Below are 57263 nucleotides of genomic sequence, written 5' to 3'. Positions count from 1 at the left end.
CGTGGACGGGAGCTGGTCGGCGCGGTACGCCCATGCCTTGCGGTTGTTGGCGAAGGTGATCCAGCCGTCGGTGAAGCGGGTCGCCTCCACCAGCGAGAAGGAGCCCATGAAGTCCGCGAAGGACTCCTTCAGCCACAGGTCGTCCCACCAGACCATGGTCACCAGGTCGCCGAACCACATATGGGCCATCTCGTGCAGGATCACATTGGCCCGGCGCTCGTACGACGCCTGTGTGACCTTGCCGCGGAAGATGTACTCCTCGCGGAAGGTGACCAGGCCCGGGTTCTCCATCGCGCCGAGGTTGTACTCGGGCACGAACGCCTGGTCGTACTTCCCGAAGGGGTACGGGTAGTCGAAGTGGTCGTGGAAGAAGTCCAGGCCCTGCTTGGTGACCAGGAAGACGTCGTCCGCGTCGAAGTGCCGGGCCAGGCCCTTGCGGCACATCGCGCCGAGGGGGATCTCCAGCGTCGTGCCGTCGTCGAGGGCGCGGGTGTAGGTGTCCGTGACGTAGTGGTACGGGCCCGCCACGACACAGGTGATGTACGTGGAGATGGGCTTCGTCTCCGCGAACCGCCACACCCCGTCGTGCCGTTCGCCGGCGCCGTTGCTCCACACCGTCCAACCCTCGGGGGCGCGGACCTCGAAGCGGAAGGGGGCCTTGAGGTCGGGCTGCTCGAAGTTGGCGAAGACGCGGCGCGAGTCGGCGGGCTCGTACTGGGTGTAGAGGTAGACCTCGCCGTCCTCCGGGTCGACGAAGCGGTGCATGCCCTCACCGGTGCGGGAGTAGGCGCACTGGGCGTCGACCACCAGCTCGTTCTCGGCGGCCAGGTCCTCCAGGAGGATGCGGGTGCCGTCGAAGACCTCGCCGGGGTCGAGGTCCTTGCCGTTGAGCGAGACGGCGGTGACGCTCGGGGCGATCAGATCCGCGAAGCTCGCGGCGCCCGGCTCGGCGCAGCGGAAGCGGATCGTGGTGACCGAACGGAAGGTGCGGGGCCCGCCGGTGGCAGGTGCCTCGCCCACGGCGGAGCGCAGGTCGAGCGATACGTCGTACCCGTCGACGGACAGCAGGGCGGCCCGCTCCCGGGCCTCGTCGCGGGAAAGGTTCTCACCGGGCACGGGGGCACTCCCTGGGTCGGCTGGATCGGCGGACAAGGACCGATCCTGCCATGGGCCCCTGACACCGGGTATGGGGGCGCACCTCATGAGCGTTTTCGGGAATGGCGGGGCGACCTCGGACGTTGCCCGGTAAACGCCCGCGCTTCTAGGAGAGTCATGTCCGAGACCGTGACCGCTTCCGGCAAGACCCCCGTCGATTTCTGGTTCGACCCGCTGTGCCCCTGGGCCTGGATGACCTCCCGCTGGGTCCTGGAAGTGGAGAAGGTCCGGGACATCGAGGTCCGCTGGCACATCATGAGCCTCGCGGTGCTCAACGAGGACAAGCTGGACCAGCTGCCCGAGGAGTACCGGGAGATGCTGGCGACCCAGGCGTGGAAGCCGGTGCGCGTGGTGACCGCCGCCTGGCAGAAGCACGGTGACGACGTCCTCGGCCCGCTGTACACGGCTCTCGGTACCCGCTTCCACAACCAGGGCGAGGGCCCGACCCTCGAGGCGATCGCCGCGGCGCTCGACGAGGTCGGCCTGCCCGCGGACCTGATCGACTACGCCGAGCAGGAGGACTTCGAGTTCGACGCCGAGCTGCGCGCCTCGCACAAGGAGGGCATCGAGAAGGTCGGCCAGGAGGTGGGCACCCCGGTGATCGCGGTCCCGGGTGCCGACGGCGAGCAGCTGGCCTTCTTCGGCCCGGTGGTCACCCCGGCCCCCAAGGGCGAGGACGCCGCGAAGCTGTGGGACGGCACCCTGGCGGTCGCCTCGGTCCCTGGCTTCTACGAGATCAAGCGCACCCGGACCAAGGGGCCGGACTTCAGCAACCTGTAGGACGCCCGGAGCGGGCCGCCGGGGTGTACGGCCCCGGCGGCCCGCACCGCCGTGTTCACTCCGGCAGGGGCACCCGGATGGGCCGGGCGAAGGGTTTCTTGTTCGTGCCCGTGCGGAGGTTGCGGCACTGTTTGCCGGTCTCCGCGTCCAGCACGGCCTCGCACATCCGGAACTCGCGCACGGCCGCGCGGCCCAGGCGCTCCTCGAGCCAGGCCTGCTCGGCACGGTTGAGCTCGCGATGGGGCTGATCGGTGTCGCAGGTGAAGCAGTACATCGGCATCCGATCACCATGCACCGGAGCCCCCGCTACCGGAAGACCCCCGCGAGTCGGTCCCCCAGAGGGGTGCCCCCACTCGCGGGGGTCTTCCCTTCGTCCGCCTGCCGGTGAAACGGTGAGAAGACGATCACGGCAGGACGCCTCACGCCGCCCTCAGGGGGCGAGCAGCAGCACGTCGGTCCGGGACCTGGCCGCCGCGTGGCGCCGGGCCACGTCCTGCCAGTTCACGACCTGCCACATGGCCTCGATGAAGTCCACCTTCTGGTTGCGGTACTGCAGGTAGAAGGCGTGTTCCCAGGCGTCGAAGACCAGGATCGGGGTGGCCGCCTGGCCGACGTTGCCCTGGTGGTCGTAGACCTGCTCGACGATCAGCCGGCCGCTGAGCGGCTCATAGGCGAGAACGCCCCAGCCCGAGCCCTGCGTGGTCGCGGCGGCCTTGGAGAGCTGGGCCTTGAACTGCCGATACGAACCGAAGGACTCGGCGATGGCGTCGGCCAGCTCGCCCACGCCGTCCCGGTCCAGCGGCTCGCCGCCGCCGTCGCCGCTCATGTTCTGCCAGTAGATCGAGTGAAGGATGTGGCCGGAGAGATGGAAGGCCAGGTTCCTCTCCAGACCGTTGATCGAGCCCCACGCTTCCTTGTCCCGTGCCTCGGCGAGCCGCTCCAGCGTGTCGTTGGCGCCCTTCACATACGCCGCGTGGTGCTTGTCGTGGTGCAGCTCGAGGATCTCGGGGCTGATCACGGGGGCGAGCGCGGAGTAGTCGTACGGCAGGTCGGGCAGCGTGTAGACGGGCATGGGGGTCCTCTCCGTACCTCTTATTGCGAATAGCTTGCAAGTACACGCTAGCAACAAAAAGGGAAGTCGGGGGGCCGGTGCGGGCAACAGGAAGGCCCCCACGTGTCGACGTGGGGGCCTGCCCGGCCGGAGGAGCGGACGGCGTCAGTCCCGGGCGCGGGCCCGCTGCCAGGCGTAGCCCACGGCGGCCAGGACCAGCGTCATACCGCCCGTGGAGTACAGCTGCACACGGGTGTCCGGCTGCCGGGCCATCAGGACGAAGATCGCCGCCATGCCCGCCAGCGCCACCCACGTCAGCACCGGGAACGCCCACATCCGCACGGCCAGCCGGCCGGGCGCCTCCCGCTCCAGACGGCGGCGCAGCCGAAGCTGCGAGACCGCGATGAAGAACCAGACGACCAGGATCACCGCACCGATCATGTTCAGCAGCCAGGGGAAGACGTCGTTCGGCCGCCAGTAGCTGAGGACGACACACCCGAAGCCGAACAGCGACGAGACCAGGACGGCGACCCGGGGCACACCGCCGGAGACCCGGCCCAGCGCCTTCGGGCCCTGGCCGCGCTCCACCAGGGAATACGCGATGCGCGAGGAGCCGTAGATGTTGGCGTTCATCGCGGACAGCAGCGCGACCAGCACCACCACGCTCATCAGCCGCCCGGCGCCCGGGATGCCCAGGTGGTCGAGGGCCGCCACATACGGGCCCTTCTCGACGACCTCCTTCGCGTTCCACGGGACCAGGGTGACGATGACCGCCATCGACCCGATGTAGAAGAGCGCGATGCGCCACATGGCCGTACGCACCGCGCCCGCCACGCCCCGGACCGGGTCCGGGGACTCCGCCGCGGCGATGGTGACGGTCTCCAGGCCGCCGTACGCGAACACCGACGCGAGCAGTCCGATGACCAGGCCCTCGCTGCCGTGGGGCAGGAAGTCGGTGAGGTTCGAGGCGCCCGGGGAGTCGGTCCCGGGCAGTACCCCGGCGACCGCCAGCACCCCGAGCACCAGGAACAGCGTGATCGCGCCGACCTTGAGTGCCGCGAACCAGAACTCGAACTCGCCGAAGTTCTTCACCGCGGCCAGGTTCGCACCGCAGAAGACCACCATGAACAGCGCCACCCACGCCCACTCGGGCGTCCCCGGCAGCCAGCCGGTGACGATCTTCGCGGCGCCGATGCCCTCCAGGCCGACGGCCGTGCACAGCAGCACCCAGAACGACCAGCCGGCGGTGAAGCCCGCCCAGGGGCCGATCGCCCGCTCGGCGTGTGCGGAGAAGGAGCCCGAGGAGGGGTAGGCGGCCGACATCTCGCCGAGCATCCGCATCACCAGCATGACGAGCAGACCGGAGACGGCGTAGGCGATCACGATCGACGGACCGGCGGCGGCGATGCCCGCGCCGGAGCCCACGAACAGCCCGGCGCCGATCACACCGCCGAGGGCGATCATCGACAGATGGCGCTGCTTCAGTCCGTGGGACAGGGCGACGCCGGTCCCGGGTGGTGTCTCGACGGTGGTGGTGGGCATGGGCGCCTCGTCCAATGGCAAGAGTCGGGCAAAAACCCCCACAGTGTGGACAGCCTCTCCGCTCCGGCGAGGAAGCTGCCCACTATCCGGACGTCGGCTGTACGGAAGGTGAAACCCCGGTTACGCGGCGACTGCCGTGTAGTGCGAGGCGTCGCCCTCGATGGCGTAACTCTCCTTGCCCTCGACGCCGACCGGGATGTCGCCCGCGACGGTCACCCGGTTCAGGCGGCGCGGCAGGCCGTCGTAGTTGTCGATGGCGTAGTGCTGGGTGATGCGGTTGTCGAACAGTACGAGCTGGTTCTCCGACCAGCGCCAGCGCAGGATGTTCTCCGGCCGTGTGACATACGCCTGGAGCAGGTCCAGGATCCGGCGGGACTCGGGCACCGACAGGCCGACGATCCGCTGGGCGAAGCCGCCGATGAACAGCCCGCGCTCGCCGGTCAGCGGGTGGACGCGCACCACCGGGTGGGCGGTGCGGTAGGTGATCGACGTGAACTGGGCGCGCTGGGCGGCCTTCTCCTCGTCGATCGCCTCGTCCGGCACCGCGTAGTCGTAGTCGTTGGTGTGCTCCGCCCACAGGGTGTCGGCGAGGCCCCGCAGGGGCTCCGGCAGATCGCGGTAGGCGGCCGCGGTGTCGGCGATCAGGGTCTCGCCGCCGTACGGCGGGATCGTGAGGGAGCGCAGGGTGCTGGCCTGCGGCGGGTTGAGGACGAAGGTCACGTCGGTGTGCCAGTGGTTGGCACGGCCCCGCTCGCTGTCGACGGGCAGCACATGCGGGGCGCCCTCGACGGCGGGCACCGTCGGGTGGGCGGTCGTGAGGTCCCCGAAGTGACGGGCGAAGGCCTGCTGGCCGTCGTCGTCGAGGTTCACATCGTCGAAGACGAGCGCCTTGTGGACGTTGAGGGCCTCCCGGAGAGCGGCGACCGTCTCCTCGTCGAGGGGCTTGGAGATGTCGGCGCCGACGATGCGTGCGCCGATGTTCGCGGTGACCTTGTGGATCTCGATGGCCGGCATGACGGGTCCTTTCAGGCGGTGGCGCATGTGGGTCAGGCGGTGGCGAGTGCGGGTCAGGCGGTGGCGAGTGCGGATCAGGCCGTGGCGAGTGCGCAGGCGTGGTCCGTGACGTACTGGTTGGCGGGCCGCGGGAGGCCGTAGCGCTCCCGCAGGGTCCGGCGGGGGCCGTACGTCTCGCGGAGCAGGCCGCGGGCGCGCAGCAACGGGACGACCTGCTCGACGAAGGCCTCCAGACCGGAGGGCAGCAGCGCGGGCATGATGTTGAAGCCGTCGGCCGCGCCCTGCGTGAACCATGTCCCGATGGCGTCCGCGACCTGCTCGGGCGTGCCGGCGAAGGTGAGATGCCCGCGTCCGCCGCCGAGCCGCCCGATCAGTTGCCGCACGGTCAGCCGCTCCCGCCGGGCCAGCTCCACCACGAGCGTGTAACGGCTCTTGGCGCCCTCGATCGCGGCCTCGGGCGGGAGGTCGGCGGGAAGTTCGGCGTCCAGGTCGAGGGTGCCGGGCTGAAGGCGCAGCAGGTTCTCCAGCCGGTCGCGGCCGTGCTCGTGGACGATGTGCTCCTCGAGCACCCGCTCGTTCACCCGCGCCTCGGCCTCCGTGGAGCCGAGCACCGGGACGATGCCGGGCAGCACCTTGATGTGGTCCGGGTCCCGGCCCGCCGCCGCTGTGAGGGACTTGAGGTCGGCGTAGAAGGCCTGCGCGCCGCTGAGCGTCTGCTGGGCGGTGAACACCGCCTCCGCGTACCGGGCCGCGAACCGCTTGCCGTCCTCGGAGGAGCCCGCCTGCACCAGCAGCGGGTAACCCTGCGGCGAGCGCGGCACGTTGAGGGCACCCTCGACGCTGAAGTACGTGCCCCGGTGCCGCGCCGGGTGGAGCTTGGCGTCGTCGCCCCATACGCCCGCCGCCTTGTCGGCGACGATCAGGTCGTCCTCCCAGCTGTCCCACAGCTTCAGCGCCACGTCGAGGAACTCGGCGGCGCGGGCGTAGCGGTCGGCATGCGCGGGCTCGTGCTCCACACCGAAGTTGCGGGCGGCCTCGGCACCGGCGGTGGTCACGATGTTCCAGCCGGCCCGGCCGCCGCTGACGATGTCCAGCGAGGCGAGTCTGCGGGCCAGGTTGTAGGGCGCGTTGTACGAGGTGGACGCCGTGGCGATCAGACCGATGTGCTCGGTGGCCGTCGCCAGCGCGGTGAGCAGGGTGAGGGGCTCCAGGGCGCCGGAGGGGCGCTGGGCCACACCGCCCCACAACTGGGGGCTGTCCGCGAGGAACAGCGAGTCGAAGGTGCCGCGCTCGGCGATGCGGGCGAGCCCGATGTAGTGGGCCAGGTCCACGTGCGCGTGCGGGTCGCTCTCCGGGAGCCGCCACGACGCCTCGTGGTGGCCGGTGTTCATCAGGAACGCGTTGAGGTGCAGCTGACGGGTCATGCGGGATCCTCCGTGACGCCCAGCGCGGTGAGCAGCCGCTCCCGGTACGCGCCGAGCAGCGGGTCCCGGTAGGTGCGCGGATGCGGGCGGTCGATGGTCAGGTCGAGGCCGATCCGGCCCCGGTCGAGGACGAGGACGCGGTCGGCGAGCACGATCGCCTCGTCCACGTCGTGGGTGACGAGCAGCACGGACGGCCGGTGGCGCTGCCACAGCTGCCGCAGCAGGCCGTGCATTCTGATCCGGGTGAGGGCGTCCAGGGCGCCGAACGGTTCGTCGGCCAGCAGCAGTTCGGGCTCCCGGACGAGGGAGCGGGCCAGGGCCGCGCGCTGGGCCTCGCCGCCGGACAGCTCGCCCGGCCAGGCCCTCTCCCGGCCTCCCAGGCCCACTTCGGCGAGGGCGGCCCGGCCGCGTTCGGCGGCCTCCCCGCCGTCCGTGCCCAGCAGGACGTTGTCCAGCACCCGCCGCCAGGGCAGCAGCCGTGCATCCTGGAAGGCCACGGAGACCCGCTCCGGCGCGGTGAGCCGGCCACTGCCGTCCACCTTGTGGTCGAGGCCGGCGATCGCCCGCAGCAGGGTGCTCTTGCCCGAGCCGCTGTGCCCGAGCAGGGCGGTGAACTGGCCGGCGGGCAGGTCCAGATCGATGCCGTCGAGGACCGTACGGCCGTCGTAGGACCGGGTCAGGCCCCGGATCCGGACGGCGGGCCGGGTCAGCTGTTCAGTGTGCGTCGCCATGACAGCGCCCTCCGTTCGACGATGCGGACCGCGCTGTCGGAGACCAGGCCGAAGATTCCGTAGACCGCCAGGCCGACGAGGATGACGTCCGTCTGGCCGTAGTTCTGGGCCTGGAACATCAGATAGCCGAGGCCGCTGGTGGCGTTGATCTGCTCCAGCACCACCAGTCCCAGCCAGGAGCCGGTCACGCCGAGCCGCAGCCCGACGAAGAAGCCGGGCAGCGCCCCGGGAATCACGATCTGGCGGATGAACCGGTACCTCGTCAGGCCCTGCACCTCGGCGAGTTCGACGAAGCGGCTGTCGATGCCGGACAGCGCGGCATGCGTGTTCAGATAGACCGGGACGTAGACGACGATGGCGATGATCGCGATCTTGAAGGTCTCGCCGATGCCCAGCCAGAGGATGAACAGCGGGATCAGGCCGAGGGTCGGGATCGCCCGGTTGAGCTGCACGGTCCCGTCGATCAGTGCCTCACCGGTCCGGCTCAGTCCGGAGGCGAGCGCGAGCAGTACTCCGGCGGTCAGTCCGAGGGCGAAGCCGTAGGCGGCCCGCCGCAGCGAGGTCAGCACATCCGTGGACAGCGTGCCGTCGGTCCACAGACGGACTCCGGCCCGCAGGACCGTCCAGGGGGCCGGGATCGCCGCCGGATCCAGTCGTCCGGCGGCGGAGGCGGCGGCCCACAGGGCGAGCAGGAGCAGCGGGCCGATGAGGCGGGCGGCCGGCAGCGGCCTGCCGGGGGCGAGACCGCGGCGCCGCCGCCGCGCGGGCGGAGCGGAGGGGGCCGTGGGCGCCGCGGCCGTGGTCGTCGTGGTCACGGCGCTCACCTCCGGTACTCCGCGGGTACGGCCTTCGCCGCGAGGTCCTCGAAGCGCCGGTCGAACAGCGAGCCGACGTCGAATTTCTTCACGAAGCCGCCCTCTGCCAGCAGATCGGCGGTCTCCTGCTCCCAGGCGATCGCCTCGTCCCAGTGCGGCGGGAACAACGGCTTGTTGGCGAGCCTCGTGATGGACTCGGCCTGCGCCAGGGTCAGGTTCTGCGTCCCGACGTAGAACTCCCGGTTCCAGACGTCCGGGTGCTCCCACTGCCACACCTGGCCCCTCGCCCACCGCGGGATGTACGCGGCGATCGCGGCGGCCTTCGCGCGGTCGTTCAGCACCGAGGCGGGCGCCCACAGCAGATTGAGCAGGTCGACCACGTCGGTGCGGACGGTCCGGGCACCCTTGGACGCGTACAGCTTCAGATACGCCGGCACCTGGCTGTTGGGGAGCGGGGCGATGTCCACCTGGCCGGACTGGAGGGCGGTGAGGAACTGGTTGCTGGTGAGCGGCACCAGACGGACCTCGTCGTACCTCAGACCGGCCCTCTTCAGCGCGCGCAGCAGCACGACTCCCTGCGCCTGCCCCTGGGAGAAGGCGAGCTTTCTGCCCTTGAAATCCGCGACCGTGCGGATGTCGCTGCCGGGCTTCGTGGCGAAGAGATAGTTGGGCTTGCGGGTGATGTCGATCGCGACGATTTTCGCGTCGAAACCCTGATAGTGCGCCTGGATCGGCGGGATTCCCGCATTGTTGGCGAGATCCAGCGACTTGGCGCGGAAGGCGTTGATCACGTCCGGTCCCGCCCCGATGTTGACCCAGCTCGACACACTGAACGGCAACGCCGGCAGGCTCGCCAGCTTGAACTGCAACTGCTGGACGTTCTGGTACGAGGCGATCTTCAGGCTCGTACCGGCCGGGACCCGGTCCGCGAGCGGGGCGGAGGATGCCCCGGTCCCCGAGGCCCCGGCCGCGACGCTGCTTCCCGCGCAGCCGGTCAGCCCGGCGGCGCCGGCGGCGGCGCCGAGCAGGGAGGTGAGGAACAGCCGCCGGTCGACACCGGACGCAGGCAGAGATGGCATGGGAGGACTCCCTGGTTCACATGGCAGGCGTGCGTGGGAATTCCGGGCTCGGCAGAGCCAGGAAAGGAAAATGTGGGGGAGTGAAGAGGAGGGAAAACGAAGGAAGAGGAAGGCGCCGCGGAGCATCGCCTGACCAGACGTCAGGGTGTCAACGTGTCAGCAACAAAGGGTGCGACAGATCATGCGCGGGCTCATGAACACGATGCTCCACGGTCCTGGAGAGGCCTGTCAACATTCCGAGTTTCTGAATTAATTCCGCTCAGGTGGAGGCGCCCAGCGGATCGCGGTAGAGCACGTCCAGGGCCACCGAGCCGCCCGCCACGGCCAGCACGGAATCCGGGAAACTGGTGGGCAGGACGGCCGCCGCCCGGTCCGCTCCGACCGCCTCCCGCAGCGCCGACAGGCAGTCCTCCCGGTGCACCACGCCGACCTCGGTGACCACGACCGTCTCCGGATTGAGCACATCGACCAGCAGCCCCGCCACCCGTCCGGCCGCCCGGGCCCGGTCCACCAGCAGCTTCACGGCCGCCCGGTCACCGGCGGCCGCCGCGGCGACCACATGCATCGGGTTCGTCCCGTCGATGACACCCGCCTCCCGGGCCCGCCGGCACAGCGTCCGCTCGCTCAGCTCGGCCTGGAGACAGCCGGTGCGCCCGCAGTCGCACGGCTCGGTGCCGCCCGGCACCGGCAGATGGGAGATCGCCCCGGCCTGGGAGCGCGGCCCGTAGTGCACCTGGTCGTGGGTGGCGAAGGCCGCGTCGACCACATTGCCCACGAACAGATGCAGCACACTGCGGCTGCCGCGTGCCCGCCCGAACAGCCGCTCCCCGTTGACCAGCGCCCGGGCGTGCCCGTCGACGTGCACCGGCAGCCCGATGGCCGCGCCGAGCAACTCCCGCACGGGCACCTCCCGCCAGCCCAGCAGCGCGTGTTCGACGATGGTCCCCGAGTCCCGGTCCACCCAGCCGCCGGCCGCCACCCCCACCCCCAGGGGGGTGCCCGTCCCGCTTCCGGCGAGCAGCGCCCGCAGCCCGTCCGCGGCCCGGGCCAGCACCCGGCCCGGGGCGGTGTGCTCGTGCGCGAGCCGCCGTTCGGTCAGCACCCGCCCGCGCAGGTCGAGCAGGGCGACGGTGGTGTACGGCACCGCCACATGCACCCCGGCCACCACGAACCGGGAGTCGTCCAGGTCGACCGGCACATGGGGGCGGCCCACCCCGCCCGAGCGCCGGGGTGCCGCCGCCTCACGGATCAGCCCGATGTCGGTGAACCGGGCGCAGTAGTCCGTCACCGACGCCGGTGACAGCCCGGTGAGCCGGGCGATGGTGCTGCGCGCCACCGGTCCGTGCTCCAGAACCGACCGCAGGATGACGCTCGCGCTCGTCCGGCGCCGGTCGCCGTCGGCGGCACGGGGCAGGGGGAAGGGGGCAGGGAGTGCTGCGGTTCGGGGCATGGGGGCTTCCTCGGGAACGGGTCCGACACTGCGCCGCATTCGTGGAGGCGTGCCGGAGCCGCTCCGCCCGCCTCACGCGAGGGGGCGACAGGTGGCCGTGCCCTGGCGTCGCAGGTCGACATAGCGACGCGACGTGAGATTCCGGGCCTGGGCAACCATGGGCTCGAAGCTAGCAAAGCGGCTCACCACTGCCCAGACGGCGACCGACGGGCGAGACGGGGGTGATGAGGAGACGCCACCCCGTTGGTGAGTTCCTACAGTTGGCCTGGTGGGGACCTCCCTGGGGTCATCGCCGTCACCTCAGTGACCGGAATCACGCCGCGTCGCGTGTAAGCCCCGGCTTTTGTGCACAGCCCACCAATGGGCGGATCCGGCCTTTGTCGAGCGCTGACGGTGATCGGCTCACCGGCCCTGGGATAGCGTCGCGGTGTCCCGAACCGTCCCCACCGCCGGAGTGAGTTCCCATGAGCACCGCCACCGCCACAGTTGCCCGCCCCGGCGAGGTCCTCGCCGATCTGCTGCCCTCCCCCAGGCTCTGGGCTTCGCTCGAGCGGGGAGGTGTCCCCACCCGGGTGCGCGACGTCGCCCTCGTGGTCGGCGGTGCCGCGCTCACCGGGCTCGCCGCGCAGCTCTCGGTGCCCGTTCCGGGCTCCCCGGTGCCGGTGACCGGACAGACCTTCGCCGCGCTGCTCGTGGGCACGGCGCTCGGCGCCCGCCGCGGCTTCCTGTCGCTCGCCCTGTACGCGCTGGCCGGTGTCGCCGGTGTGCCGTGGTTCGCCGGCGGTGGCTCCGGCGCCGCCGCCCCGTCCTTCGGCTACATCCTCGGCATGCTGCTCGCCTCCACCGTCGTGGGCGCCCTGGCCCGCCGCGGCGCCGACCGCTCGGTGCTGCGCACGGCCGGCGCGATGCTGCTGGGCGAGGCGATCATCTACGCCATCGGCGTGCCGTACCTGGCCCTGGCCACCGGGATGTCCGCGACCGCCGCGATCGCGGCGGGGCTCACCCCGTTCCTGATCGGCGACGCCCTGAAGGCGGCCCTGGCGATGGGCCTGCTGCCCACCGCCTGGAAGCTCGTCAGGAAGTGACATAGCAGCACCCTCTGATCTCCCACACCGCGGGGGCCGGGCATCGTGCCCGGCCCCCGCGGTTTTTCCGTACGGTGATGGGCCCCTTCGCCGGAGTGCTCGCCCGCTCCTCGGCGATGGCCCCCTCCCTCGCCGAGCGGGTGCTCGGCTGGAAGCCGGTCGAGCCCGGCCTCCTGGACGAGCTGCGCACGGGGTCCTACGCGGCCGCCGCCGGCGCCTGACACCGGCCGGCCGATCCGCACCCGGTACGGCCGGTCCTCACCGGTGCGGCCCCGCCCCCGGTACGACCCGTCCACACCCGGTACGACCCCGTACTCGCTACGACCCGCCCGCACCCGGTACGACCGGTCCGCACCCGGAAACGCCGAAGGGCCCCGCGGCTGCACGCCACGGGGCCCCTCCCGATGCTCACGCGCTGGTCAGGCTCCGACCTCGGCCCGCGCCTGCTCCGCGTCCACGGCCGGGTCTGCGGTCCGGCCCCCGCCCAGCTTCTCCTTCGCCACGGCGATCACCAGCACGACCGCCGCCACGAGCAGCGACAGCAGCACCGTCTCGCGTCCGTCGTGCTCGGTGTCGGTCAGCATGTAGCCGAGGACGAACACGATCAGTGCGGCGGCGGCCCAGGTCAGGTACGGGTACAGCCACATCTTCACGATCAGCTTCTCCGGCGCCTCCCGCTGGATGATCTTCCGCATCCGCAGCTGCGAGAAGCAGATCACCAGCCAGACGAACAGGGCGACCGCGCCGCTGGAGTTCACCAGGAAGAGGAAGACGGAGTCCGGGAACTTGTAGTTGAAGAACACCGCCAGGAAGCCGAAGAGGACGGAGACGACGATCGCCGCCATCGGAACGCCACGGCGGGTGGTGCGGGCGAAGGCCTTCGGCGCGTCGCCGCGCCGGCCCAGCGAGAAGGCCATGCGAGAGGCCGTGTACAGCCCGGAGTTCAGGCAGGACAGCACCGACGTCAGCACGATGAAGTTCATGATCTGGCCGGCGTGCGCGATCCCGAGGGAGTCCAGGGCGGCGACGTACGAGCCCTTGCTCTTGATCGACGGGTCGTTCCACGGCAGCAGGGAGACGACCACGAGGATCGAGCCCAGGTAGAAGACGCCGATACGCCAGATGATGCTGTTGGTCGACTTGGTCACCGCACGCTGCGGGTCCTCGGACTCGCCGGCCGCCAGGGTGGCGATCTCGCTGCCCATGAAGGAGAAGACGACGAGCAGCACACCGGTGAGGATCGCCCCGGGACCGTGCGGCAGGAAGCCGCCGTGCGCGGTCAGATTGCTCAGCCCCGCCTTGTCGCTGTGCACGCCGGGCAGCACACCGAAGATGGCGAGGGCGCCGACCACGATGAAGGCACCGATCGCCACGACCTTGATCCCGGCGAACCAGAACTCGAACTCACCGTAGGAGCCGACGGAGACCAGGTTGGTCGCGGTCAGCACGATCATCACGATGAGGGCCCAGCCCCACTGGGGCACGGCGGGGATCCAGCTCTGGAGGATCTTGGCACCCGCGGTGGCCTCCACGGCGAGCACGACCACCCAGAAGAACCAGTAGAGCCAGCCGATCGAGAAGCCGGCCCAGCGGCCGAGGGCGCGGTCCGCGTGCGCGGAGAAGGAGCCGGAGGTGGGGTTCGCGGCGGACATCTCGCCCAGCATGCGCATCACCAGCACCACGAGCGTGCCGACGAGGGCGTACGAGAGCAGGATGCCGGGGCCGGCGGTGGCGATTCCGCTGCTGGATCCGACGAACAGCCCGGCGCCGATGACGCCGCCGATGGCGATCATCGACAGATGACGGTTCTTGAGTCCGGCCTGGAGGCCGCCGCCGGGTTCTCCGGCGCGGCCGGGGGCATTTCCGGCCTTGGTGGGGGTCGGCTGCGAGGTCATGAAGGGTATTTCCTTTGAGCCGGGTGTACGGGGATGCGGGGGACACACGCCCGTACGAATACGGGCCCCGTACGGGCGGAGCCCGCTGGAGTACGGGGGCTCATACGAGCGGTGTACGAGCCGGTCCAGTGAATCGGAGGCGAAGAAAATCGGAAACCTTTGAATCCGGATTGTTACTTGAGTTTTTCTTGAGCATCAATGGTGTAGCTCACACCCATTCGGCTCGGAACCCCGCGAGGTCGATCGACGGCGGCCGTGACACACTCGGACCATGCGCGTGTATCTCGGCTCCGACCATGCCGGCTTCGAACTGAAGAACCACCTCGTCGAGTGGCTCAAGTCCGCCGGCCACGAGCCCGTCGACTGCGGGCCCCACATCTACGACGCCCAGGACGACTATCCGCCGTTCTGCCTCCGCGCGGCGGAGCGCACCGCGGCGGACCCCGGCTCCCTCGGCATCGTGATCGGCGGCTCGGGCAACGGCGAGCAGATCGCCGCGAACAAGGTGAAGGGTGTCCGTGCGGCCCTCGCCTGGAGCGAGGAGACGGCGTCCCTCGGCCGTCAGCACAACGACGCGAACGTCGTCGCGGTGGGTGCGCGCATGCACACGCAGGACGAGGCGACGAAGTTCGTCGAGACGTTCCTCGCCACGCCGTTCTCGGGTGACGAGCGGCATGTGCGGCGCATCGACATGCTCTCGGACTACGAGGCCACGGGCGACCTGCCGCCGATCCCCGCCCACCACCCGCAGGGCTGATCGTCCCCCTGCCCGGCGGCGTCCGGGGTGCGTGAGCCGGGGTGCCCCCGCAGCGCCCCGGCGCCCGGGCGCGGGGGCGCGGGGGCGCGGGGGCGTACCGATGATCTGAGAGGGGGCAGGCGTGCCGGAGGGGCACACGATTCACCGGCTGGCCGAGGACTACGCCGCGCGGTTCACCGGCGGCCCCGTCACCGTCTCCAGCCCCCAGGGCAAGTTCGCCGACGCCGCGGCCCTCCTCGACGGCGCCGCGCTGCACACCGCCGACGCCCACGGCAAGCACCTCTTCCTCGGCTTCCGCGGCGGCGACTGGGTGCACATCCACCTCGGCCTGTTCGGCAAGGTCACCTTCGGCGACGCCCCTGTACCCCCGCCCACCGACACGGTCCGCCTGCGCCTCGCGAACCCCACCTCGTACGTCGACCTGCGCGGCCCCACCACCTGCGCGCTGATCACGGACGAGGAGAAGGGCGCGCTGCACGCCCGCCTCGGACCCGACCCGCTCCGCGCCGACGCCGACCCCGCGGACGCCTACCGGCGCGTCTCCCGCAGCCGTACCTCCATCGCCGCCCTGCTCATGGACCAGAAGGTCATCGCCGGTGTGGGCAACGTCTACCGTGCCGAGGTCCTCTTCCGGAACGGCATCGACCCGTACCGCCCCGGCAGGGACATCTCCCCGGCCGAGTGGGACACGATCTGGGCCGACCTCGTCGGCCTGATGCGCGAGGGTGTCCGCAACAACCGCATCGACACCGTCCGCCCCGAACACACCCCCGAGGCCATGGGCCGCCCCCCGCGCGTGGACGACCACGGCGGCGAGGTGTACGTGTACCGCAGAGCGAACCTGCGCTGCCATGTCTGCGGCGGCGAGATCCGCACCGCCGGTCTTGCCGCCCGCAATCTCTTCTGGTGCCCGGGCTGCCAGAAGCGATAGCCGCCCGACCGCGGCCCGGACCGGCGCCGCCGGTGCCGGGACCGGCCCGCTGTGGCTCCTGTCAGAAGCCGTGCGGCAGCCAGGGCGCCACCGCCGAGCCGAACGCGAGCGACGCCTCCGCCAGCGCCCCCTGCCGCAGCTCCCGCACCCGCCCGGCCGCCGCCAGGGCCGTGAGCGACACCCCGCCCAGATACGCCGACCCCAGCTCCCGCACGGAAAGGGAGAGATCGGCCGCGTCCGTCGTCCGTGCGCAGGAGGCGCCCTTCGCGTCCCCGGTGAGCCGCCAACGCCCCTCGTCCCAGGGGCAGAAGGCGTCCTCCACCTCGAACACCACGTCCACCGGCGCCTGGTACGTCCGCGCCTGAAGCGCCGCTCCGACATCGACGAGTCGTACGTGGAGCGCGTCCCGCACTCGCGGCGCGCACCGCCGGATGTCGGACACCAGATGCTGCCACGCCTCGTCCAGCGGTCGGCCGCGCACGGTCAGCGTCGTCGTCAGATCGATGCCGAACAGGAAACGCCACAGCGCCGCGTCCGTCGCCGGATCCAGCGCGGCCAGATCCTTCAGGGCCACCGTGCCGTTGTGGCCGGTGACCTCCCAGCCGAGTTTGGTGCGGAAGCGCGCGTACCCCGTGATCTCGCCGTCCCGCTCGGCAACCACACACTGCAGCGCCGACGCTCCGTCCCGCTCGCCCGGCCTATCGAGCAGGGCCACCCGCTCCCAGCCGGGCTCCCGGGCCGGCATGCCGGGACGGCCGGGCACCAGCCGTGCGTACACCGCCTCGCACGCGTCGAGGACATCGGCAGGCGCCGCGTACCGCAGCCGTACGTCATCGGTACCGGGCGGAACGGACAGGTGCACACGGCTTGTGTCGATCTCCGCGCCGAGCTGGAAGGTCCCGACGCCGTACCCGAACCGGCCGTAGATCGCCGGCTCGGAAGCGGTGAGCACCGCGAGCGGTTCGCCCCAGCCACGGATGTCATCGAGTTGCCGGCGCATCATCGACGTCAGCACCCCGCGCCGGCGATGCGTCGCCGCGACGCTCACCATCGTGACGCCCGCCGTCGGGACCGAGGCACCGCCGGGGACCGTGAGGCGGAAACGGAACGCGCCCGCCGTGCCCACGCACACCTCTTCGTCCCATGCGCCCAAGGAACGGTCCAGATGCGTGAGTTCATCCCAGAGCGCCTGCTCCTCGGGGGATTCCTCCATGCCGGCGAAGGCCCTCATGAGGTTGCCGTACCACTCGTCCCACTCGTCCCGCCGCAGGACCCGCACGTCCGTCGTCATGGGCCATGCCTACCAGGGCAATGCGGGACGAGCGAGGGGATTTCCCCCGGGTCAGGGGGGCGCGCTTCCTGTGAAGTTGCGCGCTCGGACGGGGGACAAGTGGGACCTCCCGTGCCAAGCACCTGGTCCGATGGGTAGGGTCGCGAATCAATGGCAGCAGGACGAGAGCGGCGCGCAGAGGCCGAGACGTTCGCGGCCCGGTTGAAGAAGCAGTGGCACCGGGCCCGCACCGGCGTGCGCAGATCCGCCGTGGACTACTTCCGCGGGGACGGCTCGGACTGGGTGGCGCTGGCCGGTCTGCTGCTGACGGTTCCGCTGATCGCGGCCACCACCCTGGTCGATCCCGTGTGGTGCTCGCCGGCCGTCCTCGTCCTGCCGATCGTCGCCGGCGGCGTGCTGCTGCGTCCCTCCAGCCTGCTCGCCCTGTACGCCACGGCGGCCACCGCGCTGATCGTCGAGTCGGTCAAGCTCGGCCCGTACACGGATGGCCCGTCCCGGGTCAGCCCCGGCATCGTCCTCGTGGTCGCGGCCTGCGGGTTCTTCGGGCTGCTCATCGCGCAGTTCCGCAGCCGGGTCGGCGTGCCCTGGCGGCGCGGCGGGACCATGCTCTTCGACCTGCGCGAACGCATCCGGGTCCAGAGCAAGCTGCCGAAGCTGCCGCTGGGCTGGCACCGCGAGATGGCGCTCAGGCCCGCGGGCGGACAGTCGTTCTCGGGTGACTTCGTGGTGGCGGCGCGCACGAACGGGGGCCGCACCCTGGAGGTCGTCCTGACCGATGTCTCGGGCAAGGGCATGGACGCCGGCTCGCGCGCCCTGCTGCTGTCCGGGGCGTTCGGCGGACTGCTGGGCTCGCTCCCGCCGCACGCCTTCCTGCCCGCCGCGAACGGCTATCTCCTGCGCCAGGACTGGGACGAGGGCTTTGCGACCTCCATCCATCTGGTCCTGGACCTGGAGTCGGGCGACTACGAGCTGTACTCGGCCGGTCACCCGCCGGGCCTCCAGCTCAGCGCGGGCAGCGGCCGCTGGGAGGAGAAGGCGGCGGAGGGCCCGCTCCTCGGGGTCTACGACGGCGCCCAGTTCGACTCCGTGAAGGGCACCCTGCGCTCCGGCGATGTGCTGATGCTGTTCACGGACGGCCTGGTGGAGACGGCCGATCGCGACATCGTCGAAGGCATGGACCGCCTCACCGGAGAGGCCGACCGCTATGTGGCGGGCGGCTTCCGCGGCGCCGCCTGGCACCTGATCGAGGCGGTGGCGAAGGACGTCAACGACGACCGTGCGCTGCTGCTGATCTGCCGCGAGGGCCCGACGGCCCCGTCCACGACCCGCTGAACACCGCCACCGCCACCGCCTCCGCCTCCGCCGCCCGTGTCCCTGGCGCGGAGGCGGTCCTGCCCTCGGCGGGGCGGCGGCCCGTACGATGCCGGGCGCACGGCGGGATCCGCGCTCACGCCCTCGCCCGTTCGCGCGCCGGCGCCGCCGCATCCCTCTTGAACGCCCACTTCATCTCCGGCTCCATCGCGAACCGGAACACCCGGCGCACCGGGAACGTGCACAGCAGCGTCACCACCGCGCCCGCGAGCAGCGTCACGAACACCTCACCCAGGGGCCGGTGCAGCCATGCCGCGTCGTACCACCCCAGGTAGTCGGCGCCCTTCACGAAGAATCCGTGCAGCAGATAGCCGTAGAGCGTGCCCGCGCCCAGCGCCGTGAACCACATCTTCCGGCGCGGCACCCAGGAGAAGAAGCAGGCGGCGAGGAGCAGCGAGCAGCCCAGCAGCGCGAGCACCATCACCGGGCCGCACCACCACGGCGCGCCCAACTCCTGTGCGCTGTCGCGGTGGTAGAACCAGGCCGGGTTCATCCGCGGCACCGCCCACCACGCCACGGCGAGCGCGCCGGCGAAGACCGGCAGGGACAGGATCCGCACCGAGCGGCGCCGCACCAGCTGGAAGTGCTCCTGCTTCAGGGACAGGCCGATGACGAAGAACGGCAGGAACTGAAGCACCCGCTGGAGGTCGAGGTCGTCACCGATGTCGGGGGAGACGGACGCCAGCATGGCGACCACGATCGCCGGCGGGACCGGGTGCCGGACCAGTTTCCAGAGCGGGGTGGTCATCCGCCAGATGAAGAGCGCGGCCAGGAACCATGTCAGGTACCAGGGGTCGAGCAGGCTGATCGGCAGGCTCGGGTCCCCGCCGACGGTGCGTTTGAAGAGGACGTACGCCGTCTCGAATACGACGTAAGGCACCAGAACACCCGTCACCAGGCGCTTCAGCCGGTCGGGGCGCATGTCGAAACTGCGGGAGAAGTAGCCGGAGATGACGATGAACGCCGGCATGTGGAAGGCGTAGACGCACATGTACGCCGCCTGCAGCACGCGGCTGTCGCCCTTCAGCGGCTCCCAGGAGTGGCCCATGGCCACCAGCACGATCGCCAGGTACTTGGCGTTGTCGAAGAAGGCGTCACGCTGTTTGGCGGACGGCCCCGTGGGCTCGGCGGAGCGCGGACTCGGGACTCCGTCCGCCGGTGACCGCACCGGGGAGAGGGGCGTGCGTGCGGGTGCCGAGGATGGGCCTGTTGCTCTTGAGGAGGACGAGGCGGCGTGGAACATCTGAGGCACCCTAGCGTTGTCCATGGGCTCGCGTAAAACCCTTGACGCGTAGAGCGGTAATCCCCGGCGGGTATCCAGGATTCAGCGGGGTGGACATTACGGCGGAGTGTTCTGCCACACATCGATTTCCCCGCACTCCACGGGTGTTGTGTCCGTATTCATCCCGACTGAAGAGGGCATATCGCTCGCGGGTGACTCTGGCGGAATGTCTGAAGAGAAGGTTCGCGAGGGGATCGTGAGGGGGATGTGCGGGCGGTATTCGGATTACCTGCGAACACGATGTGTGGACATGGAAACGATCGGAGGTAATTCCTGTCGGACCTCCCCCGAATTACCGTGCGGGAACGCGAGGTTGACGATCGCCCGCCGGTGTGCTGGCGCGGCCCAAGCGGCTGAGGTGACCGACGATGCCTCACGGGCCGCATAGGGCGGGCCCGTTGGTGGCACGATGGTTCTGGCGGGGGTGCGAGGGGTTGCGCCCCCGGGCCGGGAGAGCGGACCGACCGAGGGTGTGATCAGTTGTGGCCATTTCGCTGTCAGTGGTGCTGCTGTTGGCGATCATCCTGGTGGTGTTGATCCGAGGGGGCTCGATCAAGGCCGGTCCGGCGATCGTGGCGATCCTGTTCGGCTTCTTCCTCGCCTCGACCGGTATGGCTCCGTCCATCAACCGGTTCCTGAACTCGATAGCGGAGACGATCAACTCGATCAGCTTCTGACCGGACACGGTGGGCGCGGTCCCGCCGCACACGCTCCGCGCCGTCCACCGCGCGGAGCCGATCGCAGCCGCCCCCAGCCGGTCGGCCCCGGCCCGGACCCGCCCTGTTCCGTCCTGTGGCGCCTTCATGGGACGTCCGGGGCGACGCGTGGCACCGATGATCCGCGGCATGGGCCGTCGCGTCCGGTGCGCCCGGCCCCGGCGTCGGCGTACCTCGTCCTCTTCGTGCCGATCGGGACGATGCCGGCGGCCTTCGGGACCTTTCAGGTGGGCCTCGACTCTGCCTGCTGGGCGAGGTCGGCGCGCTCACCGTCGCCTCCTGTGCGGAGGCCGGCCGGGTGAAGCCCGGGATGCGGTGCACCCGCACCTTCCGGCCGGACGACGGCCCGCTCCACCGGCCCGGCGGTGCATTCACTGTGAACGGGTCCTGATCACCGTGAACCGGTCCTGACGCGCCACGGCCGAGCGAGAGTGTCTGATCGGCCGGTCTGTGTCGGCCGGACAGTGAGCGCGGTCGTCGAGCAGGCCCGCAAACAGGATCGGGACCCGAACAAGCACGCGACGGGCGCGGGAGGGTGAAAATCGGAAACGCATCAGGGCCAGGCGCAGAGGATCAACCCTCTGACCTGGCCCTGAGCCGTACAGAGCGGGCGACGGGAATCGAACCCGCGTAGCTAGTTTGGAAGACTAGGGCTCTACCATTGAGCTACGCCCGCAACGGATGCGCCGCAGGTCGGTGACCGCGGCACAGGACGCATCGTAGCGGGTCGTCCGCCCCGTAGGCCAACGCGTTGGTCCGTGCCCCCGCCCGTCGGCAAAGCGGCCGACGCGAGCTGTTCGGGCATGTAGCCTACGTGTCGCACCAGACGGGGTGTGGCGCAGCTTGGTAGCGCGTCCGCTTTGGGAGCGGAAGGCCGTGGGTTCAAATCCCGCCACCCCGACCAACCGGCAGGCGGCCTCCGGCGCCGTACCGCATGATCGCCTTTTGGGGCGCCCCGTGGCTGCGGTTACTATGCAAGCTGCGCGCCCGTGTGTCTGCACTGCCACGTCTCTCAGGCAGGGGCCCGCGAATCCGCCGTAAGCGCGCCCGTCAGGGCGGAGCAGCTCGGCAGAACCCCAAGAAGTCAGCCACAAGGAGACCGAACCGTGAAGAGCGCCGTGGAGACCCTGAACCCGACCCGGGTTCGGCTCACTGTTGAGGTGCCCTTCGAGGAGCTCAAGGACAGCCTCGACGCGGCGTACAAGAAGATCAACCAGCAGGTCACGGTGAAGGGCTTCCGCAAGGGCAAGATCCCGGCCCGCGTCATCGACCAGCGGTTCGGCCGCGGTGCGGTCCTGGAGGAGGCCGTCAACGACGCGCTCCCCAAGTTCTACACCGAGGCGGTCAACGAGGCCGAGCTGAACCCGCTCGGCCAGCCCGAGGTCGACATCAAGGAGCTGAAGGACAACGAGCTGCTGTCCTTCACCGCCGAGGTGGACGTCCGCCCGACGATCGAGGTCCCGGACTACTCCGGCATCGAGGTCGAGGTCGACGCGATCGAGGTGACCGACGAGGACGTCGAGAAGTCCGTCGAGCAGCTGCGGGAGCGCTTCGCGTCGACCACCCCGGTCGAGCGCGCCGCCGAGGACGGCGACGTCGTCACCATCGACCTGGAGGCCAAGGTCGACGGCGAGGTCCTCGAGGACGGCGTCGCCAGCGACGTCTCCTACACCATCGGCTCCGGTGAGCTGCTGGACGGCATCGACGACGCCGTGAAGGGCCTGTCGGCCGGCGAGGAGGGCACCTTCACCTCCGAGCTGAAGGGCGGCTCGGCGGCCGGCAAGGAGGCCGAGGTGACGGTCAAGGTCACCCAGGTCGCCTCCCGGGAACTGCCGGAGCTGGACGACGAGTTCGCGCAGCTCGCGTCCGAGTTCGACACGCTGGAGGAGCTGAAGGCGGACAGCCGCAAGCGCCTCGCGAACATGAAGCAGTACGACCAGGCCACCCAGGCCCAGGAGCGTGTCCTTGACAAGCTGCTGGAGCTGGTCGAGGTCCCGATCCCCGAGAAGCTCCTCGAGGACGAGATCAACACCCGCAAGCACAACCTCGAGCACCACCAGCTCGCCCAGATGGGTCTGACCCTCGAGCGCTACCTGGAGATCCAGGGCAAGACGGCCGAGGAGTTCGAGACCGAGACGCGCGAGGCCGCGATCAAGGGCATCAAGACGCAGTTCGTGCTCGACGAGCTGGTCAACAAGGAGAAGCTGAACGTCAACCAGGAGGAGCTGACCGAGCACCTCATGCGGCGTGCGGCCTCCTCCGGCATGGCCCCCGACCAGTTCGCCCAGGCGGTCGTCGAGGGCGGCCAGGTTCCGATGCTGGTCGGCGAGGTCGCCCGCGGCAAGGCCCTGGCGGTCGTCGTCGAGGCCGCCACGGTGAAGGACACCAACGGCGAGGTCGTCGACCTGGACGACGAGGACGAGAACGAGGCGGAGGGCTCCACGGAGGCCGCTGAGGCCACGGAGGCCACCGAGGCCGCCGAGTCCGCCGAGGAGAAGCCGGAGGCGTAACCCTCCGGGACCACCGGCCCCACCCTCCGGGACCACCGGCCACCGACGGGCCCCGGGACGCACCACGCGTCCCGGGGCCCGTCGTCATGAGCCGCCGCACGGGGGACCGCGCCCCGGGGCCGCCGGCACCGCGCGGCCGTCGGTCACGGCGGATCGGAGGCGGCCCGCGCCCGTCGGGGCTACCGTGATCTCACAAGGGCCCGGGGCGCGGTTGCCGACGGCCCCCGGCCCCGGTCACCGCACAGCCAACCTCCATGCGCTGACAGCGAACACCCGCAGAAGCGGGATGGCACCCGACTGCCTGCGCGTTAGGGTCCATGAATACGAGGGCAGGGGAGTCCCCGAAGCCGCCCCGCAGGGGCGCCGCGCGGGGTCCCACGCCCCAGCAGAACACGTGAGACGGCCCCGCGCCGTCGTAAGACGAGCAGGTGGATACGTGACGAATCTGATGCCCTCCGCCGCCGGCGAGCCTTCCATCGGTGGCGGCCTCGGTGACCAGGTCTACAGCCGGCTGCTCAACGAGCGGATCATCTTCCTCGGCCAGCCGGTCGACGACGACATCGCCAACCGGATCACGGCGCAGCTGCTGCTCCTCGCCGCCGATCCGGACAAGGACATTTACCTGTACATCAACAGCCCTGGTGGTTCCATCACGGCGGGCATGGCGATCTACGACACCATGCAGTACATCAAGAACGACGTGGTGACGATCGCCATGGGCATGGCGGCCTCCATGGGTCAGTTCCTGCTCAGCGCGGGCACCCCGGGCAAGCGCTTCGCCCTGCCCAACGCCGAGATCCTGATCCACCAGCCCTCGGCCGGCCTCGCCGGTTCCGCGTCGGACATCAAGATCCACGCCGAGCGGCTGCTGCACACCAAGAAGCGCATGGCCGAGCTCACCTCCTTCCACACCGGCCAGTCGGTCGAGCAGATCACCCGCGACTCGGACCGCGACCGCTGGTTCGACGCCGAGGAGGCCAAGGAGTACGGCCTGATCGACGAGGTCATCACCACCGCTGTCGGCATGCCGGGCGGCGGAGGCACCGGGGCGGGCTCGTAAAGGGCTCACCGGGCCTCATACGGCCGGTGGAGACCCCCGGGCCGCCCGGGGTCCCCAGGCGGCCCGGTAGGCCCGTGACGGCCCCACCGGGCCCCGCAACGGCCCCCAGCGCCCCTTAGCCCCCAGCCACCGCCTCAGCCCTTCTCAGGAGACATCGTGAACGACTTCCCCGGCAGCGGCCTCTACGACCGCACGCGCGCCGAGTACACCGGCCCCTCGGCCGAGTCCCGTTACGTCATCCCGCGCTTCGTGGAGCGCACCTCGCAGGGCATCCGCGAGTACGACCCGTACGCGAAGCTCTTCGAGGAGCGCGTGATCTTCCTGGGCGTCCAGATCGACGACGCCTCGGCCAACGACGTCATGGCGCAGCTGCTGTGCCTGGAGTCGATGGACCCCGACCGGGACATCTCGGTCTACATCAACAGCCCCGGCGGTTCCTTCACCGCGCTCACGGCCATCTACGACACGATGCAGTTCGTGAAGCCGGACATCCAGACGGTCTGCATGGGCCAGGCGGCCTCCGCCGCGGCGGTGCTGCTGGCCGCGGGCACCCCCGGCAAGCGCATGGCGCTCCCGAACGCCCGTGTGCTGATCCACCAGCCCTACAGCGAGACGGGCCGCGGCCAGGTCTCCGACCTGGAGATCGCCGCCAACGAGATCCTCCGGATGCGCTCGCAGCTGGAGGAGATGCTGGCGAAGCACTCGAACACGCCGATCGAGAAGATCCGCGAGGACATCGAGCGCGACAAGATCCTCACGGCCGAGGACGCCCTGTCGTACGGCCTGATCGACCAGATCATCTCCACCCGGAAGATGAACAACACCGCGGTCCGCTGAGGCGCATCGCCGCCGGACCCGTATCGTCTGCCGCCCCTTGGCACGGATTGAAACGGTGCACGTCAAAGTGAACCGTGCCAAGGGGGGCCCGAACGGGGGGCCCGGCAAGGTACCGTCGGACATAAGGCAGCACCAGGAGTCGCTGGACCCAAGGCGTCTCCCAGGCGAAGGGGAAGCACACCGTGGCACGCATCGGTGACGGCGGCGATCTGCTCAAGTGCTCGTTCTGCGGCAAGAGCCAGAAGCAGGTCAAGAAGCTCATCGCAGGCCCCGGTGTGTACATCTGCGACGAGTGCATCGATCTCTGTAACGAGATCATCGAGGAAGAGCTCGCCGAGACGAGCGAGGTGCGCTGGGAGGAACTCCCCAAGCCCCGCGAGATCTATGAGTTCCTCGAGGGGTACGTGGTCGGGCAGGAGGCGGCCAAGAAGGCCCTGTCCGTCGCGGTGTACAACCACTACAAGCGGGTCCAGGCCGGTGAGAACGGCGGTGCCCAAGGCCGCGACGACGCCATCGAGTTGGCCAAGTCGAACATCCTGCTGCTCGGCCCCACGGGCTCCGGAAAGACGCTGCTCGCCCAGACCCTGGCCCGCATGCTGAACGTGCCCTTCGCCATCGCCGACGCGACGGCGCTGACGGAGGCCGGCTATGTGGGCGAGGACGTCGAGAACATCCTCCTGAAGCTGATCCAGGCCGCCGACTACGACGTCAAGAAGGCCGAGACGGGCATCATCTACATCGATGAGATCGACAAGGTGGCCCGCAAGAGCGAGAACCCCTCGATCACGCGTGACGTCTCCGGCGAGGGCGTCCAGCAGGCCCTGTTGAAGATCCTGGAGGGCACGACGGCCTCGGTGCCCCCGCAGGGCGGCCGCAAGCACCCGCACCAGGAGTTCATCCAGATCGACACGACGAACGTGCTGTTCATCGTGGGCGGCGCGTTCGCGGGTCTGGAGAAGATCATCGAGGCCCGGGCGGGCGCGAAGGGCATCGGCTTCGGCGCGACGATCCGCTCCAAGCGCGAGCTGGAGTCCAAGGACCAGTTCGAGGACGTCATGCCCGAGGACCTGGTGAAGTTCGGGATGATCCCGGAGTTCATCGGCCGTCTTCCCGTCATCACCTCGGTCCACAACCTCGACCGCAAGGCGCTTCTGCAGATCCTCGTCGAGCCGCGCAACGCCCTGGTGAAGCAGTACCAGAGGCTGTTCGAACTCGACGGTGTGGAACTGGACTTCGAGCGCGAGGCCCTGGAGGCCATCGCGGACCAGGCCATCCTGCGCCAGACGGGCGCCCGCGGCCTGCGCGCCATCATGGAGGAGGTCCTCCAGGCGGTGATGTACGAGGTGCCGTCCCGCAAGGACGTGGCCCGCGTGGTCATCACCGCGGACGTGGTCCTGTCGAACGTGAACCCGACCCTGATCCCGAGGGACGCCCGCGGCCGGGGGCCGGGGGAGCAGAAGACGGCGTAGGCGGTACTGATGCAGGTGAGGTGCCCGGCGATATCGCCGGGCACCTTTTCCTTTCGGGGCCTGCCCTGCGGTGGCCGACGGCGGGAGCGGTGATTGCCGTGGCGGGAGTTGTGCCGTCGGTGAGGCTGCCCCGGCGAGTGCCGGCCGGAGCGACTGCATCACCTTTTGGCGCACCGGGGCTGCGAAGAGCCGGCTGGACCATGCGCTTGCCGCCTGGGATGGCCTGAAGCCGAGCTGCCGACGCAATGACGGGGCGCCCCGCCACACAGGCGGCGGGGCGCCCCGTCGGTGAGACTGGTTCCTTCGCGTCAGGCCTTGACTCGCACGTCGTCGCGGAGCTTCGCGGCGAGGCCCGCCGTCTCGTCGACGGTGCCTCCGTGCCCTGCGGCCAGGGAGGCGAAGCTGAACGCCGTGACGTCGGCCACGGTGCTGTGGTCGCCCCAGATGCAGATGGGCATGGTGAAGCTCTTCGCGGTACCGGTGCCCGACGCCTCGTCATTCTGGAACTGGGCCACCTGGCACTTCATGATGGCGCCGGCGAAGCCGGACGGGTGCACCGTCTCCGGGCTGCCGAGCAGCTTGCCCTTGCTCGTCTTGTCCTTCTGGGACTCCGCCTTGATCTTGGTGAACATGGCGTCCACGACGGCCTCGGGGTCGTCGATGGTGCCGTAGACGCCACCGAAGGTGAGGTTCCTGACCGAGAGGCCCGTGCCCTTCTGGTATCCGGCGCTGACGTCCTTGGGGTTCTTCACCCCCCACTTCTCGAACTCCGCGAGGTCCTTGTCGCTCATGGTGTCCGGGGCATCGCTGCTGCCCACCTTCTTGTACGTGCCGTCGACGACCGCCGCCGGCGCCGTCAGCTTGTGCGGGCCGTCGTCGGCCACCGCACCGCCACCGCTGCCGCCGAGCACCAGGTAAGCGCCCACGCCGATCGCCGCCACGACCGCCACCGCGCCGATGATCAGCACCGTCTTCTTCGTGCCGCCGCCCGGCGCCGGCGGCTGCGGCGCCCCGTAGGGCTGCTGGCCGTACGGGGGCTGGCCGTACGGGGGCTGGCCGTAGGGCTGCGGCGCCGGCGGCTGCTGGCCGGCGTACGGCTGGGCGGCCGGCTGCTGCTGGGCGTAGGGGTTCTGCTGGGGCGGGACACCCGCCGGGGCCTGCTGGGGATAGCCGTAGCCGGGCTGGGGTGCCTGCGGTGGCTGGCCGTAGGGGCCCGCCTGACCGTACGGTCCGGGCTGCTGGGGCCGGTCACCGTACGGGCCCGGCTGGTTGCTGCTCATCGTCTGGGTTCCCCTCCAGATGCTTGTGCGTACCCGACATCCTGGCGTAAGCGGAGGGGCCCGGGGGTGTCCGGGGGGTTCACCGTTACCGAAGAATCGCGTTTCGGGACGAGGCCGTGACACCCCTAAACTGACTCCGTGACCGAGAACGCTCAGCAGCAGCCATCAGCGCCCGCCACCGAACTGCCGACCCAGTACGCGCCGGCCGACGTAGAGGGGCCGCTGTACGAACGCTGGGTGGAGCGGGGTTACTTCGAGGCGGACGAGAAGAGCGACAAGCCGCCGTACACCATCGTCATCCCCCCGCCGAACGTCACCGGCAGCCTGCACCTCGGGCACGCGTTCGAACACACGCTCATCGACGCCCTGACCCGCCGCAAGCGCATGCAGGGCTACGAGACGCTGTGGCAGCCCGGCATGGACCACGCCGGCATCGCCACACAGAACGTCGTGGAGCGGGAGCTCGGCAAGGAGGGCAAGTCCCGCCACGACCTCGGCCGCGAGGCCTTCGTCGAGCGCGTCTGGCAGTGGAAGGCCGAGTCAGGCGGACAGATCTCCGGGCAGATGCGGCGCCTCGGCGACGGTGTCGCCTGGTCCCGCGAGCGCTTCACCATGGACGAGGGGCTCTCCCAGGCCGTCCAGACCATCTTCAAGCGGCTCTACGACGACGAGCTGATCTACCGCGCCGAGCGCATCATCAACTGGTGCCCGCGCTGTCTGACCGCCATCTCGGACATCGAGGTCGAGTACCAGGACGACGACGGCGAGCTGGTCTCCATGAAGTACGGCGAGGGGGACGACACCATCGTCGTCGCCACGACCCGTGCCGAGACCATGCTCGGCGACACCGCGGTCGCCGTCCACCCGGAGGACGAGCGGTACAAGCACCTGGTCGGCAAGCTCATCAAGCTGCCGCTGACCGACCGCTCCATCCCCGTCGTCGCGGACGAGCACGTCGACCCCGAGTTCGGCACCGGTGCCGTCAAGGTCACCCCGGCCCACGACCCGAACGACTTCGAGATCGGCCAGCGCCACAATCTGCCCGCCATCACCGTGATGGACGAGCACGCGGTCATCACGGTCCACGGCCCCTTCCAGGGCCTGGACCGCTTCGAGGCCCGCTCCGCCATCGTCGCCGCCCTGCGCGCCGAGGGCCGGATCGTCGCCGAGAAGCGGCCCTACATCCACTCGGTCGGCCACTGCTCGCGCTGCAAGACCACGATCGAGCCGCGCCTGTCCATGCAGTGGTGGGTCAAGGTCGGCCCCCTCGCCAAGGCCGCCGGTGACGCCGTCCGCGAGGGCAAGGTCAAGATCCACCCGCAGGAGATGGAGAAGCGGTACTTCGACTGGGTCGACAACCTCCACGACTGGTGCATCTCGCGTCAGTTGTGGTGGGGCCACCGCATCCCGGTCTGGTACGGGCCCAGCGGCGAGGTCGTCTGTGTCGGCCCGGACGAGGAGCCTCCGAGCGGCGAGGGCTGGCACCAGGACACCGACGTCCTCGACACCTGGTTCTCCTCCGGCCTGTGGCCGTTCTCCACGCTGGGCTGGCCCGAGCAGACCCAGAGCCTCGCGAAGTTCTACCCGAACTCCGTCCTGGTCACCGGCTACGACATCCTCTTCTTCTGGGTCGCCCGGATGATGATGTTCGGCCTCTACGCGATGGACGGCACCCCGCCCTTCCACACCATCGCCCTGCACGGCATGGTCCGCGACCAGTTCGGCAAGAAGATGTCGAAGTCCTTCGGCAACGCGGTCAACCCGCTGGACTGGATGGACAAGTACGGCTCCGACGCGCTGCGCTTCACCCTGGCCCGCGGCGCCAACCCCGGTGTCGACGTCCCGATCGGCGAGGACTGGGTCCAGGGCTCCCGCAACTTCGCCAACAAGATCTGGAACGCGACGCGGTTCGCGCTGATGAACGGCGCGACGGTCCAGGGCCCGCTGCCCGAGGCCGCGCGCATGTCGGCCACCGACCGCTGGATTCTGTCCCGGCTGAACTCCGTGGTCGCCGAGGTCGACGCGCTCTACGACGACTTCCAGTTCGCCAAGCTGTCCGACACCCTCTTCCACTTCGCGTGGGACGAGGTCTTCGACTGGTACGTCGAGCTGTCCAAGACGACGTTCCAGGCGGGCGGCGAGCCGGCCGAGGTCAGCAAGCGCGTCCTCGGTGAGGTCCTCGACGTCACGCTGAAGCTGCTGCACCCGATCGTGCCGTTCGTCACGGAGACGCTGTGGACCACCCTCACCGGTGGCGAGTCCGTCGTCATCGCCGAGTGGCCCGCCGACAGCGGCTTCCGTGACACGGCCGCCGAGCGGGAGATCGCCACCCTCCAGTCCGTCATCACCGAGGTCCGCCGCTTCCGCGCCGACCAGGGCCTCCAGCCCGGCCAGCGCGTCCCGGCCCGGCTGACCCTCGACGGCACGGCGCTCGCCCCGCACGAGGCCGCCATCCGCCAGCTCCTGCGCCTCCAGCCGGAGGGCGAGAGCTTCACGGCCACGGCGACCCTGCCGGTCGCCGGCGCCACGGTCGCGCTGGATCTGTCCGGCACGATCGACGTGGCGGCGGAGCGCAAGCGGCTCGCGAAGGACCTGGCCGCCGCGGAGAAGGAGCAGCAGCAGGCCGAGGCCAAGCTCGGCAACGAGGCCTTCCTCGCCAAGGCGCCGGACCACGTCGTCGACAAGATCCGCACCCGGCTCGCCAAGGCGCAGGAGGACATCGCGCGGATCCAGGCCCAGCTGGACCGGCTTCCCTCCGCCTGAGCAGGCCCCGGCCGCCGCCCGACGGCGCCCCCACGGCCCCCGGCACCCAGCGGTCCGGGGGCCTTCGCCGCGTTCGTCACCGGCGCTCCGTAGACTGGCCCCGTGAGTGACCTGCCGCCGCGCGACCCCAACGAGAGCGATCCCTTCGAGGAGATCGTCGAGGCCGAGACCACCAGTGACCCCGACCTCGCGGTGATCGAGGCCGGCAGCCGCACCCTGCGCACCCAGGGCGGCCCGCCGCAGGCCGACGTACCCGCGCGCCCGGCCGACCCCCAGGTCGACCAGGCGCTGCGCGAGGTCGAGGCCGAGCTGGCCACCCGCTGGGGCGAGACCAAGCTGGAGCCGTCCGTCAGCCGTATCGCGGCACTGATGGACGTGCTGGGCGAGCCGCAGCGGTCGTACCCGTCCATCCACATCACGGGCACCAACGGCAAGACCTCCACCGCCCGCATGGTCGAGGCCCTCCTCGGCGCCTTCGAACTGCGCACCGGCCGGTACACGAGCCCGCACGTCCAGTCGATCACCGAGCGGGTCAGCCTCGACGGCGCCCCCGTCTCCGCCGAGCGGTTCATCGAGACGTACCAGGACATCAAGCCGTACCTGGAGATGGTCGACGCCTCGCAGGAGTACCGGCTCTCCTTCTTCGAGGTCCTCACGGGCATGGCGTACGCGGCGTTCGCGGACGCACCCGTCGATGTCGCGGTCGTCGAGGTCGGCATGGGCGGCAGCTGGGACGCCACCAACGTCATCGACGGCGACGTCGCCGTCGTCACCCCCATCGACCTCGACCACACCGACCGGCTCGGCGGTACGCCCGGCGAGATCGCCGAGGAGAAGGCCGGCATCATCAAGCAGGACGCCACCGTCATCCTGGCCCAGCAGCCGGTCGACGCGGCCCAGGTGCTGCTGAAGAAGGCCGTGGAGGTCGACGCGACCGTGGCCCGCGAGGGCCTGGAGTTCGGGGTCGTCTCCCGGCAGATCGCGGTCGGCGGCCAGCTGCTCACCCTGCGCGGCCTCGGCGGCGAGTACGACAACGTGTATCTGCCGCTGCACGGCCCCTACCAGGCCCACAACGCCGCGGTGGCGCTCGCCGCCGTCGAGGCGTTCTTCGGCGTGGGCTCCCAGCGCCCCGAGCCGCTGGACGCCGAGACCGTCCGCAAGGCGTTCGCGTCGGTGTCCTCCCCGGGCCGTCTGGAGGTCGTGCGCCGCTCCCCGACCGTCGTCCTGGACGCCGCGCACAACCCGGCGGGGGCCCGCGCCACCGCCGAGGCGGTCAGCGAGGCGTTCGACTTCAGCCGGCTGATCGGTGTCGTCGGCGCGAGCGCCGACAAGAACGTCCGGGGCCTGCTGGAGGCGTTCGAGCCGGTCTTCGCCGAGGTCGTGGTCACCCAGAACTCCAGCCACCGGGCGATGGACGCCGACGAGCTGGCCGCGATCGCCGTCGAGGTCTTCGGCGAGGAGCGCGTCCAGGTGGAGCCGCGGCTGCCCGACGCGCTGGAGGCCGCGATCACGCTCGCCGAGGAGGAGGGGGAGTACGCGGGCGCCGGCGTGCTCGTCACCGGCTCCGTCATCACGGTCGGCGAGGCCCGACTGCTCCTGGGGAAGGGCTGACTCTGTCGTGCGTACGCTCTGTGCTTCGACCCTGATCGGCGAGTTCTTCGTCATCGGCTTCGCGGGTCTGGTCGCCATGAAGGACCCGAACCTGTCCACGACCACGGTCTGGACCGTCAGCGGCATCGCGATGGCGCTGAGCATCCTGCTGTGCGGTCTGATCACCCGCCCGGGCGGGGTCCAGCTCGGCTGGGCCCTCCAGATCGCGCTGATCGCCTCCGGGTTCTTCGTGCCGACGATGTTCTTCATGGGCGCGGTCTTCGCGGCGCTGTGGTGGGCGTCGGTGCACTACGGAAGGAAGATCGACGAGGCCAAGGCCCGCTTCGCGGCGCTCCAGGACAACGAGAGCAGCCCCGCGGCCCCGTAGCGTTCAGGGCGGGGGCCGACCTGACGCTGTGTGACGGTCACCCGGACCCGCCCTGTACCCTCTACGCACCGCACCACCTTGATGAAGGAGCCCTCTCGTGACCTCGCGCACCCTCGTCCTCCTCAAGCCCGACGCCGTCCGTCGCGGGCTGATCGGCGAGATCATCAGCCGCATAGAGCGCAAGGCCGGCTGGACCATCAGCGCGCTGGAGATGCGCACCCTGGAGCAGGACACGCTGGAGCAGCACTACGGCGAGCACAAGGGCAAGCCCTTCTACGAGCCGCTGGTGGAGTTCATGGCCTCCGGTCCGGTCGTCGCGCTCGTCGTGGAGGGTGAGCGGGTCATCGAGGGCCTGCGCGCGCTCGCCGGACCGACCGACCCGATCGCCGCCGCGCCCGGCTCCATCCGCGGCGACTACGGTGTGATCGTCCGGGAGAACCTGGTGCACGCCTCCGACTCGGAGGAGTCCGCCGAGCGGGAACTCAAGATCTTTTTCCCGGGCCGGTTCTGAGCGCCGGGACGCTTTCCGGCGTCCGGATGATGAACTTTCGATCTCGCCATGTGAACAAATCCTGAGGGTTTTTCACGTCACTCGGACGCATGACCAAGGGCGGCCGCGGAAACCTTCGAACAAACCCGGTCGCTCCCTGGCATATGCGTGCCGTTCGGGGGAACGGCTACCCCCGAACGCCCGTCTCCAGAAGCGAGGCGACGCGTCATCTGCTGACAATGGCGAAGACCCTCGCGCAGTGTTTCGTGCGGGCGAGACTACGATGTAAGCCTTCACGTCACAGCACCCACTTCGCCGCCCCAACTAAAGCTGTCACGCTCAACTTGGGAAGGCCAGACGAATCCTGATGGGGAACTCAATGTCGTTCATCGGCCGTGACATGGCTGTCGACCTCGGGACCGCCAACACGCTGGTGTACGTCAGGGGTCGTGGGATCGTGCTCAACGAGCCGTCGGTCGTCGCGATCAACACCAACACCGGAGGCATCCTCGCGGTCGGTGCGGAAGCCAAGAAGATGATCGGCCGGACCCCGGGCAACATCGTCGCCGTGCGCCCGCTCAAGGACGGCGTCATCGCCGACTTCGAGATCACCGAGCGGATGCTCCGCTACTTCATCCTGAAGATCCACAAGCGGCGGTATCTGGCGCGCCCGCGAGTCGTGGTCTGTGTGCCGTCGGGCATCACGGGCGTCGAGCGCCGCGCGGTCATCGAGGCGTCCTCCCAGGCCGGCGCCCGCCAGGTGCACATCATCGAGGAGCCCATGGCGGCCGCCATCGGCTCGGGCCTGCCGGTCCACGAGGCCACGGGCAACATGGTGGTCGACATCGGCGGCGGCACCACGGAGGTCGCGGTCATCTCACTCGGCGGCATCGTCACCGCCCAGTCCATCCGCGTCGCGGGCGACGAACTGGACAACGCGATCATCCAGTACGTCAAGAAGGAGTACTCCCTCCTCCTCGGTGAGCGGACGGCCGAGCAGATCAAGATCACGATCGGTTCCGCGTACGACCTCGACGCCGACGAGCACACCGAGATCCGCGGCCGGGACCTGGTCTCCGGGCTGCCCAAGACCGTGGTCATCTCCGCGGCCGAGGTCCGCAAGGCCATCGAGGAACCGGTCAACGCCATCGTGGACGCGGTCAAGACGACCCTCGACAAGTGCCCGCCGGAGCTGTCCGGTGACGTCATGGACCGCGGCATCGTCCTCACCGGCGGCGGCGCCCTGCTGCGCGGCCTCGACGAGCGGCTGCGCCGGGAGACCGGCATGCCCATCCACATCGCCGAGGACCCGCTGGACAGCGTGGCGCTCGGCTCGGGCAAGTGCGTCGAGGAGTTCGAGGCGCTCCAGCAGGTGCTGGACGCCCAACCCCGCAGATGAGGCGACGCGCCGATTCCGCCGTACGAGACGATCGCCTCTCGTGCGGCGGATCGTTGATATAGAGGCATAAGCTCCCCGCCATATCCCCCGACATTCCCGGTTTCCCCTACACATTCCGACGAGGAAGGCACGGCCGCCGCACGTGAGGGACACACGAGAGAGCCGGCTGCTCCTGGTTCTGCTGATCGCCATCGCGTTCGCGTTGATCACGGTGGACATCCGCGGCGGCCAGGACTCACCGGTCGAAGGTGCCCGCCAGGCCGCCGCCACGGCGTTCGGCCCGATCGAGAACGGGGTGGCGTCCGCCGTCGACCCCGTCGGCAACGCGGTAGCGGCCGTGCGCGACTCCGCCAGGCGGCACGACCGCATCGCGCAACTCGAGCGTTCCAACGCCGCGTTGAAGGCGAAGCTCGGCAGCGACGACCGCAACCGCAGCCGCCTCAACCAGCTCGACAAGATGATCCGGGTGGCGGGCGAGGGACAGTACGGGATCAAGGGCGCCGAGGTCATCGCCATAGGAGCGGCCCAGGGCTTCTCCTGGACGGTCACCATCGACGTGGGCGCCAAGGACGGCATCAAGCGCGACATGACCGTTCTGAACGGCGACGGACTGGTCGGTCGCGTCACCACCGTCGGCCCCGACACCTCCACCGTGCTGCTGGCCAACGACCCCGACTTCACCGTGGGCACCCGTATGGAAGGCAGTGACGAACTCGGGTTCGCCGCCGGGCAGGGCGACCGCCCGCTGCGCGTCCAGCTCCTCAACGGCAAGGCCGACGTGAAGAAGGGCGACCGCCTCGTCACCTTCGGCTCCGAGGCCGACAAGCCGTTCGTGCCCGGTGTCCCGGTCGGCGTGGTCTCCCGGATCGACCCGTCCGGGGGCGGTCTGACCCGCACGATCTATGTGAAGCCGTTCGTCTCCTTCAGCAGCCTCGATGTCGTCGGCGTCGTCGTCCAGGCACCGAAGAAGGACCCGCGTGACACCGTGCTGCCCCCGAAGCCCCAGCCGACACCCACCCCGACCGTGACCGTCACCGTCACGCCCTCGGCGTCCGCCGACAACCAGGCGTCCGGCGACGGTCAGTCGTCCGACGTCGAGTAGCGGACGCCCAAGGAGCCGAACCAGATGCGCCTCAACCGGATGCTGCTCTCCACCGCCCTGGTGATCGTCGCCCTGGTGATCCAGGTGAGCGTCCTCGCCCGCCTCCATCTGCCCGGTGCCGTCCCGGACCTGGTGCTCCTGACGGTCGTCGCCCTCGCCCTGGTCTACGGCCACGTCGGCGGGTGCCTCATCGGCTTCGGCGCCGGCCTGCTCTCCGACCTGGCCCCGCCCGCCGACCACGCCGCCGGGCGCTACGCCCTCGTGCTGTGCGTCATCGGCTACCTCGCCGGACTCGCCCGGCCCGAGAACGGCCGGCTGAAGTCCGCCAGCGGCCCGATGTTCGTGGTGGTCGCCGCCGCGATCGGCTCCACCCTGCTGTACGCGGGCGTGGGCGCCCTCGTCGGCGACACCGCCGCCCGTCATGTCGGCCTCACCAGCCTGCTGGCCACGGCCGCCGTGTACGACCTGCTGCTCGCGCCCTTCGTGGTCCCCGGGATCATGGCGCTGGCCCGCCGCATCGACAACGACCCGCTCGCCGAGACCAGTTCCGCCAAGGCCGCCGACGTCTCCTCCGGCTGGCTCTCCTCGGGCACCGGACTGCGCATCGGCAGCCAGCGCGGGGTCCTGCGGGTCAAGGCCGCCAAGGCCCGGGTGGCCCGGGCCGGACGCATCAAGGGGGTCAAACGGCTGTGACCCCGCCGGAGCCGGCCGCCTGGTCCACAGGTCCACCGTGTACACCTATGACGCGTACGCGCACGGAGCGGGTGCGACAGCAGTGACCGACACCCGCCCGTCCTCCGCAACCACCCTCGACCTCAGTGGGCTTCGCCGATGACTAACATCCCCGAGACCGGACGGACGCCCCGCGTCCAGATCCGGCTGGTCGTCATCCAGATCCTCGTCCTCTCCCTCCTCGGCACCCTCGGCGGCCGCCTCTGGTACCTCCAGATCCGCAACGGCGCCGAGTACGCCAAGGAGGCCTCCGGCAACCATGTCCAGCAGGTCGTCCAGCCCGCCGTACGCGGCGAGATCCTGGACGCGCGCGGCGTGCCCATCGCCGACAACGAGACCCGGCTGGTGGTCTCGGCCTCCCGCACCGACCTGCTGAAGATGAAGGACGACGGCAAGGCGGTCCTCACCAAGCTGGCCGGCGTCCTCGGCATGAAGCCGCAGGACGTCGAGGGCAAGGTCCGCCTGTGCGACGCGAAGACGCCGCAGCCCTGCTGGAACGGTTCCCCGTACCAGCCGATCCCCATCACCGACAAGGCCACGCCCCGCCAGGCCCTCCAGATCCGCGAGCGCTCCGAGGACTTCCCCGGCATCACAGCCGAGCCCGAGGCCGTGCGCCGCTACCCGAGCCCCGGTGAGGCCAACACCGCCCAGGTCCTCGGCTATCTCTCGCCCGTCACCGACGACGAGATCCAGCAGGCCAAGGACACCGACTCGCCCTATCTGCGCTCCGACATGGTCGGCCGCTCCGGCCTCGAGCGCCAGTACGACAAGGCCTTGCGCGGCAAGGCGGGCGTCACCCGCTACGAGGTCGACAACCTCGGCCGTGTCATCGGCAAGGCGAAGAGCGACGCCGCAGAGCCCGGCTCCAACCTGATCACCAGCATCGACGCCCGCGTTCAGCGGGTCGCCGAGTACGAGCTGGACAACGCGATGAAGATCGCCCGCACCCAGTTCGACAAGATCACCGGCGAGAACTACAAGGCGGACTCCGGTGCCGTCATCGTGATGGAGGCCAAGACCGGCCGGATAGTCGCCATGGCGTCCGCCCCGACCTACGATCCGAACGTCTGGGTCGGCGGCATCTCCGCCAAGGACTACCAGCAGCTCACCGGCAAGGACTCCGACTACCCGCTCCTCAACCGGGCCATCCAGGGGCAGTCGGCACCCGGCTCGACCTTCAAGGTGGTCTCCACGGCCGCCGCGATCCAGGCCGGCTACGACTTCGACGGCCACTACCCGTGCACCAGCTCGTACTCGGTCGGCGGACAGGTCTTCAAGAACTTCGAGGGAGAGAACTTCGGCCCGATCTCGCTCGGCCGCGCCCTCGAGGTCTCCTGTGACACCGTCTTCTACGGTCTCGCCGACAACGAGTGGAAGAAGGACGGCGGCATCAACCCCAAGAAGGGGCAGCCCAAGGACTGGTTCTTCAAGACCGCTCACCAGTTCGGCCTCGGCAAGCCGACCGGCATCGACCTGCCCAACGAGGTCTCCGGCCGCGTGCCCGACCGCCAGTGGAAGCAGAAGTACTGGCAGGCCAACAAGGACGTCTGGTGCAAGACCGGCAAGAAGGACGGCGATTACGTCCAGAAGATCGCGTACGAGAACTGCCTCGAGGGCAACAAGATGCGCGAGGGTGACGAGATCAACTACTCGATCGGCCAGGGGGACACCCTCCTGACGCCGATACAGGAGGCGGTCATCTACTCGGCGATCTCCAACGGCGGCACCCTGTGGAACCCGACCATCGGCAAGGCGATCGTCAGCCCCGACGGCAAGAAGGTCACGGAGATCAAGCCCAAGTCGCACGGCAGGCTGCCGATCAGCCAGAAGACACGGGACGTCATGGAGCAGGCCCTCGCGGGCGTCGTCACCCGCGGTACCGCCGCCTGGAAGTTCGGCGGCTGGCCGCAGGACAAGATCCCGCTGCACGCCAAGACCGGTACCGCCGAGGTCTACGGCAAACAGACCACGTCGTGGCTGGCCACCTACTCCAAGGACTACGCGGTCGTCATGACGATCGCCCAGGCCGGTACGGGCTCCGGCGCCTCCGGTGAGGCCGTGCACAACATCTACAACGCCCTGTACGGCGTCCAGAAGGACGGCTCGATCGACAAGAGCAAGGCGCTGCTGCCCACCCCGCAGCAGGGCCTGCCCAAGATCCACGCCGACGGCTCGATCGAGGCCCAGAAGGTCGGCAAGTACGACCCCAGCGCCGACCAGGCGACCGGGCAGGACCAGCAGGGGAACGCCCCCACGGACAACCCGTCGGCCACCGTGCCCTCGCCCACCGCGAGCAACCGCCGCACCGCCCGGCGCTCGGCCCGCCCGAAGAAGAGGCGGAGGATCCTCACATGACCGGGGCGAACAACTTCTCCGTCTCCGGGTACGGCCCCGACCGGGCGGCCTGGACACGCGTCTTCGCCCGCGACGGACTGGCCCGGCGGCTCGACTGGCCGATACTGCTGTCGGCCACGGCCCTGTCCCTGATCGGCGCCGTCCTCGTCTACTCGGCGACCCGCAACCGCACCGAGATCAACCAGGGCGACCCGTACTACTTCCTGATCCGGCATCTGATGAACATGGGCATCGGATTCGCCCTGATGATCGGGACGATCTGGCTCGGCCACCGCACCCTGCGCACGGCCGTGCCGATCCTTTACGGCCTCTCGCTCCTGCTGATCCTGCTGGTGCTCACCCCGCTCGGCGCCACCATCAACGGCAACCGCAACTGGATCGTCTTCGGCGGCGGTTTCTCCCTGCAGCCCTCCGAGTTCGTGAAGATCACGATCATCCTGGGCATGGCCATGCTGCTCGCGGCCCGGGTCGACGCGGGCGACAAGCCCCACCCCGACCACCGGACCGTGGCACAGGCCCTGGGGCTGGCCGCCGTCCCGATGATGATCGTCATGCTGATGCCCGACCTCGGCTCGACGATGGTCATGGCGGTCACCGTGCTGGGCGTGCTGCTCGCCTCCGGCGCCTCCAACCGCTGGGTGTTCGGCCTGCTCGGCGCGGGCGTCCTGGGCGCGGTCGCCATATGGCAGCTGCACATCCTGGATCAGTACCAGATCAACCGCTTCGCCGCCTTCGCCAACCCCAGCCTCGACCCGGCGGGCGTCGGCTACAACACCAACCAGGCGCGCATCGCGATCGGCTCCGGCGGGCTCATGGGCGCGGGCCTCTTCCACGGCTCGCAGACCACCGGCCAGTTCGTGCCCGAACAGCAGACCGACTTCGTCTTCACGGTCGCGGGCGAGGAACTGGGCTTCGTCGGCGCGGGCCTGATCATCGTGCTGCTCGGGGTCGTCCTGTGGCGGGCCTGCCGCATCGCCCGTGAGACGACCGAGCTGTACGGCACGATCGTCGCCGCCGGCATCATCGCCTGGTTCATCTTCCAGGCCTTCGAGAACATCGGAATGACCCTCGGCATCATGCCGGTCGCGGGCCTGCCCCTGCCGTTCGTGTCGTACGGCGGCTCCTCCATGTTCGCCGTCTGGATAGCGGTGGGACTCTTGCAGTCGATCCGGGTGCAGCGGCCGTTGTCGGCGTGAGCGGGCTGTGCGGGCGTCAGCGGGTAGTGCGGCGTGGGCGGGTAGTGCGGGCGTCAGCGGGTAGTGCGGGCGTGAGCGGGTCGCGCGGGCGTCAGCGGGTAGTGCGGGCGTGAGCGGGTGACGTGGGCGTGAGCGGGTAGTGCGGCGTGGGCGGGTGACGTGGGCGTGAGCGGGACCGGACCGCGTGAGGGGTCCGGCCCGTCGGCCGCACGGCGGCCGGAGGAGCGCATTCCGGACGAACACCGAGGAACCCTGCCCTCCCTGCCCGATTGCCACTAGATTCAGTCCATGGCGGACACGAAACGCGAAATCGAGCGCAAGTACGAGGCCGCGATCGGAGACGAGCTGCCCGACCTCACCGTCGTCGGCGGCGTCTCGGCCGTCGTCGATCAGGGCATCGCCGAACTCGACGCCACCTACTACGACACTGCCGACGCGCGGCTGGCCGACGCCTCCCTGACCCTGCGCCGCCGCACCGGTGGCGACGACGCCGGCTGGCACCTCAAGCTGCCGGTCGCCGACGGCGTGCGCGACGAGGTCCACGCCCCGCTCTCCGACACCGTCCCGCCGTACCTCCACAGCCTCGTCCGCTCCCGTGTCCGGGGCGCCGAACTCATCCCCCTGGTCCGGCTGCGCTCCTCCCGCGCCCTCCGCCGTCTCGTCGGCGCCGACGGCGCCCTGCTGGCCGAGGTCAGCCTCGACCGCGTGCACGCCGAGCGGCTCAGCGGCGGCACGGGCACCGCCGACTGGACCGAGATCGAGGTGGAACTCGCGGACGACGGCGACCCCGCCTTCCTCGACAAGGTCGACAAGAAGCTCCGCAAGGCGGGCGTGAACCGCTCCTCGGCCGCCTCCAAACTGGCCAGGGCACTGGAGGAGACGGGCGGCCGCCCCGAGCCCGCCGAGACGGGCATGCGGCTGCCGCCCCCCGCTCCGGCCGGTAGGCCAAAGCCCCCCACCACCGCGGGCGACCATGTCCTCGCCTACGTCCGCGCCCAGCGTGACGCCATCGTCGAACTCGATCCCGCGGTGCGCCGGGACGTCTTCGACTCGGTGCACTCCATGCGCGTGGCCACCCGCCGGCTGCGCAGCACGTTCCGCTCCTTCGGCACGGTCCTGGACCGCCGGGTCACCGACCCGATCGCCGACGAGCTGAAATGGCTGGCCGGCGAGCTGGGCGTCGACCGCGACCTGGAGGTCCTCACCGAGCACCTGAGGACCGCCGTGTCCGAACTGCCCGCGGCCCTGGTCACCGGGCCCGTGCGCAACCGCCTGCGCTCCTGGTCCGACGCCCGGCGCGGCGGCTCCCGGCGCGCTCTGATCTCCGTCCTCGACGGCGAGCGCTACCTGGACCTGCTGAACACGCTCGACACCCTGATCGCCGGGCCGCCCCTGCTGAAGGCGGCCGCCCAGGACCCGGAGAAGGTGCTCGCCAAGGCTGTACGCAAGGACTTCCGCAAGGTCGCCGCCCTGGTCGGCGAGGCCCTCGACCTGCGCCCGGGCCATGACCGGGACGTCGCGGTGCACGAGGCGCGCAAGAAGACCAAGCGCACCCGGTACGCGGCCGAGGCCGCCGCACCCGCGCTGGGCAGGCCCGCCGAAGCCCTGGTCAAGTCGATGAAGTCGTTGCAGACCCTGCTGGGCGACCACCAGGACAGCGTGATGGCCCGCGAGGCCCTGCTGAACCTCGCGGCCCAGGCGGACACGGCACGGGAGAGCACCTTCACCTACGGCGTTCTGTACGGGCGGGAGGAACAGCGGGCGGCGGCCACGGAGGCGGCACTGCCGGAGATGTGGCGCACGGTGCGGTCCGCGACCGACATCTGAGCGGGGCGGACGGGCCGGGGCCCGTGGGTACGGTGGCCGGGGTCCCTGTGGCCGCCGACCGGGGGTCGTGGGTACGGCGGCCGGGGGTCGTGGGCCGGCGGTCGGGGCCCGTGGGTACGGTGGCCGGGGGTCGTAGGGCCGGCGGTCGGGGCTCCCGGGGCGGACGCCCGTCCCGGCTGTGCGGCCGTCCGGGTTGTCGGCCCGTCCCGGCTGTGCGGCCGTCCGGGTTGTCGGCCCGTCCTGGCTGTGCGGCCTCCGGGTTGTCGGCCCGTCCTGGCTGTGCGGCCTCCGGGTTGTCGGCCCGTCCTGGCTGTGCGGCCTCCGGGTTGTCGGCCCGTCCCGGCTGTGCGGCCGTCCCGGTGGTCGGCCCGTCCCGGCCGTGCGCCCTGTCCCGGTCCTCCGCCCGTCGGGAAGGGGCCCCGGGCGCGTTAGGCTTGATGGTCACCCCCATCAGTCGTGATGGTCACCCCATCCGCTTTGGTGGTCACCCCCGTCAGTTCCCTCCAGCCCACGAAAGTCGCGAGATGTCTGCCGAATCGGTCTTCCCGCAGCTCGAGGCTCTGCTCCCGCACGTGCAGAAGCCGATCCAGTACGTCGGCGGTGAGCTGAACTCCACCGTCAAGCCGTGGGACTCCTGTGACGTCCGCTGGGCGCTCATGTACCCCGACGCGTACGAGGTCGGCCTGCCCAACCAGGGCGTCATGATCCTCTACGAGGTCCTGAACGAGCAGGACGGCGTCCTCGCCGAGCGCACCTACAGCGTGTGGCCGGACCTGGAGGCCCTGATGCGGGAGCACGGCGTCCCCCAGTTCACGGTGGACAGCCACCGCCCGGTGAAGGCGTTCGACGTCCTCGGCCTGTCCTTCTCCACGGAGCTGGGCTACACGAACATGCTGACGGCCCTGGATCTGGCGGGCATCCCGCTGGAGGCCAAGGACCGCACCCTCGACGACCCGATCGTGATGGCCGGCGGCCACGCCGCCTTCAACCCCGAGCCGATCGCCGATTTCATCGACTGCGCGGTGATCGGCGACGGCGAGCAGGCCGTCCTGGAGGTCACGAAGATCATCCGTGCCTGGAAGGAGGAGGGCCGCCCGGGCGGCCGCGAGGAACTCCTCTTCCGCCTGGCGAAGACCGGCGGGGTCTACGTCCCCGGCTTCTACGACGTCGAGTACCTCCCCGACGGCCGTATCGGCCGTGTCGTCCCCAACAAGTCGGGTGTCCCGTGGCGCGTGTCCAAGCACACGGTCATGGACCTCGACGAGTGGCCGTACCCCAAGCAGCCCCTGGTCCCCCTCGCGGAGACGGTCCACGAGCGAATGTCCGTCGAGATCTTCCGCGGCTGTACGCGCGGCTGCCGCTTCTGCCAGGCCGGCATGATCACCCGTCCCGTGCGCGAGCGCTCCATCACGGGCATCGGCGAGATGGTCGACAAGGGCCTGAAGGCGACGGGCTTCGAGGAGGTCGGCCTCCTCTCCCTGTCCTCCGCGGACCACTCCGAGATCGGCGACATCGCCAAGGGTCTCGCGGACCGCTACCAGGACGACAAGATCGGCCTGTCCCTCCCGTCCACCCGCGTGGACGCGTTCAACATCGACCTGGCGAACGAGCTGACCCGCAACGGCCGCCGCTCGGGCCTCACCTTCGCCCCCGAGGGCGGCTCCGAGCGCATCCGCAAGATCATCAACAAGATGGTCTCGGAAGAGGACCTGATCAGGACGGTCGCGACGGCGTACGGCAACGGCTGGCGCCAGGTGAAGCTGTACTTCATGTGCGGCCTGCCGACGGAGACCGACGAGGACGTCCTCCAGATCGCCGACATGGCGACGCACGTCATCCAGAAGGGCCGCGAGGTCTCCGGCTCGGGCGACATCCGCTGCACGGTCTCGATCGGCGGCTTCGTCCCCAAGCCGCACACCCCCTTCCAGTGGGCGCCCCAGCTCTCCGCCGAGGAGACGGACGCCCGCCTGGAGAAGCTCCGCGACAAGATCCGCGGTGACAAGAAGTACGGTCGCTCGATCGGCTTCCGCTACCACGACGGCAAGCCGGGCATCGTCGAGGGTCTCCTCTCGCGCGGCGACCGCCGCATCGGCGCGGTGATCCGCGCGGTCTACGACGACGGCGGCCGCTTCGACGGCTGGCGCGAGCACTTCTCGTACGACCGCTGGATGGCCTGCGCGGACAAGGCGCTGGCCCCCTACGGCGTGGACGTCGACTGGTACACCACCCGCGAGCGCACCTACGAGGAGGTCCTCCCCTGGGACCACCTCGACTCGGGCCTCGACAAGGACTGGCTCTGGGAAGACTGGCAGGACGCCCTCGACGAGACGGAGGTCGAGGACTGCCGCTGGACGCCGTGCTTCGACTGCGGCGTGTGCCCGCAGATGGACACGGCCATCCAAATCGGCCCGACCGGCAAGAAGCTGCTTCCTCTGACGGTCAAGAACGCAGGTCAGGCACCCGCTTCGAGTGGTCACACGCACTGACGTGAGCGAGGCACTCGATCGGGTGATGGAGGCGCTGGCGGGGGCAAGCGTGGAGGAGGTAGCGGCTGCGCTGACTGCTGCCGGCTCTTCTGGTCGTCGACGCTTGGCCCCGAAGCGCAGTCTTCGCACGCCCTTGCCGGAGCCTGCGGGTTCCTCGAATGTCTGCTCAGAGGTGGAATGGGTCTGAGCTCGCTACGGCTGAGTTACGACATTCTTCGCTGGTTTCAAGACACCCGGCTACGCTCCTGCCTTCGGCCCGCTCCGCCCGCGCTGCGCCGACGCGCGCCCACATGCGGATAGGGCCAGTGGCCATGAGTCGAGCACCGCATAGCGCGGCCTCGCGGTCGAGGCGATGCCTCTGGGGGGGGATCGGCCGGCACAGGGATGGCGGGGGCGCCGTTCTCGACTGCGGCCCCGTAGTGGCGTACGCGGGGGGATCGCTGGCCCTCCCCGCCAGGTCGAACGTCACTGGTCACCGGAGCGGCGCGGTGTTGTCATGGGCAGGGAGACGGGCCTGGACGAGCGGCCGCGAAGGCTGGGGCGCCGCGCCGTCGCGAAGCGGAGGAGGCTGGATGCCATGCTGCACCGCCGCACGGTCGGCGACGTGATGACCGAAGAAGTCATCACCCTCCGCACCGACACACCGTTCCACGAGATCGCCTCCCTGCTGGACGCGAACGACATCGCGGCGGCCCCGGTCATCGATGACGAGGGCGTCCCCATCGGCGTCGTCCGACGTGCTGCGGCACGAGACCGGCATGCCCGATCCGCAGGGGCAGGACGGGAATGACGAGCGCGCGTGGGGCAAGGCTCGGGCCCGGACCGCGGGCGCGCTCATGAGCAGCCCTGTTTTCACCGCCCGTGCCGACTGGACGATCCCCCGGGCCGCGCGGGAACTCCACAGGCGGCACGTCAAGCTCCAGCCGCCAGCGGACTCACGCCATGATCCCCACCGGATCGGCGAAGAGCCGGTTTTGTTTTTGCCTGGCGCCGCGTCGGTCAGTCGGCGGACGGCAGGAAGCTGAAAGTGTCGGGGTCGACCGGGCGGCTCTGTCTGGGAAGGCCCGCGACGACGAGCAGGTACGACTCGGTCACGAGGTCGTCCACCAACGCCTGCTCGATATCCGCACCAGGTCTGACGGTGATCCAGTGCTTCTTGTTCATGTGGTAGCCGGGAGAGATGCTCGTGTGCGACGCGCGGAGCGTCTCCGCATCCGAGGGATCGGCCTTGAGGATCACGACCGGCTCCCCAGGCATCGATGTCTGCAGCATGAACACCTTGCCGCCGACTTTCCACACCTCCCAGTCGCCGGTGAACTGGTGCGTGTGCTCAGAACCCGGGAGCTCTGCGGCGCGCGCGGCCGCGCGGTTCTGGACTGTCCTGTCTGCGTGCATTTTGGCCTCCTCGAGGTCGGTGGAGGTCGACTGTCCGGCGTCCGTCGAGGAGAGGTGCGGGCGCCGGTCAGTCGAGTTGCGCAGAAGCGAGCGGGCGCGCCGGTCGCGCACCCGCTCAGTTCGTCATATGTGGGTGAAGATCTTCTCGGCGTCGAGGCGCGAGACCGGCTGGCGAGAGACGCGCGTCTCGTCCGGGTACCCGAGCGCCATGATCAGCGTTGTGGTGAAGTCGGTGTCGGTGAGGCCGAACGCTTCGTCGATTGCCGCGCGGTCGAACCCTTCCATCGGGGTGGCGTCGACTCCGAGAGAAGCGGCGGCCATCATGGTCGCGCCGACCACGAGGTAGGTGTTCTTCTCCAGCCAGTGGAGTACGTCGCCGCCATAGTTCTTCGACTGGATCTCCACGAAGTTGGACGCTCCGGCCTCCCATCCCTTCTGGATCTCCGGGTCCGCGAAGCGACCGTCCGCGCGTTCCTTGGCGAAGATCTCCTGCAAGTGCTCGTCGGGAATCGTCTTGCGGGTCGTGAACACGATCGCGTGCGACGCGTTCCGCACCTTCTCCTGGTTGTCGGCGAAGCGGCCGACGAGAGCGTCCGCCAGTTTGTCCTTGCCGGCCTGCGACTCCAGCACATGGAAGTGGTTCGGCTGGATGTTGATCGTCGTCGGCGAGGTGCGTAGGTAGCGCAGCAGGAGCTGGAAGGTCTCCTCTGGGATCTTCTTGTTCGGGTCGAAGTAGCGAGTGAGGTGCTTGGTGATCAGATTGTTGAGATCCATGCTCGGTTTTCGTTTCGTGTTCGGAGAGATCAGGTCAGAGGTGGTTTCTGGGCGTTGGAGCCACGTCAGTACGTGGTGAACGTCGCTTTCATCGGGGCGACCTCCGTGCCGGTCGATGCGGTTTCGACGTCGCTGGTTAGGCGCCCGCACCGGAGATGTCGACGACGGTGTCGTTGACGTTGTTGAGGTAGTTCGTGAGCAGCGTGACGACCACGACGGTGACGATCGCCTGGATCTCGGGGTCCGTGTACCCGGCCTCGCGGACCGCGGCGATGTCCTCGTCGCCCACCTGACCGCGGGTCTCGATCACCTGCTGGGAGAAGCGGGCGACGGCGGCGCGCTTGGGATCGGTAAAGCCGCCGCTGCGGGCCAGCTCGATCTCCTCGGTGGACATGCCTCCGAGGTTCGCGGAGATGTATCCGTGCAGCGCCGAGCAGTAGTCGCAGTTGTTGGAGTGGGACGTGGCCAGCGCGATCGTGTGGCGGGTCTTCGCGTCGAGGAGCTTGGCGATGCCGCCCTGCAGGCCCATCACGATCTCGAGGACGGTCGGGTTGGCGGCGAGCGTGGTGAACATGCTCGGAGCGAAGCCGAACTGCTTGGCGATGGCGTCGAGCGTGCCCTGAGTCTTGGCGTCGATGTCGGTGAGTTCGGGCGTGCTGAGACGAGACATGGTGGCGGTCCTCGGGTCGGTATCAGTCTGGGCTGTCTGGCCCACTCGCAGTCAACGCGACGCGGATTGGGCTGTCAAGCCCAATCCGTGTCCATGTTGGGCCGCAGAGCCCAATCTGCGTGGTGACATGCATATGAAGGATGGATCGCGTGATCTTCGCGGGCGCACGGGCAGCGGGCTGGCGACGCGAGGTCGCATCCTCGAGCACGCCGCGGACTTGATCTACACGCGGGGGATCCGCGCGACGAACAACGAGCTGGTGCGAAGAGCAGCGGGGATCAGCGGCTCGCAACCCGATCGGCGTGCGGCGTGTGCCCCCAGATGGACACGGCCATCCAAATCGGCCCGACCGGCAAGAAGCTGCTTCCTCTGACGGTCAAGAACGCGGGTCCGGTGCCGGCTTCGAGTGGTCACGAGCACTGACATGGGTGAGTCCCGGGCGCGGATTGCCGATGCCCTGGCGGGGGCGAGCGAGGACGATGTAGGCGCCGCCCTGGCTGCTGCCGGCGCCTCAGTGTGGCGGCCGTCGACGGCGCGGCGCGGGCCTGAGACGCCCTTGCCGGGGCCTGGAGGCGCTTCGGACATCCACTCAGAGGTGGAGTGGGTCTGACTCGCTGTAGGGCTTCCGCGGGACAGCGAAGGCTTCCGAGTCCCCCTCCCAAAAATGGAGGGGGACTCGCGGCATCTTGTCCGTCTGGCGGTGCGGGGCGGAAGTCTTCTGTTGCGCAGGCTGCTCATCAAAGGCTGCGGCAGCCCCAAGATCTCTTCTCCGGGCCTGTCAACGTGCTCACCACCAGCGCCACACCGACATACCCGATGCAATCACCGACCGGAACTGGCGCTACGTCGGCTCCGGCCACACCCCCGGCGCTGCCCTCATCGCGGCCGGCATTGTCGAGGATCTTGCCGAGTCTCGACGGCTCGGCCTGGAAAGGAGGCGAGAGGGGGAGCGGTACCGATGACCGCTCCGACCGAACGAGAACATCGGAAATCTCGGCGCTCGTCGTTGCCTCGGACTGATGACGAGACGGCCGTGAGTGTGATCGAGAGCGAGATCCTGCTCGTCGCCGATGAGGGCACGGAAGAGCCGTTCGACCCGGCGTCGTGGTTCGACTGAGACGAAAAGCCGCCTCCCCGTGCACCTGGTGGTTATGTGCGTGACTGCGGGAGTCGTTTCCACATGACTGGGAGGTCTCGACCCTGAAGGCCGATTGAGTGACTGGAGCGTCACCTTCCGTACGCGGGCACGTAACGTGTGGTGCGATGCCCACGTGAAATCCGCGGGTCGGGCTCGGAAACGACGCCCGCCCTGGATCCATGGACGATTGAAGGGAAGCCCATGGTGCTCCGCGTGCTGGCCGCGACTGGTGTCGCCACATCATTGTTCGGCTCGTCGGCCTTCGGCGGCAACCCGCCCCAGCCGCCGGCCCCGATCGTCATCGACAGCGTGACGGCCAATGGTTCCGGCTGCCCGGCGGGGACGGCCGCCGTGGCCGTGTCCCCTGACAACACCGCCTTCACCGTCACCTACAGCAGCTACCTCGCCCAGGTGGGGCCCGGCTCGGCGCCGACCGACCGGGAGAAGAACTGTCAGCTCAACCTGCTTGTGCATGTCCCCCGCGGCCGCACCTACGCGATCGTGTCCGCCGACTACCGCGGCTTCGCGTCACTGGCGCCGGGTGCGTCTGGGACTCAACGGGCCGGCTACCACTTCCAGGGCAATTCCCACACCACCAACTTCACCCATCACTTCCAGGGCGGGTTCACCGGCGACTGGCAGACGACCGATACCGTGCATGTCGCCGCCCGGGCCTTCGCCCCCTGCGGGGAGGAGCGCAAGCTCACCATCAACACTGAACTGCAGGTCGAGCCGGGCACCTCAAGCCCGAGCGCCACCAGCTTCATGGAGATGGACTCGACGGACGGCTCGATCAAAACCGTGTACCACCTGGCCTGGAAGCGGTGTGAGCGATCTCCGCGCTGAGATCGGAGGGTGCGTCCAGGCCAACGGCTCTCGAAATCGGTGGTAGTGCTGTGCGGTGATCACTGGAGTGAGAATGCGCCGGCGGAGCAGGGGTGACTCGGCTCGCCCGTGCATCTGCCCCTTGCGACACGCGAGCCGCCGACTAAGTCATCGAACTCGCGCTTTCACGAGGTGGGTGTCCGAGGCTTGATCGCAAACGCGAGAAGTGCTCCTGACCCGTTCCTGACCCGCAACGATAGGACTTGCTGAGGGTCCTGTCGGCTGCGAGGTGACCGGGTCCCTGTTGTGGGGCCGGCTGAGCCCCTTCCCCGGTGGGAAGGGGCTCGCCGCTGTCCGGTGGATCAGGCGCGACTCCTGCGACCGGCGACTCAGAGGAAACCCAGAGCTTCCGGCCACTGGTGTGCACCCGCGTGCCGCGCTACACCGTTCTGACATGTCCATGGCCGAAAGGCGGCCGTCGGATTCCCCGAGAACTGAGGAGTGACCCCCATGAACTCTTCACCGGCATCGACGTTAGGCACCGTGCGTCCGGTCGTGCAGGCCGTATTCCGCCTGGTGACCGGTTTCCTCTTCGCCTGTCACGGCGCGGCCTCCCTTTTCGGAGTCCTGGGCGGCGCCCACGGCGGCGGTACGGTGCCCACCCTGCAGTGGCCCGGATGGTGGGCCGCGGTCATCGAACTGACGGGCGGAGTCCTGGTCGCCCTGGGCCTGTTCACGCGGACGGCGGCCCTCATCTGCTCCGGGTCCATGGCCTACGCCTACTTCAGCGTCCATCAGCCGAGCGCGCTGTTCCCGATCGACAACGGGGGCGAGCCTGCCGTCATGTTCTGCTGGGCGTTCCTGCTGATCGCCTGCCTCGGTCCCGGCGCCTACGCGGCAGAGGGGCTCCTGAAGAAAGACGCGAGCACCTCAGGACACGAGGCAGCAGTTTCCACCTCGTAGTCTCCGTTCCTGCCGGTGGCAGGGCGCTGCGGTGAGGGCAGGAGAGCCCCTCGTTGATCACGAGGGGCTTGCCCCTCAGCAGCCGTCTAACGGCCGCCGTCAGTGCCCGAGCCATAGAGCGCGGCGATGTCTTTGGACGTCGCCCATCGGCTGTAGGTGGGCGACTGTGGCCAGCCCTCGGGCGAGTCCTGCCATTCCTCCTGCCGTCCGTACGGCAGGAGGTCGATCAGCGCGAAGGTGTGAGCGAGCTGCTCGGTACCCCGACCGTTGGTGTGCCAGGTGCGATAGACGATGTCGCCGTCGCGCAGGAACACGTTGACCGCGAATCCTCCGTCGGGCGGTGCGCCGACGTCGGCCCCGAACGAGCTGTTGGCGGTCGAGTACCACGGCATCCGGTTGCCGACCCGCTGCTTGTAGGCGAGTGCCTCTTCGATCGGGCCCTGGGTGACGACGACGAATCGGGCATCGTAGTTGTCCAGGAACTCCAGGCGGGTGTACTGCGAGGTGAACCCCGTGCAGCCCGGGCACTGCCATTCCTGGCCGGCGAACCACATGTGGTTGTAGACGATCAGTTGCCTCCTGCCTTCGAAGACGTCCGCCAGCCGAACGGGGCCGTCCTCACCCTCGAGGCTGTAGTCGGGCATCTCGACCATCGGCAGGCGGCGGCGCTCGGCGGCGATGGCGTCAAGCTCCCGCGTCGCGGCCTTCTCCCGGGCGCGCAGTGCCTCGAGCCGACGCTCCCAGGTTGCGGCGTCGACGACGGGTGGCAGGGCGTAGGTGGTCATGGTCCCCTCACAGAACTCGTGCGCGGCCTTCGCTTGTGCGGAGTCAGACCCCACCGGGCTCCGGAACTCATCGGTCGCCGGCCGACGAGACGGCAGGGTGCCCGACATCAGGCATCGCCACTGGCAGAGGGCTCAGGAAGGCGACAGTAGGGCTCCGCCCTCGTCGACTCCTGCCTGCTGCGGGCACGCGACACCGGGCCTCGGGCGCCCAGCAGTCCGGGCACGCCCTGCCACAGGGCCGCCCCGTTCACCCGTTCCCAGTCCGCGGTCGTCCGGGTCCCAGCCCACTGGGTCACGGCGACCGGGAGCAGCATGAAGGGCGGCGTCACAGTGTGGGACGTCAAGCCGATGAGCATCATCCAGCAGGCCGACAGCCCCGCGATCCCGGCCGAGCACCGTAGCGATCTCCGCCGCGATGCGTCCTGGCCGACACGCGTTGCGCAGCCGAGCCGCCGGTCAGCTCAGGAACTCCGCGAGCGGGAAAGAACGGCGACTCCGCGGTGGGATCAGAAAGTTCTGGCGGTGGGTGGTGTGAACCACTGCGTTCAGGCCGGCTTTTGGTGAGCGCGGAGAAAAGTCGACTCTTCTTCCGTCGGGATAGTAGCCGTCCATCGCCAGCCGAATACGGTTGAACACCTCGGCCGTCGGCACGAAGATCAGAAAGTGCAACCCGGCAGCCTTCTGGGGGCTGTAATGGTCGCCGGCCGGGTCGGACGTGTAATGGAACGGGTTGTCCAGGGTTGCGAAATCACCGCGATTGGACACAGGTGTGCCGACCGGGTAGGTCATGCCGTAGTTGCTGGTGGTCGCTTTCTGCAGGCGGTTCACCGGCTGCATGCTCCCGTTGTGCCCGTAGCTGCCGGACGTTCTGACACGGTGAAAGATGTCGTCTTCGCTTTCGGCGGGCGGATCCACGGTCACCGTTCCTTCGGGGACCGGGATGCCCGGCCGGTACATCGCCCGAAGTCGTTCGGCGTAGAGAGGGAAATCCCGTCCCGCGCGTCCTTCCCCGTACCAGGTGGCCAGGTCCGAGTACAGGTGCGAGAGCGGCATGACCGTCCCGTACTTGAAGTAGCCGTTGGGCCATTGGTCGGTCCAGCCCGGAAGCGTCTCCAGATTCGACACCGGAGTGGAGCTTTCCGCAGACTTGATCGTGGTGGTGAAGCCAAGAAAGATGGGAGCATGCGGGGGAATGGACTTCGCTCCGGGCAGGCCTGCCTCAAGGGCCAGTCTGCTGGCGAGCGACTGCTGCCCCGTGTGGCCGCCACCCGTGAAGCCCCTGCGGATGCTGGTCACCGTGAAGAGATCGCCCGCCTGGCCGCTTCCCGCCCCGAACAGGGCATTGGTGCCCTCCATGATGTTGTCGAGCGAGTCACTGCGCAGGAGCACGGCCACGTGGTTCTGCTCCAGCCGGACCTGTCCGAAGCCGGCAGGCGGTTGGTCGCTGGGATACGTTCTGGCGTCCTGGAGCGCATAGACCGTGCGGCCCCGCTCTTTTGACGTCATCAGATCCACCGGCAGTAGTCCGGGTAACGGGTCCCCGCCTTGAAGAATCCGGAACCTCTTCCCAGACTGGGGATGTAGTGCTGGAAGTACGGGAGCCCCCAGGCGACGACGACGCCCAGGCCGATGGGGGGGAGGGAAGCGCTTCTCCACGGCCTGGATAACGGCCTCCAGATGCCGCTGTGCCTCCTGCAGGGCCTTTGCGTTCACCGGGACCTTCAACGTCGCGGTGATGACGTGATTGTGCAAAGGCGGGATCAGGACGGGGATCGTTCCGTCACTGCTTGCGACGCCTGTGCCGTTGTCCATGACGAGTCGTGGTGTGGGGATGGCATATTGTTCCGGCGGCAGGGGTTTGTCGGCCTGTACAGCGGCCCGTTCGGGTGGAGTGACCAGCTTGTCGATGACCTCATAGATGCCTGCGGAAGTCAGAGCCACTCCAAGAGTCGCCCCCGCGACAAAGCTTCGTCTGCTCGGGTTCGCGGATTCCTCGGCGTCGGACAAGCCTTTTCCGCCCTGTTCTTTCACGGGCTCCATCCTCCCTGCTCGACATGTGCGCCTTCGCCGGCCAGGGCCGGGATCGGGAGGACCCGACGTCGGTCGGTCCCGGACGTGACAATCCCTTTCCTCGGCCCCATCGGCCCAAGGCGGCAAAGGTCCCTTAATTCGCCCATGAAGTCCGGGCAGCAGCCAGTCCTGGCAGGCCATTCGGGCTCACGCCCATGGGGGGAACCGGCCTGAGCGAGCACGGCGGAAGCGCGGTTGTCTGCTGATGGTCGTCGCGAGCCGGCCTGCCACAGAGCGAGCAGCAGTGGGATCGAGCGGACGGCCGGTTATGTGCTGAAGTGGCGTGCCCGGGCGGGCGCAGGCCCGCACATACGTCCGGCCGGCTGGCAGTCGGTGTGGCCTTTCTTGTGGGTTGCGGCCGGGCATGGTCAGTGGGGCCGTCCGTCGCCAACGCCGGTGTGGTGGGTCTGAGTCTGGCCCTGAGTCTGGCCCCGTTGGTGGGCGTGGCCGCCGAGTTCGTGATGCGCAGGGCAGCGCGACGCTGACGCGCTGAGGTCTCGGTCGGGGTGCGTGTACCCCACCGGTGCGCGGTGGGGGAAACCCCCGTGAGAACAGGGATGTTGCCCGGATGTGATGCGCGGGCGAGATCCGCGAGGCTCGTGTGCATGAAGAAGACCACGCACACAAGGGCCGCATGGATGGCCGTCTCCGCCGCTGTCCTCGGCGTCGCCGCCCCCTTCGCCACGTCCCCTCCCGCGTCCGTGGCGGCTGCCGCCCCGGCCTCCTCCCTGCACTGGACCCGATGCACGGGCAGTGGGCTCGATCCGCGTCAGGAGTGCGCGGCGGTGAAGGTGCCGATGGACTACGCGCACCCGGGCGGCCGGAAGATCGACGTCGTCATCTCCCGTATCCCCAGCGAGAAGCCGGCCGCACGCCGTGGCGCGCTGCTGCTGATCCCGGGCGGGCCCGGCGGTTCCAGCCTCGACGACCCCTCGGGGAAGGGGCAGAAGCTGCCGCAGTCGGTACGGGACGCCTACGACCTGATCGGCTTCGCCCCCCGAGGCCTCGCGCCCTCCACCTCCGTCAGCTGCGGCCTCGACCACGGCGACCTGGCCGTGTCCACACTGCGGCCCTGGCCCGCGCCGGACGGATCCATCGGACAGAACATGGTCACCGCCCGGCGGATGGCAGGCGCCTGCGCGCGCAACGGCGGCGATTTGATCCGGCACATCGGCACGATCGACGAGGCCCGCGACATCGACCGCATCCGGGCGACGCTCGGCGAGCGCAGACTCTCCGCCTGGGGCGTCTCGTACGGCACGTATGTCGGCGCCGTCTACAGCCGGCTGTTCCCGCACCGCATCGACCGCATGGTGCTCGACAGCAACGACGACCCGGATCCCACCCGGATCTCCCGCGGCTGGCTCGCCGCGTACGAGACCGGGGCCGAGGACAGCTTCCCCGAGTTCGCCAAGTGGGCCTCGGCGCCCGGCAACCAGGACCGGTTGGCCGCGTCGCCGGCCGAGGTACGGCCCCTGTTCCTGCGCCTCGCCGCGCATCTCGACCGGGCGCCGATCCCCTGGCCCGGCGCCAACCCCGAGCAACTGAACGGCAACGTGCTGCGCCAGACCATGCTGGACAGCCTCTACTCACCCAGCCGCTTCCCCGCCCTGGCGAGACTGATGCTGGCGGCGCAGCACGGCACGGTGCCGCCCGCCCCCGCGGCTCCTCCGGAGCCGGCGCAGCAGAACCTCGTCGCGGTCACCGCCGCGACCCTCTGCAACGACATGGCGTGGCCCACGTCGGCGGCCGAGTATCGCAAGGGGGTTGCCCGGAGCCGTGCGGAACACCCGCTGACGGCAGGCATGCCGCGCAACGTGACGGTGTGCGCCGCCTGGCCGTACCCGCCCGAGCACGCGCCCATACGGATCACCGCCAAGGGACCGTCCAACATCCTGCTCGTGCAGAACGAACGCGATGTAGCCACCCCGCTGAGCGGCGCCCTGAAACTGCGCGACGCCTTCGGTGCCCGTGCCGTCATGGTGACGGTGGACTCCACCGGCCACGGTTCCTACCTCGCCAATGGAAACGCCTGCGGAGACGCTACCGTCTCCCGGTTCCTGGCGACCGGGGAGCGACCTGACGGGGACATTCGCTGCGCATAGAGGTGACGAAGGGTGCGCATTCCGTGGAGCGGTCAAAAATCCCGCCGGCGTGATGGTAGGACGCGAAATTCAGGGATGTTCTAGGGGCGATTCCCTTGCATCGGGGCCATGGAGTTCCGGGGTGGGGCGACGACGGCGTCGCCCGCTTCGGCATCCTGTGGCGTCGACGTCGCGGCGCTGCGGCGTGCGGCACGTGCACGGTGTCACGACCTCGGATGCCGCCGTATTCGGTGTGTTTTGCCAGGGGAATATGCCCGAGCGTAGGCTCAGGATTCCCTTTCCTAAAATCTTGTGAAAGGAGCGCCGCCTATGCGTCTACGTCGGAAAGCGGGCTAGGCGGGTGATATTCGGACGGACGCTCCTCGATGGTGGTCGCGTGAGGCTTTCCATGAGTCGATATTGGCGCTTCATGGCGGAACTGGCGGGTGTGTTCTGCGCATGAATACTCCAGCTCGGCGTTTTATCTAACAATGGGATGGGAGACCTTTGCGCATGAGGGTTTCACTTCGGAGGGTTCGCCTCAAGGCCGTCGGTGCTCTTTCGGTCGCGGGCGCCCTTGCCGTGGTCGCGAACGTGGTTCCGACGACGGTTGCCGTGGCCGACGCGCTCGAGAGGGCGCGCGCCGGTCATGGTCCGAAGGGCGCTTTGAGTGCCCACTTCAAGCCTCGGGGCCTGACCGCCATCGCTGACGAGCGTGGCCGTTGGCAGGGACCGCGACCTGATGGGTCGAACGACCATGACGACCATGGCCATGGATCGGACGGGCCGCACAAGCCAAAGCCTCCACGAGGCCCCCAAGGGCCGCAAGGAGCCCAGGGGGCACAAGGCGCCCAAGGGGCCCAGGGGGCCCAGGGGGCACAAGGCGCTACCGGCTCACAGGGCGCGCAGGGTTTCCAGGGGGATACCGGTTCCGGTACTCAAGGCCCCCAGGGCGCTCAGGGTGCGGGAGGTCCGCAGGGCGCTCAGGGGGCGACCGGCCCCCAGGGGTCCGGCGTCCAAGGTGCGCAGGGCGCTCAGGGCTTCCAAGGAGCCGCCGGAGCCCAGGGAGGGACCGGACCCCAGGGCGCCGGCGGCCCACAGGGTTCCACGGGGGCTCAGGGCACCGGGGGTGCCCAGGGTCCGCAGGGTTTCCAGGGTTCGACCGGTCCGCAGGGGGCTGGGAGCCAGGGGCCGCAGGGCTCTCAGGGGGTGCAGGGGAGTACGGGAACGCAGGGAGCCACCGGGTCCCAGGGCGCCGGCGGCCCGCAGGGTTCGACGGGGGCTCAGGGCGGTGCGGGTGCGCAGGGTGCGCAGGGTTTCCAGGGTTCCGCCGGTTCTCAGGGCTCGGCGGGGGCTCAGGGGGCCGGCGGTGTTCAGGGTGAGGCGGGTGCTCAGGGCCCGCAGGGTTCCCAGGGTTCCGCCGGCCCACAGGGCTCCGGTGGCACGCAGGGTGCGACGGGCGCGCAGGGTGAGGCGGGTGCGCAAGGCTCGCAGGGGTCACAGGGTTCTCCAGGTCCACAGGGCTCGGCGGGGGCTCAGGGGGTCGGCGGTGTTCAGGGTGGGCCGGGTGCTCAGGGCCCGCAGGGTTCCCAGGGTTCCGCCGGCCCACAGGGCTCCGGTGGACCTCAGGGCGCCACGGGTGCGCACGGTCCTCAAGGCGCCGACGGCTCCGCGGGCCCGCAGGGCTCGACCGGGGCTCAGGGGGCCGACGGCGCTCAGGGGTTCCAAGGTTCGACGGGTCCCCAGGGCCTGACCGGCGCCCCGGGGGCCAGTGGTCCGCAGGGTGTCCAGGGCGCGACCGGTTCACAGGGTTCCACCGGCCCGCAGGGGTCAAGTGGCGCTCAGGGCGCGACGGGTACGCAGGGTCCCCAGGGCTTCCAAGGTTCCGACGGGTCGCAGGGAATCACCGGTCCGCAGGGGGCGGCCGGCGTCCAGGGTGAGGCGGGCGCGCAGGGCTCCCAGGGTGTCCAGGGCTCGATCGGCGCGCAGGGTTCGACGGGCGCTCAGGGTTCCAGTGGCGCTCAGGGGGCGACTGGCTCCCAGGGTTTCCAGGGCACCCAGGGTTCCGCCGGTCCGCAGGGAACCGCCGGGCCTCAGGGGTCCAACGGGGCGCAGGGGGCGGCCGGCGGGCCGGGCGCGCAGGGCTTCCAGGGTTCCGCCGGTCCGCAGGGCTCCGCGGGGGCGCAGGGGGCGGCCGGCGCGCCGGGCGCGCAGGGCTTCCAGGGTTCCGCCGGATCGCAGGGTTCGGCCGGCGTCCAAGGTTCCGCCGGTCCGCAGGGTTCGTCCGGATCCCAGGGCGCTACAGGCCCGCAGGGCTCGGACGGTGCTCAGGGCGAGCCGGGCACACCTGGTGCGCAGGGTGTGCAGGGTGCGACGGGCGCTCAGGGTGCGATGGGTGCTCAGGGGTCTGCCGGTGCTCAGGGTGAGGCGGGCATGCCGGGTGGGCAGGGTGTACAGGGCGCGGTGGGTCCGCAGGGTTCTGATGGGGCTCAGGGGTCCAGTGGTGCGCAGGGGGAGGCGGGCACACCTGGTGCGCAGGGTGTGCAGGGTGCGACGGGCGCTCAGGGTGCGACGGGTGCTCAGGGGTCTGCCGGTGCTCAGGGTGAGGCGGGCATGCCGGGTGGGCAGGGTGTGCAGGGGGCGGTGGGTCCGCAGGGTTCTGATGGGGCTCAGGGGTCCAGTGGTGCGCAGGGCGAAGCAGGTGCG

General features: G+C 69.7%; 47 protein-coding genes, 2 tRNA genes and 1 pseudogene (1 of these 50 running past the window's edge). 28 read left to right on the top strand and 22 right to left on the bottom strand.

Translation table 11 applies throughout. From position 1 onward, the window contains the following. Positions 1–1116, bottom strand: the start of a protein-coding gene (pepN, locus tag ACIP94_RS04530; protein WP_402419386.1) for an aminopeptidase N. Its footprint begins 1464 nt before the window's first position; only the first 1116 of its 2580 coding nucleotides appear in the window; its start codon is at positions 1114–1116; its stop codon lies off the left edge, out of view. A 156-nt stretch (positions 1117–1272) separates the two neighbouring features. Here pepN and ACIP94_RS04525 point away from each other — a divergent pair, with 156 nt between their 5' ends. Then, positions 1273–1935 (top strand): DsbA family protein, encoded by a 663-nt coding sequence (locus ACIP94_RS04525; RefSeq protein ID WP_402419384.1) that lies wholly within the window; start codon positions 1273–1275, stop codon positions 1933–1935. A gap of 55 nt (positions 1936–1990) precedes the next feature. On the opposite strand, the gene ACIP94_RS04520 is transcribed toward ACIP94_RS04525, so the two are convergent. The 9 genes from ACIP94_RS04520 to ACIP94_RS04480 all read right to left on the bottom strand — a co-directional run bounded on the left by ACIP94_RS04520 (position 1991) and on the right by ACIP94_RS04480 (position 11041). Beyond that, positions 1991–2215, bottom strand: a complete 225-nt coding sequence (locus ACIP94_RS04520; RefSeq protein ID WP_402419381.1) for a hypothetical protein — start codon at positions 2213–2215, stop codon at positions 1991–1993. Positions 2216–2365: 150 nt separating this feature from the next. After that, entirely contained in the window at positions 2366–3007 is a 642-nt protein-coding gene (locus ACIP94_RS04515; protein ID WP_402419378.1) for a superoxide dismutase, read from the bottom strand. A gap of 144 nt (positions 3008–3151) precedes the next feature. After that, a complete protein-coding gene (locus ACIP94_RS04510) occupies positions 3152–4528 on the bottom strand; it encodes an amino acid permease (protein ID WP_402419375.1) in 1377 nt (458 codons plus the stop codon). A gap of 120 nt (positions 4529–4648) precedes the next feature. Then, on the bottom strand, positions 4649–5542 hold the full coding sequence (locus ACIP94_RS04505) for a TauD/TfdA dioxygenase family protein (RefSeq protein ID WP_402419372.1): 894 nt from the start codon (positions 5540–5542) through the stop codon (positions 4649–4651). 74 nt (positions 5543–5616) lie between these two features. After that, positions 5617–6966: an LLM class flavin-dependent oxidoreductase gene (locus tag ACIP94_RS04500; protein ID WP_402419369.1), complete on the bottom strand. Its 1350-nt coding sequence runs from the start codon at positions 6964–6966 to the stop codon at positions 5617–5619. Beyond that, entirely contained in the window at positions 6963–7697 is a 735-nt protein-coding gene (locus ACIP94_RS04495; protein WP_402419366.1) for an ABC transporter ATP-binding protein, read from the bottom strand. Before ACIP94_RS04495 ends, ACIP94_RS04500 begins: the two co-directional genes overlap by 4 nt. Next, positions 7673–8521, bottom strand: a complete 849-nt coding sequence (locus ACIP94_RS04490) for an ABC transporter permease (protein ID WP_402419364.1) — start codon at positions 8519–8521, stop codon at positions 7673–7675. Before ACIP94_RS04490 ends, ACIP94_RS04495 begins: the two co-directional genes overlap by 25 nt. Then, entirely contained in the window at positions 8518–9591 is a 1074-nt protein-coding gene (locus tag ACIP94_RS04485; RefSeq protein WP_402419362.1) for an ABC transporter substrate-binding protein, read from the bottom strand. Before ACIP94_RS04485 ends, ACIP94_RS04490 begins: the two co-directional genes overlap by 4 nt. 259 nt (positions 9592–9850) lie before the next feature. Next, positions 9851–11041 carry an ROK family protein gene (locus ACIP94_RS04480; protein WP_402419359.1) on the bottom strand — a complete coding sequence of 397 codons (1191 nt, stop codon included), beginning with the start codon at positions 11039–11041 and terminating at the stop codon, positions 9851–9853. A gap of 464 nt (positions 11042–11505) precedes the next feature. On the opposite strand from ACIP94_RS04480, the gene ACIP94_RS04475 reads away from it, so the two are divergent. Further along, entirely contained in the window at positions 11506–12126 is a 621-nt protein-coding gene (locus tag ACIP94_RS04475; protein ID WP_402419357.1) for a biotin transporter BioY, read from the top strand. Between the two features lie 77 nt (positions 12127–12203). Continuing rightward, entirely contained in the window at positions 12204–12347 is a 144-nt protein-coding gene (locus tag ACIP94_RS04470; protein ID WP_402419354.1) for a hypothetical protein, read from the top strand. A 198-nt stretch (positions 12348–12545) separates the two neighbouring features. On the opposite strand, the gene ACIP94_RS04465 is transcribed toward ACIP94_RS04470, so the two are convergent. Next, on the bottom strand, positions 12546–14021 hold the full coding sequence (locus tag ACIP94_RS04465) for an amino acid permease (protein WP_402419351.1): 1476 nt from the start codon (positions 14019–14021) through the stop codon (positions 12546–12548). A gap of 271 nt (positions 14022–14292) precedes the next feature. On the opposite strand from ACIP94_RS04465, the gene ACIP94_RS04460 reads away from it, so the two are divergent. Continuing rightward, positions 14293–14778: a ribose-5-phosphate isomerase gene (locus ACIP94_RS04460; protein ID WP_402419349.1), complete on the top strand. Its 486-nt coding sequence runs from the start codon at positions 14293–14295 to the stop codon at positions 14776–14778. Positions 14779–14899: 121 nt separating this feature from the next. Further along, positions 14900–15709 carry an Fpg/Nei family DNA glycosylase gene (locus tag ACIP94_RS04455; protein ID WP_402419346.1) on the top strand — a complete coding sequence of 270 codons (810 nt, stop codon included), beginning with the start codon at positions 14900–14902 and terminating at the stop codon, positions 15707–15709. Positions 15710–15770: 61 nt separating this feature from the next. Here the strand turns inward: ACIP94_RS04455 and ACIP94_RS04450 are convergent, their stop codons facing one another. Beyond that, entirely contained in the window at positions 15771–17000 is a 1230-nt protein-coding gene (locus tag ACIP94_RS04450; protein ID WP_402419345.1) for a GNAT family N-acetyltransferase, read from the bottom strand. Between the two features lie 150 nt (positions 17001–17150). Between ACIP94_RS04450 and ACIP94_RS04445 the strand changes: the two genes are divergently transcribed. Then, complete coding sequence (locus ACIP94_RS04445; protein WP_402419342.1) at positions 17151–18332, top strand: PP2C family protein-serine/threonine phosphatase; 1182 nt, start codon at positions 17151–17153, stop codon at positions 18330–18332. 115 nt (positions 18333–18447) lie between these two features. On the opposite strand, the gene ACIP94_RS04440 is transcribed toward ACIP94_RS04445, so the two are convergent. Continuing rightward, positions 18448–19614 (bottom strand): acyltransferase family protein, encoded by a 1167-nt coding sequence (locus ACIP94_RS04440; RefSeq protein ID WP_402419339.1) that lies wholly within the window; start codon positions 19612–19614, stop codon positions 18448–18450. A gap of 521 nt (positions 19615–20135) precedes the next feature. Between ACIP94_RS04440 and ACIP94_RS04435 the strand changes: the two genes are divergently transcribed. Then, complete coding sequence (locus ACIP94_RS04435) at positions 20136–20330, top strand: hypothetical protein (protein ID WP_026178055.1); 195 nt, start codon at positions 20136–20138, stop codon at positions 20328–20330. Positions 20331–20974: 644 nt separating this feature from the next. Here the strand turns inward: ACIP94_RS04435 and ACIP94_RS04430 are convergent. After that, positions 20975–21045 (bottom strand) — tRNA-Gly (locus ACIP94_RS04430). Positions 21046–21196: 151 nt separating this feature from the next. On the opposite strand from ACIP94_RS04430, the gene ACIP94_RS04425 reads away from it, so the two are divergent. The 5 genes from ACIP94_RS04425 (at position 21197) to clpX (ending at position 26245) form a co-directional block, all read left to right on the top strand. Continuing rightward, positions 21197–21273: transfer RNA gene (locus ACIP94_RS04425), tRNA-Pro, on the top strand. 202 nt (positions 21274–21475) lie between these two features. Further along, entirely contained in the window at positions 21476–22879 is a 1404-nt protein-coding gene (gene tig, locus ACIP94_RS04420) for a trigger factor (protein ID WP_402419336.1), read from the top strand. Positions 22880–23327: 448 nt separating this feature from the next. Next, complete coding sequence (locus ACIP94_RS04415; RefSeq protein ID WP_402420376.1) at positions 23328–23939, top strand: ATP-dependent Clp protease proteolytic subunit; 612 nt, start codon at positions 23328–23330, stop codon at positions 23937–23939. A 156-nt stretch (positions 23940–24095) separates the two neighbouring features. After that, positions 24096–24776 carry an ATP-dependent Clp protease proteolytic subunit gene (locus tag ACIP94_RS04410; RefSeq protein WP_402419333.1) on the top strand — a complete coding sequence of 227 codons (681 nt, stop codon included), beginning with the start codon at positions 24096–24098 and terminating at the stop codon, positions 24774–24776. Between the two features lie 182 nt (positions 24777–24958). Next, positions 24959–26245 (top strand): ATP-dependent Clp protease ATP-binding subunit ClpX, encoded by a 1287-nt coding sequence (gene clpX / locus ACIP94_RS04405; protein WP_265568090.1) that lies wholly within the window; start codon positions 24959–24961, stop codon positions 26243–26245. Between the two features lie 308 nt (positions 26246–26553). Here the strand turns inward: clpX and ACIP94_RS04400 are convergent, their stop codons facing one another. Beyond that, positions 26554–27525, bottom strand: coding sequence for a hypothetical protein (locus ACIP94_RS04400; RefSeq protein WP_402419330.1), 972 nt, complete (start codon positions 27523–27525; stop codon positions 26554–26556). Between the two features lie 138 nt (positions 27526–27663). On the opposite strand from ACIP94_RS04400, the gene ACIP94_RS04395 reads away from it, so the two are divergent. From ACIP94_RS04395 to ACIP94_RS04340, 12 genes are all read left to right on the top strand, one after another. Continuing rightward, a complete protein-coding gene (locus ACIP94_RS04395) occupies positions 27664–30288 on the top strand; it encodes a valine--tRNA ligase (protein WP_402419327.1) in 2625 nt (874 codons plus the stop codon). Positions 30289–30390: 102 nt separating this feature from the next. Then, positions 30391–31899: a bifunctional folylpolyglutamate synthase/dihydrofolate synthase gene (locus tag ACIP94_RS04390; RefSeq protein ID WP_402419325.1), complete on the top strand. Its 1509-nt coding sequence runs from the start codon at positions 30391–30393 to the stop codon at positions 31897–31899. Between the two features lie 7 nt (positions 31900–31906). Then, the gene (locus tag ACIP94_RS04385) at positions 31907–32266 is read left to right on the top strand and encodes a DUF4233 domain-containing protein (protein WP_402419322.1); all 360 of its coding nucleotides are present in this window, start codon (positions 31907–31909) and stop codon (positions 32264–32266) included. Positions 32267–32363: 97 nt separating this feature from the next. Beyond that, positions 32364–32777 carry a nucleoside-diphosphate kinase gene (gene ndk / locus ACIP94_RS04380; protein ID WP_402419320.1) on the top strand — a complete coding sequence of 138 codons (414 nt, stop codon included), beginning with the start codon at positions 32364–32366 and terminating at the stop codon, positions 32775–32777. Between the two features lie 358 nt (positions 32778–33135). Further along, positions 33136–34155, top strand: a complete 1020-nt coding sequence (locus ACIP94_RS04375) for a rod shape-determining protein (protein WP_234515679.1) — start codon at positions 33136–33138, stop codon at positions 34153–34155. Between the two features lie 142 nt (positions 34156–34297). After that, a complete protein-coding gene (gene mreC / locus ACIP94_RS04370) occupies positions 34298–35257 on the top strand; it encodes a rod shape-determining protein MreC (RefSeq protein ID WP_402419316.1) in 960 nt (319 codons plus the stop codon). A 24-nt stretch (positions 35258–35281) separates the two neighbouring features. Then, entirely contained in the window at positions 35282–35950 is a 669-nt protein-coding gene (gene mreD, locus ACIP94_RS04365) for a rod shape-determining protein MreD (protein WP_402419313.1), read from the top strand. 138 nt (positions 35951–36088) lie between these two features. After that, complete coding sequence (mrdA, locus tag ACIP94_RS04360; protein WP_402419312.1) at positions 36089–38344, top strand: penicillin-binding protein 2; 2256 nt, start codon at positions 36089–36091, stop codon at positions 38342–38344. Beyond that, complete coding sequence (gene rodA / locus ACIP94_RS04355; protein ID WP_402419310.1) at positions 38341–39540, top strand: rod shape-determining protein RodA; 1200 nt, start codon at positions 38341–38343, stop codon at positions 39538–39540. The genes mrdA and rodA overlap by 4 nt, the downstream gene beginning before the upstream one ends. A gap of 288 nt (positions 39541–39828) precedes the next feature. Continuing rightward, on the top strand, positions 39829–41367 hold the full coding sequence (locus ACIP94_RS04350; protein ID WP_402419307.1) for a CHAD domain-containing protein: 1539 nt from the start codon (positions 39829–39831) through the stop codon (positions 41365–41367). 524 nt (positions 41368–41891) lie between these two features. Beyond that, complete coding sequence (locus ACIP94_RS04345) at positions 41892–43853, top strand: TIGR03960 family B12-binding radical SAM protein (protein WP_402419304.1); 1962 nt, start codon at positions 41892–41894, stop codon at positions 43851–43853. Positions 43854–44349: 496 nt separating this feature from the next. Next, a complete protein-coding gene (locus ACIP94_RS04340; protein ID WP_402419301.1) occupies positions 44350–44643 on the top strand; it encodes a CBS domain-containing protein in 294 nt (97 codons plus the stop codon). A gap of 209 nt (positions 44644–44852) precedes the next feature. Here the strand turns inward: ACIP94_RS04340 and ACIP94_RS04335 are convergent, their stop codons facing one another. From ACIP94_RS04335 to ACIP94_RS04325, 3 genes are all read right to left on the bottom strand, one after another. Then, positions 44853–45359, bottom strand: coding sequence for an MmcQ/YjbR family DNA-binding protein (locus tag ACIP94_RS04335; RefSeq protein ID WP_402419298.1), 507 nt, complete (start codon positions 45357–45359; stop codon positions 44853–44855). Positions 45360–45371: 12 nt separating this feature from the next. After that, positions 45372–46022 (bottom strand): nitroreductase family protein, encoded by a 651-nt coding sequence (locus ACIP94_RS04330; RefSeq protein WP_402419295.1) that lies wholly within the window; start codon positions 46020–46022, stop codon positions 45372–45374. A 136-nt stretch (positions 46023–46158) separates the two neighbouring features. Further along, positions 46159–46692, bottom strand: coding sequence for a carboxymuconolactone decarboxylase family protein (locus ACIP94_RS04325; RefSeq protein WP_402419291.1), 534 nt, complete (start codon positions 46690–46692; stop codon positions 46159–46161). A gap of 958 nt (positions 46693–47650) precedes the next feature. Between ACIP94_RS04325 and ACIP94_RS04320 the strand changes: the two genes are divergently transcribed. The 3 genes from ACIP94_RS04320 (at position 47651) to ACIP94_RS04310 (ending at position 49618) form a co-directional block, all read left to right on the top strand. Next, entirely contained in the window at positions 47651–47809 is a 159-nt protein-coding gene (locus ACIP94_RS04320; protein WP_402419288.1) for a hypothetical protein, read from the top strand. A 222-nt stretch (positions 47810–48031) separates the two neighbouring features. Next, on the top strand, positions 48032–48676 hold the full coding sequence (locus ACIP94_RS04315) for a DUF4360 domain-containing protein (RefSeq protein WP_402419286.1): 645 nt from the start codon (positions 48032–48034) through the stop codon (positions 48674–48676). A 489-nt stretch (positions 48677–49165) separates the two neighbouring features. Then, the gene (locus ACIP94_RS04310) at positions 49166–49618 is read left to right on the top strand and encodes a DoxX family protein (protein WP_402419283.1); all 453 of its coding nucleotides are present in this window, start codon (positions 49166–49168) and stop codon (positions 49616–49618) included. An 86-nt stretch (positions 49619–49704) separates the two neighbouring features. On the opposite strand, the gene ACIP94_RS04305 is transcribed toward ACIP94_RS04310, so the two are convergent. Both ACIP94_RS04305 and ACIP94_RS04300 read right to left on the bottom strand, forming a co-directional pair. Next, positions 49705–50403 (bottom strand): DUF899 domain-containing protein, encoded by a 699-nt coding sequence (locus ACIP94_RS04305; protein ID WP_402419281.1) that lies wholly within the window; start codon positions 50401–50403, stop codon positions 49705–49707. A 456-nt stretch (positions 50404–50859) separates the two neighbouring features. Then, the gene (locus tag ACIP94_RS04300; RefSeq protein WP_402419278.1) at positions 50860–52434 is read right to left on the bottom strand and encodes a hypothetical protein; all 1575 of its coding nucleotides are present in this window, start codon (positions 52432–52434) and stop codon (positions 50860–50862) included. Positions 52435–53078: 644 nt separating this feature from the next. Between ACIP94_RS04300 and ACIP94_RS04295 the strand changes: the two genes are divergently transcribed. Beyond that, positions 53079–54578 carry an alpha/beta hydrolase gene (locus ACIP94_RS04295; RefSeq protein ID WP_402419275.1) on the top strand — a complete coding sequence of 500 codons (1500 nt, stop codon included), beginning with the start codon at positions 53079–53081 and terminating at the stop codon, positions 54576–54578. An 873-nt stretch (positions 54579–55451) separates the two neighbouring features. Here the strand turns inward: ACIP94_RS04295 and ACIP94_RS04290 are convergent. Together ACIP94_RS04290 and ACIP94_RS04285 are read right to left on the bottom strand one after the other, a co-directional pair. Next, on the bottom strand, positions 55452–56042 hold the full coding sequence (locus tag ACIP94_RS04290; RefSeq protein ID WP_402419273.1) for a hypothetical protein: 591 nt from the start codon (positions 56040–56042) through the stop codon (positions 55452–55454). Positions 56043–56387: 345 nt separating this feature from the next. Next, positions 56388–57263 (bottom strand): annotated as a pseudogene (locus tag ACIP94_RS04285) (hypothetical protein); the annotation flags it as partial.

The organism is Streptomyces sp. NPDC093261 (genome assembly GCF_044753645.1).
Lineage (GTDB): Bacteria > Actinomycetota > Actinomycetes > Streptomycetales > Streptomycetaceae > Streptomyces.
The sequence above is the reverse complement of the archived record's forward strand: the minus strand, read 5'-3'. Positions and strand labels throughout refer to the sequence as shown.

What these genes read in the sequence shown, in the direction of transcription:
- ACIP94_RS04345 (WP_402419304.1), top strand. Translation starts at nt 41,892, where the DNA reads ATGTCTGCCGAATCGGTCTTCCCGCAGCTCGAGGCTCTGCTCCCGCAC.
- ACIP94_RS04465 (WP_402419351.1), bottom strand. Translation starts at nt 14,021, where the DNA reads ATGACCTCGCAGCCGACCCCCACCAAGGCCGGAAATGCCCCCGGCCGC.
- ACIP94_RS04520 (WP_402419381.1), bottom strand. Translation starts at nt 2,215, where the DNA reads ATGCCGATGTACTGCTTCACCTGCGACACCGATCAGCCCCATCGCGAG.
- ACIP94_RS04315 (WP_402419286.1), top strand. Translation starts at nt 48,032, where the DNA reads ATGGTGCTCCGCGTGCTGGCCGCGACTGGTGTCGCCACATCATTGTTC.
- ACIP94_RS04310 (WP_402419283.1), top strand. Translation starts at nt 49,166, where the DNA reads ATGAACTCTTCACCGGCATCGACGTTAGGCACCGTGCGTCCGGTCGTG.
- ACIP94_RS04400 (WP_402419330.1), bottom strand. Translation starts at nt 27,525, where the DNA reads ATGAGCAGCAACCAGCCGGGCCCGTACGGTGACCGGCCCCAGCAGCCC.
- ACIP94_RS04320 (WP_402419288.1), top strand. Translation starts at nt 47,651, where the DNA reads ATGACCGCTCCGACCGAACGAGAACATCGGAAATCTCGGCGCTCGTCG.
- ACIP94_RS04415 (WP_402420376.1), top strand. Translation starts at nt 23,328, where the DNA reads ATGCCCTCCGCCGCCGGCGAGCCTTCCATCGGTGGCGGCCTCGGTGAC.
- ACIP94_RS04330 (WP_402419295.1), bottom strand. Translation starts at nt 46,022, where the DNA reads ATGGATCTCAACAATCTGATCACCAAGCACCTCACTCGCTACTTCGAC.
- ACIP94_RS04510 (WP_402419375.1), bottom strand. Translation starts at nt 4,528, where the DNA reads ATGCCCACCACCACCGTCGAGACACCACCCGGGACCGGCGTCGCCCTG.
- ACIP94_RS04525 (WP_402419384.1), top strand. Translation starts at nt 1,273, where the DNA reads ATGTCCGAGACCGTGACCGCTTCCGGCAAGACCCCCGTCGATTTCTGG.
- ACIP94_RS04460 (WP_402419349.1), top strand. Translation starts at nt 14,293, where the DNA reads ATGCGCGTGTATCTCGGCTCCGACCATGCCGGCTTCGAACTGAAGAAC.
- ACIP94_RS04480 (WP_402419359.1), bottom strand. Translation starts at nt 11,041, where the DNA reads ATGCCCCGAACCGCAGCACTCCCTGCCCCCTTCCCCCTGCCCCGTGCC.
- mrdA (WP_402419312.1), top strand. Translation starts at nt 36,089, where the DNA reads ATGACTAACATCCCCGAGACCGGACGGACGCCCCGCGTCCAGATCCGG.
- ACIP94_RS04495 (WP_402419366.1), bottom strand. Translation starts at nt 7,697, where the DNA reads ATGGCGACGCACACTGAACAGCTGACCCGGCCCGCCGTCCGGATCCGG.
- ACIP94_RS04440 (WP_402419339.1), bottom strand. Translation starts at nt 19,614, where the DNA reads ATGTTCCACGCCGCCTCGTCCTCCTCAAGAGCAACAGGCCCATCCTCG.
- mreD (WP_402419313.1), top strand. Translation starts at nt 35,282, where the DNA reads ATGCGCCTCAACCGGATGCTGCTCTCCACCGCCCTGGTGATCGTCGCC.
- ACIP94_RS04295 (WP_402419275.1), top strand. Translation starts at nt 53,079, where the DNA reads ATGAAGAAGACCACGCACACAAGGGCCGCATGGATGGCCGTCTCCGCC.
- ACIP94_RS04305 (WP_402419281.1), bottom strand. Translation starts at nt 50,403, where the DNA reads ATGACCACCTACGCCCTGCCACCCGTCGTCGACGCCGCAACCTGGGAG.
- ACIP94_RS04500 (WP_402419369.1), bottom strand. Translation starts at nt 6,966, where the DNA reads ATGACCCGTCAGCTGCACCTCAACGCGTTCCTGATGAACACCGGCCAC.
- ACIP94_RS04350 (WP_402419307.1), top strand. Translation starts at nt 39,829, where the DNA reads ATGGCGGACACGAAACGCGAAATCGAGCGCAAGTACGAGGCCGCGATC.
- ACIP94_RS04485 (WP_402419362.1), bottom strand. Translation starts at nt 9,591, where the DNA reads ATGCCATCTCTGCCTGCGTCCGGTGTCGACCGGCGGCTGTTCCTCACC.
- ACIP94_RS04375 (WP_234515679.1), top strand. Translation starts at nt 33,136, where the DNA reads ATGTCGTTCATCGGCCGTGACATGGCTGTCGACCTCGGGACCGCCAAC.
- ACIP94_RS04325 (WP_402419291.1), bottom strand. Translation starts at nt 46,692, where the DNA reads ATGTCTCGTCTCAGCACGCCCGAACTCACCGACATCGACGCCAAGACT.
- ACIP94_RS04515 (WP_402419378.1), bottom strand. Translation starts at nt 3,007, where the DNA reads ATGCCCGTCTACACGCTGCCCGACCTGCCGTACGACTACTCCGCGCTC.
- ACIP94_RS04450 (WP_402419345.1), bottom strand. Translation starts at nt 17,000, where the DNA reads ATGACGACGGACGTGCGGGTCCTGCGGCGGGACGAGTGGGACGAGTGG.
- ACIP94_RS04475 (WP_402419357.1), top strand. Translation starts at nt 11,506, where the DNA reads ATGAGCACCGCCACCGCCACAGTTGCCCGCCCCGGCGAGGTCCTCGCC.
- ACIP94_RS04505 (WP_402419372.1), bottom strand. Translation starts at nt 5,542, where the DNA reads ATGCCGGCCATCGAGATCCACAAGGTCACCGCGAACATCGGCGCACGC.
- ACIP94_RS04340 (WP_402419301.1), top strand. Translation starts at nt 44,350, where the DNA reads ATGGGCAGGGAGACGGGCCTGGACGAGCGGCCGCGAAGGCTGGGGCGC.
- rodA (WP_402419310.1), top strand. Translation starts at nt 38,341, where the DNA reads ATGACCGGGGCGAACAACTTCTCCGTCTCCGGGTACGGCCCCGACCGG.
- ACIP94_RS04445 (WP_402419342.1), top strand. Translation starts at nt 17,151, where the DNA reads ATGGCAGCAGGACGAGAGCGGCGCGCAGAGGCCGAGACGTTCGCGGCC.
- ACIP94_RS04470 (WP_402419354.1), top strand. Translation starts at nt 12,204, where the DNA reads ATGGGCCCCTTCGCCGGAGTGCTCGCCCGCTCCTCGGCGATGGCCCCC.